This window comes from Fictibacillus sp. 23RED33 (assembly GCF_015903925.1).
In the GTDB taxonomy this organism is placed as follows: Bacteria; Bacillota; Bacilli; order Bacillales; family Fictibacillaceae; genus Fictibacillus; species Fictibacillus phosphorivorans.
On record NZ_JACZDX010000006.1, the window covers coordinates 1 to 57,671 of the forward strand.

Annotated in this window: 55 protein-coding genes (1 of these 55 running past the window's edge); 20 read left to right on the top strand and 35 right to left on the bottom strand. The window is 42.2% G+C overall.

Translation table 11 applies throughout. The features are described 5' to 3' along the window. Positions 1-27: 27 nt before the first annotated feature. The 8 genes from icmF to IHV09_RS17155 form a co-directional block, all read right to left on the bottom strand. Positions 28-3,291, bottom strand: a complete 3,264-nt coding sequence (gene icmF, locus IHV09_RS17120) for a fused isobutyryl-CoA mutase/GTPase IcmF (protein ID WP_197265132.1) — start codon at positions 3,289-3,291, stop codon at positions 28-30. A 15-nt stretch (positions 3,292-3,306) separates the two neighbouring features. Next, positions 3,307-3,930 (bottom strand): TetR/AcrR family transcriptional regulator, encoded by a 624-nt coding sequence (locus IHV09_RS17125; protein WP_197128273.1) that lies wholly within the window; start codon positions 3,928-3,930, stop codon positions 3,307-3,309. Between the two features lie 10 nt (positions 3,931-3,940). Continuing rightward, positions 3,941-4,897 carry a methylmalonyl Co-A mutase-associated GTPase MeaB gene (gene meaB / locus IHV09_RS17130; protein WP_197128272.1) on the bottom strand — a complete coding sequence of 319 codons (957 nt, stop codon included), beginning with the start codon at positions 4,895-4,897 and terminating at the stop codon, positions 3,941-3,943. A gap of 355 nt (positions 4,898-5,252) precedes the next feature. Further along, the gene (locus tag IHV09_RS17135; protein ID WP_197265026.1) at positions 5,253-6,395 is read right to left on the bottom strand and encodes an acyl-CoA dehydrogenase; all 1,143 of its coding nucleotides are present in this window, start codon (positions 6,393-6,395) and stop codon (positions 5,253-5,255) included. 15 nt (positions 6,396-6,410) lie between these two features. Then, complete coding sequence (locus IHV09_RS17140; RefSeq protein ID WP_197265027.1) at positions 6,411-7,550, bottom strand: acyl-CoA dehydrogenase; 1,140 nt, start codon at positions 7,548-7,550, stop codon at positions 6,411-6,413. 174 nt (positions 7,551-7,724) lie between these two features. Then, the gene (locus IHV09_RS17145; protein ID WP_197128270.1) at positions 7,725-8,579 is read right to left on the bottom strand and encodes a 3-hydroxybutyryl-CoA dehydrogenase; all 855 of its coding nucleotides are present in this window, start codon (positions 8,577-8,579) and stop codon (positions 7,725-7,727) included. 15 nt (positions 8,580-8,594) lie between these two features. After that, entirely contained in the window at positions 8,595-9,779 is a 1,185-nt protein-coding gene (locus tag IHV09_RS17150) for an acetyl-CoA C-acetyltransferase (RefSeq protein WP_197265028.1), read from the bottom strand. A gap of 155 nt (positions 9,780-9,934) precedes the next feature. Further along, positions 9,935-12,067 carry a (Fe-S)-binding protein gene (locus IHV09_RS17155; RefSeq protein WP_197265029.1) on the bottom strand — a complete coding sequence of 711 codons (2,133 nt, stop codon included), beginning with the start codon at positions 12,065-12,067 and terminating at the stop codon, positions 9,935-9,937. Between the two features lie 203 nt (positions 12,068-12,270). Here IHV09_RS17155 and cls point away from each other — a divergent pair, with 203 nt between their 5' ends. Both cls and uvsE read left to right on the top strand, forming a co-directional pair. Then, the gene (gene cls / locus IHV09_RS17160; protein ID WP_197265030.1) at positions 12,271-13,458 is read left to right on the top strand and encodes a cardiolipin synthase; all 1,188 of its coding nucleotides are present in this window, start codon (positions 12,271-12,273) and stop codon (positions 13,456-13,458) included. 235 nt (positions 13,459-13,693) lie between these two features. Beyond that, on the top strand, positions 13,694-14,650 hold the full coding sequence (gene uvsE / locus IHV09_RS17165) for a UV DNA damage repair endonuclease UvsE (RefSeq protein ID WP_197265031.1): 957 nt from the start codon (positions 13,694-13,696) through the stop codon (positions 14,648-14,650). Here the strand turns inward: uvsE and IHV09_RS17170 are convergent. From IHV09_RS17170 to IHV09_RS17190, 5 genes are all read right to left on the bottom strand, one after another. Then, positions 14,643-15,416 (bottom strand): alpha/beta fold hydrolase, encoded by a 774-nt coding sequence (locus IHV09_RS17170; protein ID WP_197265032.1) that lies wholly within the window; start codon positions 15,414-15,416, stop codon positions 14,643-14,645. The genes uvsE and IHV09_RS17170 overlap by 8 nt on opposite strands. 7 nt (positions 15,417-15,423) lie before the next feature. Then, positions 15,424-15,594: a DUF1427 family protein gene (locus IHV09_RS17175; protein WP_066399082.1), complete on the bottom strand. Its 171-nt coding sequence runs from the start codon at positions 15,592-15,594 to the stop codon at positions 15,424-15,426. 89 nt (positions 15,595-15,683) lie between these two features. Then, complete coding sequence (locus IHV09_RS17180; RefSeq protein WP_197265033.1) at positions 15,684-16,250, bottom strand: DinB family protein; 567 nt, start codon at positions 16,248-16,250, stop codon at positions 15,684-15,686. A 329-nt stretch (positions 16,251-16,579) separates the two neighbouring features. Continuing rightward, positions 16,580-18,250: an arginine--tRNA ligase gene (argS, locus tag IHV09_RS17185; RefSeq protein ID WP_197265034.1), complete on the bottom strand. Its 1,671-nt coding sequence runs from the start codon at positions 18,248-18,250 to the stop codon at positions 16,580-16,582. After that, positions 18,247-18,687: a DUF1934 domain-containing protein gene (locus IHV09_RS17190; protein WP_197128262.1), complete on the bottom strand. Its 441-nt coding sequence runs from the start codon at positions 18,685-18,687 to the stop codon at positions 18,247-18,249. The genes argS and IHV09_RS17190 overlap by 4 nt, the downstream gene beginning before the upstream one ends. Before the next feature lie 221 nt (positions 18,688-18,908). On the opposite strand from IHV09_RS17190, the gene IHV09_RS17195 reads away from it, so the two are divergent. Beyond that, positions 18,909-19,922: an NADP-dependent oxidoreductase gene (locus IHV09_RS17195; protein WP_197265035.1), complete on the top strand. Its 1,014-nt coding sequence runs from the start codon at positions 18,909-18,911 to the stop codon at positions 19,920-19,922. A gap of 255 nt (positions 19,923-20,177) precedes the next feature. Here the strand turns inward: IHV09_RS17195 and IHV09_RS17200 are convergent, their stop codons facing one another. Further along, the gene (locus tag IHV09_RS17200) at positions 20,178-21,917 is read right to left on the bottom strand and encodes a PAS domain-containing sensor histidine kinase (RefSeq protein WP_197265036.1); all 1,740 of its coding nucleotides are present in this window, start codon (positions 21,915-21,917) and stop codon (positions 20,178-20,180) included. Between the two features lie 228 nt (positions 21,918-22,145). Here IHV09_RS17200 and IHV09_RS17205 point away from each other — a divergent pair, with 228 nt between their 5' ends. Further along, complete coding sequence (locus tag IHV09_RS17205; RefSeq protein WP_197265037.1) at positions 22,146-22,769, top strand: AmiS/UreI family transporter; 624 nt, start codon at positions 22,146-22,148, stop codon at positions 22,767-22,769. Positions 22,770-23,078: 309 nt separating this feature from the next. Here the strand turns inward: IHV09_RS17205 and speB are convergent, their stop codons facing one another. The 5 genes from speB to IHV09_RS17230 form a co-directional block, all read right to left on the bottom strand. After that, positions 23,079-23,951 (bottom strand): agmatinase, encoded by an 873-nt coding sequence (gene speB / locus IHV09_RS17210; RefSeq protein WP_197265038.1) that lies wholly within the window; start codon positions 23,949-23,951, stop codon positions 23,079-23,081. A gap of 298 nt (positions 23,952-24,249) precedes the next feature. After that, entirely contained in the window at positions 24,250-25,080 is an 831-nt protein-coding gene (gene speE, locus IHV09_RS17215; RefSeq protein WP_197190202.1) for a polyamine aminopropyltransferase, read from the bottom strand. 693 nt (positions 25,081-25,773) lie between these two features. Next, positions 25,774-26,622 (bottom strand): alpha/beta fold hydrolase, encoded by an 849-nt coding sequence (locus tag IHV09_RS17220; protein ID WP_197265039.1) that lies wholly within the window; start codon positions 26,620-26,622, stop codon positions 25,774-25,776. Between the two features lie 579 nt (positions 26,623-27,201). Continuing rightward, positions 27,202-27,663 (bottom strand): CarD family transcriptional regulator, encoded by a 462-nt coding sequence (locus IHV09_RS17225; protein WP_197133084.1) that lies wholly within the window; start codon positions 27,661-27,663, stop codon positions 27,202-27,204. Positions 27,664-27,808: 145 nt separating this feature from the next. After that, on the bottom strand, positions 27,809-29,095 hold the full coding sequence (locus tag IHV09_RS17230) for an amidohydrolase (protein ID WP_197265040.1): 1,287 nt from the start codon (positions 29,093-29,095) through the stop codon (positions 27,809-27,811). Between the two features lie 118 nt (positions 29,096-29,213). Between IHV09_RS17230 and IHV09_RS17235 the strand changes: the two genes are divergently transcribed. Beyond that, positions 29,214-31,277 carry a transglycosylase domain-containing protein gene (locus tag IHV09_RS17235; protein WP_197265041.1) on the top strand — a complete coding sequence of 688 codons (2,064 nt, stop codon included), beginning with the start codon at positions 29,214-29,216 and terminating at the stop codon, positions 31,275-31,277. Between the two features lie 346 nt (positions 31,278-31,623). Here IHV09_RS17235 and IHV09_RS17240 read toward each other — a convergent pair whose 3' ends face one another. After that, positions 31,624-32,154 carry a YwhD family protein gene (locus IHV09_RS17240; RefSeq protein WP_197133075.1) on the bottom strand — a complete coding sequence of 177 codons (531 nt, stop codon included), beginning with the start codon at positions 32,152-32,154 and terminating at the stop codon, positions 31,624-31,626. Positions 32,155-32,316: 162 nt separating this feature from the next. Between IHV09_RS17240 and IHV09_RS17245 the strand changes: the two genes are divergently transcribed. Further along, complete coding sequence (locus IHV09_RS17245) at positions 32,317-33,633, top strand: NCS2 family permease (RefSeq protein ID WP_197265042.1); 1,317 nt, start codon at positions 32,317-32,319, stop codon at positions 33,631-33,633. A gap of 237 nt (positions 33,634-33,870) precedes the next feature. Here the strand turns inward: IHV09_RS17245 and IHV09_RS17250 are convergent, their stop codons facing one another. Continuing rightward, the gene (locus tag IHV09_RS17250) at positions 33,871-34,311 is read right to left on the bottom strand and encodes an immunoglobulin-like domain-containing protein (protein ID WP_197265043.1); all 441 of its coding nucleotides are present in this window, start codon (positions 34,309-34,311) and stop codon (positions 33,871-33,873) included. 113 nt (positions 34,312-34,424) lie between these two features. Here IHV09_RS17250 and IHV09_RS17255 point away from each other — a divergent pair, with 113 nt between their 5' ends. Continuing rightward, complete coding sequence (locus tag IHV09_RS17255; protein WP_197133066.1) at positions 34,425-34,634, top strand: hypothetical protein; 210 nt, start codon at positions 34,425-34,427, stop codon at positions 34,632-34,634. 53 nt (positions 34,635-34,687) lie between these two features. Here IHV09_RS17255 and IHV09_RS17260 read toward each other — a convergent pair whose 3' ends face one another. Both IHV09_RS17260 and IHV09_RS17265 read right to left on the bottom strand, forming a co-directional pair. Continuing rightward, a complete protein-coding gene (locus tag IHV09_RS17260) occupies positions 34,688-35,191 on the bottom strand; it encodes a YwgA family protein (protein WP_197133063.1) in 504 nt (167 codons plus the stop codon). Positions 35,192-35,473: 282 nt separating this feature from the next. Next, positions 35,474-36,757, bottom strand: a complete 1,284-nt coding sequence (locus IHV09_RS17265) for an HD domain-containing protein (RefSeq protein ID WP_197133061.1) — start codon at positions 36,755-36,757, stop codon at positions 35,474-35,476. A 301-nt stretch (positions 36,758-37,058) separates the two neighbouring features. Between IHV09_RS17265 and IHV09_RS17270 the strand changes: the two genes are divergently transcribed. Both IHV09_RS17270 and IHV09_RS17275 read left to right on the top strand, forming a co-directional pair. After that, positions 37,059-37,859, top strand: coding sequence for a class I SAM-dependent methyltransferase (locus IHV09_RS17270; RefSeq protein ID WP_197265044.1), 801 nt, complete (start codon positions 37,059-37,061; stop codon positions 37,857-37,859). Next, the gene (locus IHV09_RS17275) at positions 37,859-38,692 is read left to right on the top strand and encodes a lipoate--protein ligase family protein (RefSeq protein ID WP_197265045.1); all 834 of its coding nucleotides are present in this window, start codon (positions 37,859-37,861) and stop codon (positions 38,690-38,692) included. Before IHV09_RS17270 ends, IHV09_RS17275 begins: the two co-directional genes overlap by 1 nt. Before the next feature lie 234 nt (positions 38,693-38,926). Here the strand turns inward: IHV09_RS17275 and pta are convergent, their stop codons facing one another. Continuing rightward, positions 38,927-39,898: a phosphate acetyltransferase gene (gene pta / locus IHV09_RS17280; RefSeq protein WP_197265046.1), complete on the bottom strand. Its 972-nt coding sequence runs from the start codon at positions 39,896-39,898 to the stop codon at positions 38,927-38,929. A 228-nt stretch (positions 39,899-40,126) separates the two neighbouring features. On the opposite strand from pta, the gene IHV09_RS17285 reads away from it, so the two are divergent. The 4 genes from IHV09_RS17285 to gerQ all read left to right on the top strand — a co-directional run bounded on the left by IHV09_RS17285 (position 40,127) and on the right by gerQ (position 43,010). Continuing rightward, the gene (locus IHV09_RS17285; RefSeq protein ID WP_197265047.1) at positions 40,127-40,903 is read left to right on the top strand and encodes a sporulation protein; all 777 of its coding nucleotides are present in this window, start codon (positions 40,127-40,129) and stop codon (positions 40,901-40,903) included. A gap of 78 nt (positions 40,904-40,981) precedes the next feature. Beyond that, complete coding sequence (gene hemQ, locus IHV09_RS17290) at positions 40,982-41,725, top strand: hydrogen peroxide-dependent heme synthase (protein WP_197133111.1); 744 nt, start codon at positions 40,982-40,984, stop codon at positions 41,723-41,725. Positions 41,726-42,086: 361 nt separating this feature from the next. After that, a complete protein-coding gene (locus IHV09_RS17295) occupies positions 42,087-42,518 on the top strand; it encodes a cell wall hydrolase (protein WP_197133049.1) in 432 nt (143 codons plus the stop codon). A gap of 12 nt (positions 42,519-42,530) precedes the next feature. Then, positions 42,531-43,010, top strand: coding sequence for a spore coat protein GerQ (gerQ, locus tag IHV09_RS17300; RefSeq protein ID WP_231618382.1), 480 nt, complete (start codon positions 42,531-42,533; stop codon positions 43,008-43,010). A gap of 72 nt (positions 43,011-43,082) precedes the next feature. Here gerQ and IHV09_RS17305 read toward each other — a convergent pair whose 3' ends face one another. Beyond that, on the bottom strand, positions 43,083-43,454 hold the full coding sequence (locus IHV09_RS17305; protein ID WP_197265048.1) for a DUF423 domain-containing protein: 372 nt from the start codon (positions 43,452-43,454) through the stop codon (positions 43,083-43,085). Positions 43,455-43,569: 115 nt separating this feature from the next. Continuing rightward, positions 43,570-43,797, bottom strand: a complete 228-nt coding sequence (locus IHV09_RS22840; RefSeq protein ID WP_066399153.1) for a YvrJ family protein — start codon at positions 43,795-43,797, stop codon at positions 43,570-43,572. 372 nt (positions 43,798-44,169) lie between these two features. Here IHV09_RS22840 and IHV09_RS17315 point away from each other — a divergent pair, with 372 nt between their 5' ends. Next, positions 44,170-44,340, top strand: coding sequence for a hypothetical protein (locus IHV09_RS17315; RefSeq protein ID WP_197133045.1), 171 nt, complete (start codon positions 44,170-44,172; stop codon positions 44,338-44,340). A 428-nt stretch (positions 44,341-44,768) separates the two neighbouring features. On the opposite strand, the gene IHV09_RS17320 is transcribed toward IHV09_RS17315, so the two are convergent. After that, positions 44,769-45,098: a YwdI family protein gene (locus IHV09_RS17320; protein WP_197265049.1), complete on the bottom strand. Its 330-nt coding sequence runs from the start codon at positions 45,096-45,098 to the stop codon at positions 44,769-44,771. Between the two features lie 271 nt (positions 45,099-45,369). After that, a complete protein-coding gene (locus tag IHV09_RS17325) occupies positions 45,370-45,600 on the bottom strand; it encodes a hypothetical protein (RefSeq protein WP_137791186.1) in 231 nt (76 codons plus the stop codon). Positions 45,601-45,960: 360 nt separating this feature from the next. Here IHV09_RS17325 and IHV09_RS17330 point away from each other — a divergent pair, with 360 nt between their 5' ends. Next, positions 45,961-46,515: a beta-class carbonic anhydrase gene (locus tag IHV09_RS17330; RefSeq protein WP_197265050.1), complete on the top strand. Its 555-nt coding sequence runs from the start codon at positions 45,961-45,963 to the stop codon at positions 46,513-46,515. Positions 46,516-46,562: 47 nt separating this feature from the next. Here IHV09_RS17330 and IHV09_RS17335 read toward each other — a convergent pair whose 3' ends face one another. Beyond that, entirely contained in the window at positions 46,563-48,152 is a 1,590-nt protein-coding gene (locus IHV09_RS17335; RefSeq protein WP_197265051.1) for a bifunctional metallophosphatase/5'-nucleotidase, read from the bottom strand. A gap of 261 nt (positions 48,153-48,413) precedes the next feature. Here IHV09_RS17335 and IHV09_RS17340 point away from each other — a divergent pair, with 261 nt between their 5' ends. The 4 genes from IHV09_RS17340 (at position 48,414) to IHV09_RS17355 (ending at position 53,641) form a co-directional block, all read left to right on the top strand. Next, the gene (locus IHV09_RS17340) at positions 48,414-48,764 is read left to right on the top strand and encodes a general stress protein (RefSeq protein WP_197265052.1); all 351 of its coding nucleotides are present in this window, start codon (positions 48,414-48,416) and stop codon (positions 48,762-48,764) included. Positions 48,765-48,980: 216 nt separating this feature from the next. After that, positions 48,981-50,195: an NAD(P)/FAD-dependent oxidoreductase gene (locus tag IHV09_RS17345; RefSeq protein ID WP_197265053.1), complete on the top strand. Its 1,215-nt coding sequence runs from the start codon at positions 48,981-48,983 to the stop codon at positions 50,193-50,195. A 261-nt stretch (positions 50,196-50,456) separates the two neighbouring features. Continuing rightward, the gene (locus IHV09_RS17350) at positions 50,457-51,245 is read left to right on the top strand and encodes a helix-turn-helix domain-containing protein (protein ID WP_197265054.1); all 789 of its coding nucleotides are present in this window, start codon (positions 50,457-50,459) and stop codon (positions 51,243-51,245) included. Between the two features lie 266 nt (positions 51,246-51,511). After that, positions 51,512-53,641 carry an alpha-amylase family glycosyl hydrolase gene (locus IHV09_RS17355; protein ID WP_197265055.1) on the top strand — a complete coding sequence of 710 codons (2,130 nt, stop codon included), beginning with the start codon at positions 51,512-51,514 and terminating at the stop codon, positions 53,639-53,641. A 270-nt stretch (positions 53,642-53,911) separates the two neighbouring features. Here the strand turns inward: IHV09_RS17355 and IHV09_RS17360 are convergent, their stop codons facing one another. Further along, on the bottom strand, positions 53,912-54,709 hold the full coding sequence (locus IHV09_RS17360; protein WP_197133031.1) for an alpha/beta fold hydrolase: 798 nt from the start codon (positions 54,707-54,709) through the stop codon (positions 53,912-53,914). A 178-nt stretch (positions 54,710-54,887) separates the two neighbouring features. Between IHV09_RS17360 and IHV09_RS17365 the strand changes: the two genes are divergently transcribed. Next, the gene (locus IHV09_RS17365) at positions 54,888-55,385 is read left to right on the top strand and encodes a YajQ family cyclic di-GMP-binding protein (protein WP_197190218.1); all 498 of its coding nucleotides are present in this window, start codon (positions 54,888-54,890) and stop codon (positions 55,383-55,385) included. 58 nt (positions 55,386-55,443) lie between these two features. Here the strand turns inward: IHV09_RS17365 and IHV09_RS17370 are convergent, their stop codons facing one another. The 5 genes from IHV09_RS17370 to IHV09_RS17390 all read right to left on the bottom strand — a co-directional run. Continuing rightward, positions 55,444-55,668 (bottom strand): hypothetical protein, encoded by a 225-nt coding sequence (locus IHV09_RS17370; RefSeq protein ID WP_066399175.1) that lies wholly within the window; start codon positions 55,666-55,668, stop codon positions 55,444-55,446. 120 nt (positions 55,669-55,788) lie between these two features. Beyond that, positions 55,789-56,508 (bottom strand): lysophospholipid acyltransferase family protein, encoded by a 720-nt coding sequence (locus IHV09_RS17375; protein WP_370568771.1) that lies wholly within the window; start codon positions 56,506-56,508, stop codon positions 55,789-55,791. Positions 56,509-56,522: 14 nt separating this feature from the next. Further along, positions 56,523-56,897, bottom strand: a complete 375-nt coding sequence (locus IHV09_RS17380; RefSeq protein WP_197265056.1) for an SLAP domain-containing protein — start codon at positions 56,895-56,897, stop codon at positions 56,523-56,525. 107 nt (positions 56,898-57,004) lie between these two features. Next, on the bottom strand, positions 57,005-57,550 hold the full coding sequence (locus IHV09_RS17385; RefSeq protein ID WP_197265057.1) for a hypothetical protein: 546 nt from the start codon (positions 57,548-57,550) through the stop codon (positions 57,005-57,007). Between the two features lie 5 nt (positions 57,551-57,555). After that, positions 57,556-57,671: the final stretch of a bifunctional metallophosphatase/5'-nucleotidase gene (locus IHV09_RS17390; protein WP_197265058.1), read on the bottom strand. 1,477 nt of this gene lie beyond the right edge of the window; the window shows 116 of its 1,593 coding nt (coding positions 1,478-1,593); the start codon falls outside the window, past its right edge; the stop codon is at positions 57,556-57,558.

Below are 57,671 nucleotides of genomic sequence, written 5' to 3' on the forward strand. Positions count from 1 at the left end.
TAAACCGGCGGCTCTCTCCTCATCACACTACATGTTTCTTCTATACTTCCCGCCTACTTCATAAAGGGCGCTCGTAATCTGACCAAGACTTGCAAATTTCACGGTATGCATGAGCTCATCGAAAATGTTTCCACCGGATAAGGCAACATTTTTCAAACGTTTAAGAGCTTCACCCGCTTGGTCTTTCCTTGACTCTTGGAACGCATTCAGATTCTGAATCTGCTGTTCTTTTTCGTCCTTTGTCGCACGTGCAAGCTGCATATTGAACTCTTCTTCTGACGGCGTGTTCGGATTGAGGTATGTGTTCACTCCGATGATCGGAAGCGATCCATCATGCTTTTTCATTTCATAATACATCGATTCTTCTTGAATCTTTCCACGCTGATACTGCGTTTCCATCGCACCAAGCACACCGCCTCTTGTGTTCATGCGCTCGAACTCTTGCAGAACCATCTCTTCTACAAGATCTGTTAACTCTTCAATAATAAAGGAACCTTGAAGCGAGTTCTCATTACGAGCCAAACCAAGCTCTTTTGTAATGATCATCTGAATCGCCATCGCGCGGCGAACAGATTCTTCCGTTGGTGTTGTGATCGCTTCGTCATACGAGTTCGTGTGAAGCGAGTTACAGTTATCATAAAGTGCCATCAATGCTTGAAGCGTTGTTCGGATATCGTTAAAATCAATCTCTTGTGCGTGAAGTGAACGTCCAGATGTTTGGATATGATACTTCAGCTTCTGGCTGCGCTTGTTCGCTTTGTATTTATCACGCATTACCGTAGCCCAGATTCGGCGAGCAACACGGCCGATTACGCTATATTCTGGATCAAGTCCGTTTGAGAAGAAGAACGATAGATTGGGCGCGAATGCGTCAATATCCATTCCACGGCTTAAATAATATTCAACGTACGTAAAGCCATTCGCAAGTGTAAACGCGAGCTGTGTAATCGGGTTCGCACCAGCTTCTGCGATATGGTAGCCAGAGATCGAAACCGAATAATAGTTACGCACTTGGTGGTCGATAAAGTATTGCTGAATATCTCCCATCATGCGAAGCGCGAATTCAGTAGAGAAGATACACGTGTTCTGACCTTGATCTTCTTTTAAGATGTCTGCTTGAACGGTTCCACGAACAGAAGCAAGGGTCTTCTCCTTAATCTCGCTGTACTCTGCTTCGTTCGGTTGTCTGCCGTTCGTATCCGCAAAGATTTTCACTTGCTGATCGATTGCCGTGTTCATAAACATCGCGAGAATGATCGGTGCCGGACCGTTAATCGTCATTGAAACTGATGTAGAAGGTGCGATCAGATCAAAGCCGTCATACAGCTTCTTCATGTCGTTGAGCGTACAGATGCTCACACCGCTCTCTCCGACTTTTCCGTAGATGTCCGGACGGTGATCCGGATCTTCTCCGTAAAGGGTTACTGAATCAAACGCTGTACTCAAGCGCTTCGCGTCATCATCTTTTGATAGATAATGGAATCGGCGGTTCGTACGTTCAGGCGTTCCTTCTCCAGCGAACTGACGCTTCGGATCTTCACCTTTACGTTTAAAAGGAAACACCCCAGCTGTATACGGGAAAGAACCTGGAACGTTTTCTTTCATGATCCACTTTACAATGTCTCCCCAGTCTTCAAACTTCGGAAGAGCCACTTTTGGAATATCAAGACCAGAAAGACTTTTCGTCGATAGTTCGGTCACGATTTCTTTATCACGAATCTTCGTTACGAATTCTTTTTTGCTATACATTTCTTTTAACGCTGGCCATTCTTTGAGCATTTTTGAAGTCGTTGGCAACAATTGCTCTTCAACTTTTTCCAGTGCTTTGTTTAACGACGTTTCTACTTCTTCACCTGCAGCGTCGTATTCTCTTACTGTTTCAAGCGTCCCTTGAATCTGGAACGACTTGCGAGCTAGTTTCGCTTGCTCATTCACCGTTTCATGGTATTTACGAACCGTTTGTGCGATCTCATTTAAGTACTGAGCACGTTCACCTGGTATGATGACGTTCTTTTTCGCAGTCATCGCCTCTGCTGCAGGTTGAATGCCCCAATCCATACCTGACTTTTCTTCGATCACTTTCATCAAGTGATAAAAAAGGACGTTCGTGCCCGCATCGTTAAATTGGCTCGCAATCGTTCCGTAAACAGGCATCTCATCTAAATCTCTATCAAACCAGTTGCGAGAACGCTGATATTGCTTCTTTACATCACGAAGCGCATCTTCAGAGCCTTTGCGCTCGAACTTATTGATCGCAATAATATCTGCGTAATCGATCATATCGATCTTCTCTAATTGTGATGGTGCACCAAACTCACTCGTCATCACGTATAGAGAAGCATCAGAGATTTCTGAAATCCCAGCGTCCCCTTGGCCGATTCCGCTCGTCTCAACAACGATCAGATCAAATCCAGCTGCTTTCGTTACTGCGATTGCGTCCTTGATCGCATCGGACAGCTCAGAACGTGAACCACGTGTAGCAAGTGAACGCATGTACACACGTGGATGATAGATCGCGTTCATTCGGATTCTGTCGCCTAAAAGCGCTCCCCCTGTCTTTTGTTTGGTCGGATCGATAGAGATGATCGCGATCGTCTTGTCTTCACACTCGTTTAAGAAGCGTCGAACGAGCTCATCGGTTAATGAACTTTTCCCCGCTCCCCCTGTTCCTGTGATTCCAAGAACCGGCACTTGTTTTTGCAGACTTTTCAATTCGTTTAACGTCTGTTCAGCCGTTGCTGCAATCTCTTCTGGCGCTTGCTTCACATTTTCTGCTAACGTGATCAAACGTGAAACAGAGCGAACGTCTTTTTCTACTACTTTTTCGATCTCATCTGTTAAAGAGGTAACCGTCGGAAAATCACACTCTTCTACCATCTTATTAATCATGCCTTGAAGTCCTAGCAATCTTCCATCTTCAGGAGAAAAGATGCGTGTTACACCATAAGCATGCAGCTCCTTGATCTCAGGTGGGATTATAACGCCCCCGCCGCCTCCAAAGACTTTGATATGTCCTGCACCGCGTTCTTTTAATAGATCGATCATGTATTTAAAATACTCAACATGTCCGCCTTGATAAGAAGAGATCGCGATTCCTTGAACATCCTCTTGAATGGCAGCACTCACCACTTCATCTACGGAACGGTTGTGTCCAAGGTGGATCACCTCACAGCCGTTCGACTGAATGATTCTTCTCATGATGTTAATCGACGCATCATGACCATCAAAAAGGCTGGAAGCGGTTACAAATCGAACCGGATTTTTCGGCCTGTAAATATCGGTCTGAGTCATTTCATTCATCCTTTCTTATGCTCCTTTTATGCCGTACAACAATTGCTGAATCTGTAATGCCGTGTATTCTTCTAACGTATACATCTTCTGCAGCGCCCAGCGTCTGAACGTCCACATCTGTCCAATGATCAAAATATTGTGAGCTGCTGCCTGTATTTCTTTTTCACTTAAATGAAGTTCACCTTGCTTTACCACTTTAAAAAGCAGTTCTTCAAAGATCGCCGTCATCTCCAGCTCTTTTTTGAGCACATACGGAAGAGCTTCATGAGAAAGTGACTTTGCTTCTTGATACATGACGAGCACCTCATCCTGCATGTCGTCCATCACTTTAAAATAAGCAGAGATTGCACGTTCAACACCTTGAATCCCGCTATCTTCCCCTTTGATATCCTGCTGCAGCCTCAGCTTTACCCCGTCATAGATGCTGTCGCAGACGAGATAGAGAATATCTTCTTTTGACCGGATATACTCGTAGAGTGTGCCGATACTGAAGCCAGAAGCTTTGGCGATCTCCCGAGTTGTCGTGCGGTGGAACCCATTCTCTTTAAATAGAGAGACCGCCGCTTTCACCATCTCTTCCCGTCGTCTCTGAATCAGCTTTTCATCTTTTACGAGCGACGGCACTTCTTTCTTACCCAATTGGCCTCCCTCATTTCTGTTTCCCGTCAGCCGGCTGCAATCGTTTTATTAAAATCTTTTCTGCAGCTGTATAAGGGTCTGTCGTACCTGATTCTAAGTCGGCCAGCCAGGAGAACCCATTTTTCTGTTCTTGTTTCAACACTTGCTGATAGATTTCATGCTGAACCACTTCCATCACCTCACGCTTCAGGTTAGAAAGCTTTCTTTCCTTGCCTTCACCGCTCTTCTCTAGATATTCACGGTGTGCTAGAAGAGAGTCCCATAATTCTTGCAATCCTTTATTTTCAGTAGAAACCGTCTGAACGACTGGCGGGCGGTACGGGCTGTCGTGTTTCACAAGATCAAGCATCGCTTCGATCTCTGCGAGAAGCTTCGGAACTCCTGGCATATCCGCTTTGTTCACGACGAACAGATCCGCGATCTCCATGATTCCCGCCTTAAACACTTGCACAACATCTCCGCTGCCCGGGTTTAATACAACAGCAACCGAATCTGCTAGCTTCATAATGTCGAGTTCTGATTGTCCGACTCCTACAGTCTCTATTAAAATGACATCAAAACCATAAGCATCCATCAGCCTCACCGTTTCTTTCGTTGACCGGGAAAGACCGCCAAGACTGCCGCGCGTCCCCATGCTTCGGATAAACACGCCAGGGTCGGTAAAATGGTCAGCCATCCTTACGCGGTCTCCAAGAATAGAGCCGCCACTGAACGGACTCGTCGGATCAACGGCAACAACAGCAACCGTCATCTGCTTTTGACGCAAAAAAGAGATGAGACGATTGACGAGCGAGCTTTTCCCGGCACCCGGTGAACCGGTGATGCCGATCCAATGAGCGCCTTTTTGCTGCGGGTAGATGCTCTTTAAAAGCTCGAGTTTGTCTTCACCGTTGTTCTCGGCCAGCGTGATCGCTTTTGCGAGAGCACGTTCCTCTCTTTGCTGGATGCGCTGTGCTAATGGATGCATGGTTTCCTCCTAAAAATTTCAGTAACTGTTATTTGTAAAGGTTAATCTCTAAAAGATTTATGCCTTGGGTTTTGTTACATTGAAAAGTTGATTGGAGCGCAAGGTGCGAGACTCCTGCGGGACAAGCGGTCAGGTGAGACACTTAATGGCGCAAAGCGGCAGTCCGAAATGTGGAAGTGACTCGTTCAGCCCCGACAAGCAAAAGTTGAATGGGCTATGAAGGCGCACTTTGCCTTCTTGACTGTTTAACTTTTGACCTCGAGGGGCTAGTCACTGCAACTAGACAGGGGCTCACCGCCTGCCCCGCGGAAAGCGAGCAACCTGGAGCGCAGATCAACCTCTCACAACCCACAAATTAATCTTTCAAAAGCATCTTAGAAATAACGAGACGCTGAATTTCTTGTGTACCTTCGTAGATTTGCGTAATTTTTGCATCACGCATGTAACGTTCAACTGGATATTCTTTTGTGTAGCCGTATCCGCCGAACACTTGAACCGCGTCTGTCGTTACTTCCATGGCGATGTCTCCAGCAAATAGCTTCGACATTGCAGACTCTTTTCCGTATGGAAGACCTTCAGACTCTCTCCAAGCCGCTTGATACGTTAAAAGGCGAGCCGCTTCCACTTTTGTTGCCATATCTGCAAGCTTAAAACCGATCCCTTGGTTTACACCGATCGGCTTACCGAACTGCTTGCGGTCTTTTGCGTAATTTACGGAAGCATCTAGTGCACCTTGAGCGATTCCAACCGCTTGAGCTGCGATTCCGTTACGGCCGCCATCAAGTGTCATCATCGCAATCTTAAAGCCTTCTCCTTCTTTACCTAGAAGGTTGTCAGCTGGTACACGGCAATCTTCAAAAATGATCTCTAATGTTGGAGATGAACGGATGCCGAGTTTCTTTTCTTTTTTACCGAAAGAAAAGCCTGGTGTTCCTTTTTCTACGATGAACGCAGAAACTCCTCTTGATCCTGCTTCAATATCCGTACGCGCAAACACCACATAGATCTCAGCGTCTCCAGCGTTCGTGATGAAGATCTTTGAGCCGTTAATGATATAGTCATCGCCGTCTTTTTTCGCTGTTGTTTTCATGTTTCCTGCATCTGATCCGGATCCTGGTTCTGTTAAGCCGTATGCTCCGATTTTCTTACCTTCTGCCATCGGACGAAGGAACTTTTGCTTTTGCTCTTCGTTACCAAACTTAAAGATCGGCCATCCTGCAAGAGATGTGTGAGCAGATAGCGTTACACCGACTGACGCGCAAACACGTGATAGTTCTTCAACTGCTATCACATAGCCTAAATAATCGCCGCCGATTCCGCCGTACTCTTCTGGCCAAGGAATTCCGCAAAGGCCAAGTTCACCCATCTGATCAAAAATTGCGCGGTCAAAACGCTCCTCTTCGTCACGTTCTGCAGCTGTAGGCTCTACTTCATTTTTGGCAAAATCACGCACCATCTTACGGATCATTTCATGTTCTTCAGATAACATAAATTGCATTTCTATCTCTCCCTCTTATCCTAGTAAATGTTTGCTTAATACCATGCGCTGAATCTCACTTGTTCCCTCATAGATCTGACACACCTTCGCGTCTCGGAACAGTCTTTCTACTGGATACTCTTTTGTATAGCCGTACCCTCCGTACACTTGCACCGCTTCGATCGCTGATTTCATTGCTGTTTCTGATGCAAAAAGCTTTGCCATCGACGCTTCTTTTCCGCATGATAGGTTGTTTGTCTTGAGATCAGCCGCACGATAGGTTAAAAGTTTTGCCGCTTCAACGGCAGTCGCCATGTCTGCAAGCTTAAATCCTAGACCTTGATTAGCACCAATCGGCTTTCCGAACTGCTTTCTTTCTTTTGCATAGTTCGTCGCAAATTCTAATGCCGCCTCAGCGATACCAAGTGATTGAGCAGCAATTCCGATCCTGCCCACATCGAGGTTGCTCATCGCGATCTTAAAGCCTTCCCCTTCATTACCTAGAAGATTTTCAGCAGGTACACGCGCATCTTCGAAAATGATCTCGCACGTGTTTGATCCGTTCAACCCCATTTTTTTCTCTTTCTTTCCTACTGAAAAACCTGGTGTATCTTTATCGACGATGAAGGCCGAAATCCCGTAGCTTCCTTTATCAGGTGCTGTTGAAGCAAAAACGATGTACACGTCCGCTTCTCCTGCGTTTGTGATAAAAATCTTAGAGCCGTTCAAGATGTAATGATCGCCCTTTTTAACGGCTCTCGTCTTTAAGCTTGCTGCATCAGAACCTGAACTCGGCTCTGTTAATCCGAACGCACCAAGGTACTCTCCACTTGCTAACTTAGGAATGTATTTTCTCTTTTGTTCTTCATTCCCGAAATAAAGGATTGGATTCGTTCCAACACTCGTATGGACGGATAAAATAACGCCGATCGTCGCGCTCACTTTAGAAAGCTCATTGATAGCGATGATGTAGGACGTAAAATCCATCCCTGCTCCGCCATATTCTTCTGGTATCGGAATTCCCATCAGTCCGAGTTCAGCCATCTTCGTGATCAGATGACGCGGAAACTCTTCTGTTTCCTCCATATGCTCGATGGCCGGTGCTATCTCTTTCTGTGCAAAATCCCGTACCATCTTCTGCATCATTTTTTGTTCTTCAGTAAATAAGAGGTTCATGGTCTCTCCCCATTCCTATATTGAAATGCCGACTAGTAGTCTCTCTCCGTGAGTTATCTCTCTATTTGTTCTATGTTTGCTCTCTATTTCTCTATCTGTTTTTTTCGGTTGCTGTCTCTCTGTTAGCTGTCTCTTCCACAAAGACAAAAATGGAATTTTTGTCTTTGTGTGGGGTCAGACCCCGTAGTTGTAGAAGCCTCTGCCTGACTTCTTGCCGAGCCAGCCTGCTTTTACGTACTTTCTTAGCAGCGGACACGGACGGTACTTGTCATCACCGAAGCCTTCATGCAGCGTCTCCATGATGTAGAGGCACGTGTCGAGCCCGATGAAGTCTGCTAGTGTTAACGGACCCATCGGATGGTTCATTCCGAGTTTCATAATCTCATCGACCGCCTCAGGTGTTGCCACTCCTTCATAGACGGAGAAGATCGCTTCGTTGATCATCGGCATAAGGATACGGTTGGAGATGAAACCTGGGAAATCGTTCACTTCCACTGGTACTTTTTGCAGCTTCTTAGATACCGATTCGATCGTCGCGTATACGTCATCCGCTGTTTGAAGTCCACGGATGATCTCTACGAGTTTCATAACAGGAACCGGGTTCATGAAGTGCATGCCGATTACTTTTTCAGGTCGGTCCGTTGCAGCCGCGATCTCTGTGATCGGAAGGGAAGATGTGTTCGACGCTAAGATTGTATGAGCTGGTGCGTATTGGTCGAGCATCTTGAAGAGCTGTGTTTTCACGTCCATATTTTCCACGACTGCTTCGATCACAAGATCTGCGTTTGACGCGTTCTCTAGAGAAACAGAAGCTGTGATGCGGGACAGAATGGATTCTTTCTCACTTTCATCCAGACGTCCTTTTTCCACAGAACGGTTTAAGTTTTTAGAGATGATTCCGATTCCTTTTTGTACGAACTCTTCTTGCATGTCATGCAGAACAACGGAATAGCCCGCTTGTGCACAAACTTGCGCGATTCCTGAACCCATCTGTCCTGCGCCGATCACCATAATGTTTTGAATGCTCATGAATATTGCTCCTCCTTATTTCTTCACTTCTACTAAGATCGCGTCACCTTGACCGCCGCCTGAACAGATCGAAGCGATGCCAAGTCCGCCGCCACGTCTTTTCAACTCGTGGATCAACGTTAGTACGATGCGCGTGCCGCTCGCCCCAATCGGGTGACCAAGTGCGACTGCTCCACCATTCACGTTCACTTTTTCAAGATCTAAACCAGCAAGCTCAGAGCTCGCTAACGCAACAGCTGCGAATGCTTCGTTTATTTCAAAAAGGTCAATTTCTTCTAATGATTTTCCTGTTTTTTTCAAGAGCTCATTGATGACGAGACCTGGAGTTTTCGGAAAGTCTTTCGCTTCCACAGCAAGTGCAGTGTGACCAAGAATCGTCGCCATCACTTTTTTGCCTTCTTTTTCCGCATGCTCTTCACTCATCACGACTACAGCCGCTGCGCCATCGTTCACGCCAGGTGCGTTTCCTGCTGTAATCGTTCCATCTTGTGAAAAAACAGGTCTTAATTTTGCAAGAGATTCGATAGACGTATCTTTACGCGGTGATTCATCAAGGGACACGACAATCGGCTCGCCTTTTCGTTGAGGCACTTCCACAGGTACGATCTCTTCTGCAAAAATTCCATTTTCAATCGATTCGATAGCACGGCTATGACTGCGGTACGCCCACTCGTCTTGACGCTCACGAGAGATCTTCATCTCTTTCGCTACGTCATTTCCGTAGATTCCCATGTGAACACCTGTAAACGTACACGTTAGTCCATCATGCACCATAAGGTCTTTCACTGAGCTATCTCCCATACGTAGTCCCCAGCGCGCTTTCGGTAAAATATATGGTGCGTTGCTCATCGATTCCATTCCACCTGCTACGATGACTTCTTCATCACCCGCACGGATGATCTGATCTGCCATCGTGATTGCACGAAGTCCAGAAGCACATACTTTGTTGATCGTTTCTGTTTTCGTCTTCCAAGGTAATCCTGCTTTTTCAGCCGCTTGGCGAGAAGGAATCTGCCCTTGCCCACCTTGAAGAACACAGCCTAAAATGACTTCATCCACCGATTCTGGAGCAACATTTGCTCGTTGAAGCGCTTCTTTAATCGCGATTCCGCCTAGGTCTGACGCTGTAAGAGAACTTAATCCGCCACCAAATTTCCCTACAGGTGTCCGTACACCACTGACGATTACTGATTTTGTCATATGAAAAACCTCCCGATCCGTATAGTAGAGCTGCGAAAATTATGTTAACGCTTACAAATTTGTTTAAAGACGAGCCGAGCGAACGCTCAGTCGACCAACTTCCAAGCATGAAGCTGCCAGCTCATATGCAGGCAGCTTTTTCACATGCTAGAAAACTACTGAAGAACTTCTTGTTTCTGTGAGCCAAACATCGATTTTTCAAGGATTTCAACAACATCTAGCGTTTGAACTTGCTCTTCTACTTCTTTCGCTTTCGTTCCGTCACTCAACATCGTTAAGCAATACGGACATCCGCTTCCGATCATGGTTGGATTTACGGCAAGAGCTTGTTCTGTACGCGCAACGTTCACACGAGACCCTGCTTTTTCTTCCATCCACATCATTCCGCCACCCGCTCCACAGCACATTCCGTTCTGACGATTGCGATCCATCTCAACAACCTTCACACCCGGAATCGCTTTTAAGATATCACGAGGCGGTTCATACACTTCGTTATAGCGGCCGAGGTAACAAGAATCGTGATACGTGATCGTTTCATTCACCTCGAACTTCGGCTTGATTCTTCCTTCTTTGATCCAGTCTGCTAAAAGCTCGGTATGGTGATACACTTCTGCTTCTAGGCCAAACTCTGGGTATTCGTTTTTGAACGTGTTATACGCATGCGGATCGATCGTGATGATCTTCTTAACATTATGCTTTTGGAACAACTCGATGTTCGCATTCGCCATCTCTTGGAATAAAAACTCGTTTCCAAGACGACGAGGCGTGTCACCAGAGTTCTTTTCTTTGTTTCCTAAAATCGCAAACGTGATCCCAGCTTCGTTCATGATCTTCGCTAAAGAAAGTGCGATTTTTTGTGAACGGTTGTCATAAGCACCCATCGAACTTACCCAGAACAGGTACTCGAATTCCTCACCCGCTTTTTCTTTTTCTTTTACAGTAGGAACGTGGATATCTTCTTTCAGCTCGCGCCAGTTCTCGCGTTCCTTTTTCGAGATTCCCCAAGGGTTCCCTTGCTTCTCGATATTTTTAATCGCACGCTGCGCTTCTGCATCCATCTTACCTTCTGTCAGCACAAGATAACGGCGCATGTCGATAATCTTATCTACGTGTTCGTTCATGACTGGACACTGATCTTCACAGTTACGGCAAGTCGTACATGCCCAGATCTCTTCTTCTGTCATAACTTCACCGATCATCTCAACATCATAAGCAAGTGCAGATGATCCATCAGTTGTCGCAGCTGTTTCCTCAGCGCCCTTTCCTCTCGCTTCAAAAGCGATCTGGTTGCCTGTTGTGTTCGAGAAAGCGAACGCTGGCATCCAAGGTGTGCGAGATGTAACCGCCGCTCCTTTTACCGTTAGATGATCACGAAGTTTAACGATCATATCCATCGGCGAAAGCATCTTACCAGTACCTGTTGCCGGACAAACATTCGTACAACGGCCACACTCTACACATGCATATAGATCAACAAGTTGCTTTTGATTGAAGTCTTCAATTTTATTCACACCGAAGACTTCTTGTGTCTCGTCTTCAAAATTGATTGAAGAAAGCTTTCCTACTTTATCTTTACGACCAAGCCAAACGTTTAGTGGACCTGCGATCAAATGAGCATGCTTTGATTGCGGAACATACACTAAGAACGTTAATAAGAACAATAAGTGAATCCACCATGAGATAAAGAATATGACTGCAGCACCGGTTTTCCCTAAGAATCCGAGAGCCATTGCAATTACGGACGCAATGGGTGCCGTCCACTCGTACGGTAGATCATGCCAGATGATCTCTGCACCGTTACCTACTAATACGGAAAGCATTAAGCCACCAATGAACAGAAGAACCAATCCAGATTTAAATCCACGCTTTAGTCGAACAAGCTTTTCCACATATCTTCTATAAAAAGCCCAAACGACTGCAATCATGATCATCGTTGTTACGATTTCTTGGAAAAACGTGAATCCCGGATAAAGCGGACCTAAAGGCAGGTGAGATCCAGGGTTGAGACCCTTCCAAATAAAATCGATCGCTCCGAACTGAACGAGAAGGAATCCATAAAAGAACATGATATGGATGATTCCACTCTTCTTATCTTTCAACAGCTTCTTTTGACCAAATACATTCACTAAGACTGCTTTAATTCGTTCTTGAACCGTATGATCAAACTCTACTTTTTTGCCGAGCTTGATGAACTCAAACCTTGTTTTTACAACATAAGCAAATAAAAACAGTGCGTAAGCGGTTACAAAAATAAATGCAAGCCAGTTTGCTACCATTAAGCCGTCCATCGCTTTCTCTCCTTCCAATGCTCCTATTCCCTAATTCTTTCTCTTTTAATAATTCTAAATGAAATTAATTTTCTGACTTCATTATAGCATAAAAAAATAAATGAATGAGCATTCAGTCAACATCTGTTAAAAAAATTTTTTTAGTGGTTTTATATGGCGAGGGTATACTATATAAAAGTTTGCTACAGAAGGAGGAGAAGAAAATGTGGATCGTCTTATTTGTTATTGTCATTGGATTTTTGGTATGGATCGATTTTTATTTAGGACATAAGCAAACGATCGCAAAAGAAGAACCTCCTATAACTACGACAGGCAGCATGCATCTTTTAACGACGGGGTCTCATTTTTTTGATTCACTGTTTCAAGACATAGATCAAGCGAACAAATCGATCTACATACAGTTTTACATATTGCGTGATGACGAACTCGGACAAGAGCTGTGTGGGAAGTTGATCGCAAAAGCACAACAGGGTTTAGAAATTAGACTGCTTCTTGATTACATGGGCAGTTATGGATTGAAAAAAAAGACGGTTAACAGCCTCAAAGACGCTGGTGTCCATTTTGAATACAGCAACAAGCCACAGTTTCCGTATCTGTTATACCGGATCAATCATCGAAATCATCGTAAGATCACGATCATCGACTCAGAGATTGGTTACCTAGGCGGCTATAACGTAGGAAATGAATATATTGGCAGAGTCACACGATTTGGAGATTGGCGCGACTATCATTTAAAATTAAGAGGTAACGTTGTAAGCGAATTGCAGCGTCTATTTTGTGATGATTGGAACGGTTCAACAAACGAAAAGATGACGCAAAGTGTTTCATATATTACTCAGGAAGTAGAAGAAAAAGACCTGTTGCTCCTTCCTTCAAAAGGACAGGCTGGGTATCACTATTTTTATGAAAAAATAAAACAAGCGAAAAAAAGCATTTTTATAGGTTCACCATACTTTATTCCGGGTAAAAAGATGAACAGAGAGCTTTTGTCAGCACTCGATCGTGGTGTCAATGTGAAGATACTCGTTCCCATGAACCCAGATCACCCTTTTGTCCAAGAAGCTTCTTATCGTTATGTCAAACCGCTCTTAAAAGCAGGTGCTGAGATCTATCAGTTTCATGAAGGGTTCTATCACTCCAAAATCGTTATGTTTGATGATTCAATCTGTGATATTGGTACCGCAAACTTCGATCTTCGCAGTTTTTTTTATAACGACGAGTTAAATTGCATCTTTACAGATAAATCGGAGATCCAAGCGGTGAAGCAGGTGCTCGATTCAGATCTTGAACGCTCTGAGAAGTTGACGCTAGCCCGTTTAAAAAAGACGCGCCGTTCCGTGAAAGTTCGCTTAAAAGAAGTGGTGGGTTTTGTGCTATCGCCTTTTTTATAAATTTAATGGGGATCAGCTCCCTTTTTGTGAACTTTTTGATTCGACATCTCTGATTAGTTGATTGGAGCGTAAGGTGTGAGACTCCTGCGGGATCAGTGGGACAGGTGAGACTTCTAAGGTCGCAAAGCGACGAGGCTCACCGCACACCCCGCGGAAAGCGAAGCACCTGGAGCGGAAATCAACATCCTTCACCAGCACTTATATCAAAAACATACAAAACAACAGGGGGCCAAACATGTTAACATCTTTCGGATTTGTATCTACGGCTCTCAATTTATATGAGGCCTCACCTGCAAAAACAATGACTTTTGCTACTTATCAAAAACGTGATGAAAAAGAACGCACTGCACAGCTGCTTGCGATCACGAAAAACAATCTACAGCGCACACTGCGCGTTCTTCATTATTGTATCGCGCACGAGCTTCCTCTTCATCGCATGTCATCCTCCATCGTCCCTTTAGCTACTCATCCCGAGGCAGCTTGGGATTTTTTGAAGGAGACGAAGAAAGAATGTAAAGAGATCGAGAGGCTCGTAAAAAAATACAACATCAGAACGAGCATGCATCCTAATCAGTTCACCCTGTTTACAAGCCCTCGTAAAGAGGTAACCGTAAATGCTGTTAAGGATATGCAATATCATTTTGATCTGCTTAAAGGAATGGGGATCGAGGACCGAAGCTATATCAATATTCATATCGGTGGAGCTTATGGTGATAAACCGTCTGCTTTAGAACGTTTTTATGAAAATATTAAACTTCTCCCTTCTGGCGTTAAAGCAAGGATGACGCTTGAGAACGACGATAAAACGTTCACGACCGAAGAGACATTAGAAGTCTGTGAAAATGAAGGAATTCCACTTATGTTTGATTATCATCATTACATGGCGAATCCGGATGACGATGGTTCTCTAGAGGAACTATTACCTAGGTTCGTGAAAACGTGGGAGAATACAGGTCGACCGCCAAAAGTTCATCTTTCCTCACCAAAAGACGAGAAAGCGTACAGAAGCCACCATGACTTCGTTAGTAAGGACTATGTCCTGCCGTTCTTTAAATTGATGTCTAACTATACAGATGAGCTGGACGTTATGATCGAAGCCAAACAAAAAGACCGCGCTGTTCTTCAGCTCGTGGATGAACTGGAGAAAGTGCGCGGCTTCAAGAGGATGAGCGGTGGAACCATCCTTATGTAAGGCAAGGAATAAATTTTTTAATCTCTGCATTAAAGCTTGCATAATGTTTGATCGGAAGCTGATGCAGCGCTTTGTTTAAGAGAACGAACTTTGCTTTCGGGTGAACATTCCTTGCGTAGATTCTTCTGTAAGGATGCATATATTCCGCTTGTTCCCCGTAAATGAACAACAACGGAAAGCGCCACTCTTTTAGCTGATCCGTACATTGGAAGGAAAGACTTTCTTGGTAGAACCTTTGACACATTTTAAGGTCTGTCTGTTTATGGTAAGTTAACATTTCTTTTCGATCTTCTGTAGAGTTCGAATGTGTGGTGACAAGAATTCGATTGAGTAGGGCTGGTGCATTTTTTGCCAGCCTTATTCCAGTTTGAAACTGCTTTTTCAGTGCGAATGTAGAAACTTGAGAAAAGCCTCCACTCAAAATAAGACCCTTTGTGCGATGCGGATATTTTTGAACAAACGCTTGTGCAACCGATCCACCTGCCGAATACCCACAAATGTACGCCTCTTCTAATAATAAGTGGTCCAACAGAGACGCAACATCATCTGCTAAGTCCCAAATCGTAAACGTTTCTTTGTCCTTACTTGATGAACGACCGTGTCCCCGACAATCGGGAAAGATCGTCTGATAATCGGTCGCTAGTTCTCTTTGATACTTGAACACGAGATGACTCATACCTGGCGGGTGTAAAAAAACGATTGGCGCACCGGTTCCCAGCTTTTCATAATAGATTTGCAACTCAGAGGTCAGTCCGGCTAATGCCATGTTCTCCTCACTTAAGAAAAGTACCTGCCATCCAGATGTAAGCTTGATAGCCTAAATAGATGCCGATGATGCCCATGATTCCAGGTAATGCGGGTGGTGCCGGAATCGGTAGTTTTAACAGGGCAAACACAAAGCCTACGAGGGCGCCTGTTATTAGTGATAATACGATCAACTTCATATATGTACCCCCTCTTTCAAACGAGTTTCCAAACCTATCTCTTATTAATATGGCATGTTATCCCTACATTATCCCAATTTTCGTTGAGATTACGATTGCGTAGAAGATTTCGTTGTAGCGAGCTCGTACTGCTTTTTTATAATACGAATCTGACCGCGATGACTCAGTTCATCTTCAAATACATGAAACCACTTAAAATAGTTGTTTCCGAGCTCGTTATTCCACCATGGTGTTGTTTCATAGAGCCAGGAATCTTCGAGTTTCTGAAAATGATTTAAAGTGATCTCCCGAGTCTTCTTTAAGTCTTCTAAATAAAATTCTGCTGTATTGCCATGGATGATTGTCGCAGCTTCACCTAAATCAAGTGCAGGCTGCAGCGTTTCTGCATAACGTTCGATTTCTTCCTCTGGCAGGTCTTTGCCGTCGAACGTGATAAATTGATAAATTTTTTCAACAGCTACAAGATGAGCGAGCAGCATGCCGATTGAATTCCCTATTCCGTTTATTCGATAATCTAGCTCTTCAACGGATAGATCTTGAACGTCCCAGATCGTCGTTTCTCTCGTGTAGTCCATCATAGAGATCAAGTTTGAAAATTCTTTCGAGTACCCTTCAATTTTTCCGATAACAAAAGGGCTTTTGTTGGATGATGTCATTTTGGGAACCTCCTAAGCAATCATGTGCTTCAATAGAATTCAAGAAAAGCTGTAGAATTCCTTTTTTGTTTTGGATGCGTTCGTGATTCGTTGGTAATTGAGCATAGCTTTGGAATCGCTCATAAACCTCTCGAATCGCTCATAAATCCCTAGAATCGCTCACAAATCTCTAGAATCGCTCACAATCCCCTAGAATCGCTCACAAACTTCTAGAATCGCTCACAAACCCCCTAGAATCGCTCACATACCTCTATATTTGCCCTCAAATCAAAGAAAACCACTCTCCAAAACACGAAAAAACCTGTCCAAAGACAGGTTTTCCCTATATATTACATACGTTCCGGTGCTTCTACACCGATGATGTTCAATGCATTTTCAATCGTTACTTGAGTAGCTTTCATCAATGCGTAGCGTGCTTGTGATTTTGTTTTGTTTTCTGGGTCGAGAACACGCTCTGCGTTATAGAAGCTATGAAGAGCAGATGCCAGCTCGAATACATAGTTCGTTACGCGATGCGTCAATAGCTTTTCTGCTGCTTCATTAATAACTGCAGGGAATTCTCCGATTTTCTTCAACAGCTCGAATTCTTTTTCAGAATCGATCTGAGAAAGATTCACGTCTCCTTCATAAGAAAGACCCATCTCTTCCCCTTGGCGAAGCATGCTGCATACACGTGCGTGTGCGTATTGTACGTAGAATACAGGGTTTTCGTTCGATTTCGAAACGGCTAAATCCATATCAAAATCAAGATGAGTATCGTTCGAACGCATCGCAAAGAAATAACGAGTCGCGTCGATGCCCACTTCTTCCATCAGTTCACGAAGTGTTACAGCTTTACCCGTACGCTTACTCATACGCACTTTTTCACCGTTTTGGAACAGAGAAACAAGCTGGATGATCATCACTTCAAGTTGATCTTTTTCATAGCCTAACGCTTGTATTGCCGCTTTCATACGAGGGATGTAACCGTGGTGGTCTGCTCCCCAAATGTTGATCAACTTTTCAAATCCACGCTCAAACTTATCGTTATGGTACGCGATATCTGGCGTTAAATATGTGTAAGATCCGTCGTTCTTGATAAGTACACGGTTCTTGTCATCATCATAATCTGTCGTACGGAACCAAGTCGCGCCTTCTTCTTCATACACGACACCTTTAGCTTTTAACTTCTCTAGTGCTGCATCAATTTTTCCGTTTTGATAGAGTGAAGTCTCTGAGAACCACACATCAAAATCTACACGGAATTCAGCGAGATCAGCTTTTAGTTTTTCAAGCTCTCGTGTAAGACCGTATTCACGGAAAAAGCTCACACGCTCGCTCTCTTCTTTTTCTAACCAAGAATCGCCATACTCTTCGGCTAGATCTTTACCAAATTCGATAATATCCGCTCCGTGGTAACCATCTTCTGGCATCTCTTTATCCTTGCCTAGCGCTTGGAAGTAACGAGCTTCGATCGACGTAGCTAAGTTGTTGATCTGATTCCCTGCATCGTTGATGTAGAACTCACGAGAAACGTTATAGCCTGCATAGTCTAGAATATTACAGATCGTATCACCAACAGCCGCACCACGTGCATGTCCTAAGTGAAGCGTTCCTGTAGGGTTCGCAGATACGAACTCGACTTGTACTTTTTTACCGCCGCCATGCTCCGTACGTCCGTAATCCTTGCCCGCTTTTAGAACAGTTGGTACAAGCTCTGTTAAATATGAGTTATCCATGTAAAAGTTAATGAAACCAGGACCTGCGATCTCAACTTTTGCGATAGATGCTTTACTTTTATCAAAATTTGCTACAAGATCGTCTGCGATCATGCGAGGGGCTTTTTTAGCAACACGCGCTAATTGCATCGCCATGTTCGTTGCGAAGTCACCATTCGCTTTATCTTTTGGTACTTCAAGAACGACTGCAGGCAGTTCTTCTTTTTTAGCGAGCCCTGCTTTTACGACCGCTTCTTCGATCTCTTCTTTTAACAGCTGCTTGACTTGGTCAAGGATATTCATGCTTTTGCCTCCTGAAAATTAATCTTGATTCGATGTGTTCCTGTATGTTCACCCTGCAGAACCAGCTCATAAGCGAGATTAAGATCCCCCGTCTGTTTTTGCTGATTCCAGCGGAAATTCATTTCATGTGTAGTCGTTTCCATCCAAAGCTGGCCATACGGGCTGTCGTACATGCCTTTTGTAGTCTGGCCGATTAAATATTTCTGTTTCATAGATACACTGCCTGAGCGGATAATCAGAATACCAGCGTGCGTTATCTTAATCACATTATTGACAGAACCTGCACCTTCTATCTCTTCCTTATATTGAAGATAGGTGACGTCCCCACGTTTATAGAGCTTACCTTCTGTCTCGGTGAAATGTTTCTCTTGTTCACCGCTGAAATGTACTTCTGAACTTATCGAAAGCGCAACAGACAATTCCGTATCTTGATCCATGCGAACAACACTTCCTTTTTTGATGTACCTCTTTAACTTACCTATTATAAAAGATTTCACTGCTTCCGTTCAACCTTATGGGTGTCTTTTTAAAAATTCATGGTTCTAATAGGTAAATATATCCTAAAAACACGTTTTCATGAGTGGATGATTTGGAATGAGGGTCGTTAATGACGTATTATACACTCGAGAAGATGAAATAGAAATGAGGAGGATTTTAAATGAACAACGAAAGAATTTTACTTGTGAATCGTCCAAAAGGCGCGCCGCAAAAGAGTGACTTTCGCTTTGAGGAGACTTCGACCCCTGCCCTTGAAAGTAATCAGGTACTTTTAAAAACGATTTATCTATCTGTAGATCCGTACATGAGAGGACGCATGAGTGATCGTAAATCTTACGTGCCTCCATTTCAGTTAAACGAACCGATATCTGGTGGAATCGTTGGACAAGTTGTTGAATCTCGTTCAGGCGAACTGTCAGAAGGCGATTTCGTCATCGGTAACTTAGCGTGGCAAAAATACAACGTAGCAAGTGATGCTGAAGTTCGTAAATTAGATCCATCTCTTGCTCCGCTTACTGCAAACCTTGGTGTGTTAGGCATGACTGGCTTAACTGCATACTTCGGTTTACTGGATATCGGTAACCCTCAAGAAGGCGAAACGGTTGTTGTCAGCGGCGCAGCTGGTGCTGTTGGTACAATCGTCGGTCAAATCGCTAAGATCAAAGGTGCACGTGTTGTCGGAATCGCAGGTTCAGATGAAAAGATCTCTTACTTAAAAGACGAACTAGGCTTTGATGCTGCGATCAACTACAAGACGGAAAATGTATATGAAGCACTAAAAGCTGCTTGCCCAGACGGCGTTGATGTATATTTTGATAACGTCGGCGGTGAAATCTCTGATAGCGTACTCGCATTGATCAACAAAGGCGCTCGTATTCCGGTTTGTGGCCAGATCGCCCTTTACAACCTTGAAAAAGCAGATGTTGGTCCACGTATGCAAAGTCAAATTCTGATCAACAGTGCGCTGATGAAAGGATTTATCGTTAGCGATTATGCGGCTCATTTTGAAGAAGGTGCGATCGAACTTGCTAAATGGGTAAAAGAAGGCAAAATTTCTTATAGCGAAAACATCGTAGACGGATTTGAAAATACGATTGATGCATTCTTAGGTCTGTTTTCTGGTGAAAACACAGGAAAGCAGCTAGTAAAAGTAGCTGAGCCGGAGAATGTGTAACAACAGGGAATAAATCAGGGAGCTTTTCACTCAAAAAGAAGTGAAAAGCTTCTTTTTTTTATGTAATTGGGGAGAAGTCGTCCCAAAGAATTCGAGAAAATATAGAGATAATACGGCGTAAATCTAATATATTTCGGCGAGTTTCAATCTTAATACGGCAACTTTTTAAGATATATCGGCGAGTTTACAAAAAGTGACAAAGCCACTCAAAAAAACTTGAACTGAAAACATCACCATCAGCTCAAGTTCATTACATTACACAGGCAATACCATGCTAGCCGTGGTTCCCTTGCCTACTATGCTACTAAACCGGAGTTCACCGTTATGCTCTTTCATGATTTTAGAGCTGATCATCAGACCGAGCCCTGTCCCTTTTTCTTTTGTCGTATAAAAAGGTTCACACATTTTCTCGATTCGATTTTTCGGAATTCCACAACCCTGATCTTTGACGGATATATGAATCTGGCTATCCATCATTTGAGCTTGAATCGTGATCTCGCCGCCATCACCCATCGAATCGATCGCATTTTTCAATAAGTTGATCAGCACTTGTTTCAGCTCATTTTCTTCCGCATGTATATGAGGCATAACATCAGGGATCCTCGTATTGATCTGTATATTTTGGACGATTGCTTCAGGCTGTAGAAGGGTTTCTACAAATTCGATGATTTCTTTTAAACACGTCTTCTTATATGTTCGAACTTGGGGTTTTGCCAACAATAACAGCTGCCCCATGATCTGATCGATGCGGTTCAGTTCTTTATCCATGATGCTGTAGTAGTTGGATGGATCGATCTCTTGGCTTTCTTGTAAAAATTGAATGAACCCTTTTAATGAGGTGAGCGGATTTCGTATCTCATGAGCAACGGATGCCGCAAGCTGTCCAACGATTGAAAGCTTGTCGGATTGACGAAGCAAGTCTTCTGATTTTTTTCGATCAGAGATATCACGCGTAACCCCAATGATCTCTACGACTTTACCTGTGTCATCTGTGATGCTTTTACATGAAGTTTCGAGCCACACATAGTGCCCGTCTTTATGCTGTAGTCGAAAAGGAACGGTTTTCGTGCACGGTCCTGAGATTAAATCTTCATGAGCTTTTCTTGAGATCTCTTCGTCATCCGGATGAAGCATTCCATAGCCTGTATCTCCTAAAATCTCTTCAGGTCTTTTTCCTAATAACGCAAACGATGCAGGTGAAACGTACGTAAATGAACCATCTGCTTTATGTGTTGTGATCATATCCATCGCGTTTTCAGCCAAAAGCCTATATCTCGCTTCACTCTCTTCTAACAGCTGTCGGGACTCAATCTTTTCCGTAACCTCCCGGCCGAATACAAGCAAGTTCTTTCGAGTTCCATCTGGATGAAACACTGGAATTTTGTATACATCAAAAAATCGTGTACTGCCGTCTCGCGCAGGCACGAACTCTTCACATCGAACAATCTCTTTCGCCTGCCACACTTGTTCATCTGTCTCGATACAATATTGAAAGACTTCACGAAAGTCAGGCGTGATCTCGGCTAAGTCAGCATCGGTCTTACCAGTAAAATCAAACCCCGGCAGTTCAAAAAGCTCACCTACAAATTCATTCGCAAACACAAAACGCCCATCTCCATCTTTTATCCCGATAAAATCCGGAACGATGTTCATTAACGTTTTCATAAGAGGCTCCTGACAAGAATGAACGACAGCTGGCAGTTCTTTCAAGATATAATAGCGGAACGGACTGTCAGCAAACGGCAAAAAACCTTCACTAACTTTTACTGAAATAAAACCATTTACAGCAAGCAATGTTCCTTCGTCAGCATCTGAATGACGTAAAAGGATTTCATCCATCGACTTTCCCGTTTCAAAAGCTGCCTGATCTGTCAGATTCAAATAATGTTGATTCACTCCTGTTATTTCTTCATTCTGATCCACAACCACTACGGCTTCAGAAAGCTGATCGATGAACGTTTGAAAATACTCCATCTCTTTTGAAATCGCTGTCATTCTATTTGTCCCCCCTTTATCCATCCAATTCTCTACTGTAACTATAGCAAAAAAGACTTAATGATATAACAAATTTCGACAAATTTAGCTAAAAACAGTTTAAGTCAGTTCCTTCCTACTATTTTTCTTCAGATTTCCATTGCTTTACACTTAAGAATTTACTATATTTGATTAATGTAAGAGGTCTGACCTCTAAAAACTATCTTATAGAGTAATGAGGGAATAATTATGGGTGCTATAGGTTTGCTGTTTTCAGGTGGAGCTTTATTCTTAAACAGCTTAATGTTGCTCGGAAAAGCTGAAGAAAAAAGTGTCGCGTTTTTTAATATATTAGTCGGATTGCTTCAAGTCATCACACCGATCTATCTTATTATTACATCCGATGGATCCAACTGGTCGATGTTCAATAACGGTGCTGTCTTCTTGTTTGGGTTCACTTACCTCTATCTTGGGGTAACGATTTTAAAAGGTTTCGATTCCAGCGGCCTCGGTTGGTACTCCCTGTGGGTATCGATGATGGCTATCGTTTATGCACTTGTGTTTTACGTTCAAGAAAATGACGTAGTCAATGCCCTGACGTGGGTGTTGTGGGCGTTCCTTTGGTTTTTGTTCTTCTTGTCGTCCGCACTTAAAAAACCATACGAAAACTATATCGGAAGAGTCGCTTTCGTTCAGTCTTGGGTAACATTAACGCTACCTTCCCTATTCATGTTGCTTGATCTATGGCAAAACGCCAAGCTTCAAGATATCTGGACGTATGTATGCATCGGATCAATGGTTTATTTCGTAGTAGAAGCGATTTTGTTTGCAAAATACATCAAAAAAGAAAAATTAGTTGAAGAATTAGCTTAACATTCGCCGGTCTCGATGATTCGAGGCCGGTTTTCTTATGTTTGGGCTCTGTTGCATGTTGTGTGATGGGTTGTGATGGGGGTGGCGGATGGCAATTAAGTCGGTTTGATGAGTAATTAAGTCGGAGTAAGGTTCAATTAAGTCTATTTCGAAAAAATTAAGTCAAAATTCATACCAATTAAGTCTAATTCAGCAAATAAAGGCGATTCGACACAGCTCGACATACACACACGCTAAAAATTCACACCTAATAAAAAAACCTGTTCGACGGCTGCAAACAACAGCCTTCAAACAGGGGCAACAATTCAATTATTTTACCCAGCCTAACAAAATTTCACGAAGGAATTTGCTTGCTGCAATAGGTGTTTGCTCGGAGTGGTCATAAACGGGAGCTACTTCTACTAAGTCTGCTCCGATTACGTTGATGTCCGCTTTTGCAATCACCTGAATCGCTTCAAGAAGCTCTTTTGAAGTGATTCCACCCGCTTCTGCTGTTCCTGTTCCTGGAGCTGCAGATGGATCTAACACATCAATATCGATCGTAACGTACACGTTACGTCCCTTTAATGTCGGAAGAACTTCTTTTAAAGGCTCAGCTACATCGAATTTGTACATGTGCATACCGCTTGTTTTTGCGAATTCGAATTCTTCACGCATACCAGAGCGGATTCCGAACGAATACACGTTTTCCGCGCCGATCAGATCGCAAACTTTACGGATCGGTGTTGAGTGAGAAAGAACTTCTCCCTCATACTGCTCACGAAGGTCAGCATGTGCATCGATATGAATCACGACATAGTCATCATACTTTTGCTTCAATGCTTTAAATACCGGCCAAGTCACAAGGTGCTCTCCACCCATTCCAAGCGGAAACTTGTTGTCAACAAGTAACGTTGATACGTACTCTTCGATCATATCAAGTGAACGCTGAGGATTTCCGAACGGTAACGGAATATCTCCCGCATCAAAATAGTTCACTTCTTCAAGGTGCTTGTCCATGTATGGGCTGTACTCTTCAAGACCAAGAGATGCCTCACGAATACGAGCAGGGCCAAAACGGCTACCCGGACGGAATGAAACCGTCCAATCCATCGGCATACCGTAAAGAACAGCATCAGCCGTCTTATAATCAGGCTTACTTAAAATAAAAACATTTCCAGAATAAGCTTCATCAAAACGCATGATTTTACACTCCTTATGTAAAATACGGGACCGTCGCGAAAGTAAGTTTACACTCACTTTTGACGGCCCCTATTTTTATTAGTTATTTTCAATACAGTTCATACAATTGTTGTTTTGCATATTTTGCTTCAATGACTAGTTAATTGGAGCGCAAGGGCGAGACTCCTGCGGGACAAGCGGTCAGGTGAGACCCTTAATGGCGCAGAGCGGCAAGGGGCTCACCGCCTGCCCCGCGGAAAGCGAGCCACTGTAGCGGAAATTAACCTCGTTCAAAACAACAATGTATAAGCAAACTGTCTTATTTTTTAATCAAATCACTCACAAACTTCGGCAACGCGAACGCAGCTGTGTGAAGTTGTGGCGTCCAATATTTCGTTTCGATATCGTGGAAACGCTCAGCTGGTACTTCAAGTGGATCGTGCTTCTTAGATCCAATCGTGAACGTCCAAAGACCACTTGGGTAAGTTGGGATGTTCGCTGTGTAAAGACGAGTGATCGGGAAGATCTCACTAACATCACTGAATACTTGAGAGATCAACTCAGGCGTGAACCATGGGTTGTCCGTTTGTGCAACAAAGATTCCGTCTTCTTTTAAAGCTTTAGAGATCCCTTCATAGAAACCTTTTTCAAAAAGCTTAGCAGCTGGTCCCACTGGCTCAGTTGAGTCAACCATAATTACATCATACTCATTTTCGCTCGTTGCAATGTGCATGAATCCGTCATCAACTTTTACTTCAACGCGTGGGTTCTCTAAGTCACCAGCGATTTCAGGCAGATATTGCTTAGAATACTCAATTACTTTTCCATCGATCTCAACAAGAACTGCTTTTTCAACAGACGGGTGCTTTAACACTTCACGGATTACTCCACCGTCTCCTCCACCTACAACTAGAACGTTCTTCGGATTAGGGTGTGTGAAAAGAGGTACGTGTGCTACCATCTCGTGGTAAACGAACTCGTCTTTTTGTGTAGTCATAACCATGCCATCAAGGATCAGCATGTTTCCGAACTCTTCTGTTTCTACCATATCTAGCTTTTGGAATTCTGTTTGCTCAGATACGTACGTTTTGTTAATTTTCATCGTAATTCCGAAATTTTCCGTTTGTTTTTCAGTAAACCAAATACTCATGTTGGTCTCACTCCTACTATATATTTTGAAATGCCAGGCATCGTTGTTTCGAGATTTTACAAACAAAATGATTATAGCATTCTGGGACCTAAGATTCCAATTCAATTTTTGTAAGAATGCAGCTATTTTCAAATAACCACTTCTTATCCATACCACATTCCTGTTTTCTTAATCTTCAACCAATAAAAATAGTTCGATTACCCTGTTTCTTTAGGCTGACTATTCTGACTATTAAAGTGGTATAATGAAAATAGCGTTCAGAAGGACAGACGGTCGGCGCATTCCCTTTTTTAAACTGAAGCTGGACATCTTGCGGGTATCCGCAGCTTACAGTTAAGGGGGGTGATGCCTCTGACGATCTTTGAGGCGTTGATGTTCGCGGTCGCTTTCAGCTCGCTTATCGTTACTGTCCTTACGTCTAAAAATAAATAGGCCTCTGTCACACGTGTAAAAGCACCGGCTTTTCGTTCCAGAAAATCCGGCCTCGCTTTACCGACTCGTGTGTCCCTTCTGGCGCCCCATTCGTCCGTGTTTCGTGCACGGGCGAATTTTTGCTATAATAACCGGAATTTTGATCATATATCGGAGAGTTGACAAAATTGACTCCATTACCCAACTCTATCACCCTGACAAACAGCACTACTCAAAAATAAAAAAACCATGAGCAGCCTTCCCGCTCATGGTCTATAACCCTTACTTTCCTACAGAACTATTCCTTACAATCGCTTCTATAATAATCTGCCAATCGTCTGTATGCAGCTCATGTCCAGACCCTTCGAGCGTGATGAGTTCAGCATGCGGAATCGCCCTCGCAAGCGCTTGACCGTGTTCGAACGGAAGTGCCGGATCTTCATTTCCATGAAGAATGATTGTCGGAACTCCAATTTCACTCATACGATCCAAATACTCTTCACCGCCACCTAGATACATATAATTAAATCTGCTTTGAATCTGTTTGGCACGCGTGTATTCTCTTTCTGCCAATGCGTACATTCTTTCCTTTTCAAAAGGCTTGGATCCTGAAAGGACTGCCCATCCCTCTGCTAAATAAGCAACAGACGCCTCTTGGTCAGACCAATCAATAGAAGCACTTTTTCCATGGAAATCTAAAATTTTCTGATCCATTTGAGGCAGCTCAGCTTGCTCTGAACCGAAAACACTTGACCCAAGAATCGTCAAGCTAAGCACACGTTCAGGATGCTTGATCGCCATAATCTGCCCGATCATTCCACCGAGAGACATCCCCATGATATTCACTTTCTCTATGGAATAGGCATCTAGAATTCCAAACGCATCATCAGCAAGGTCCGTAATCGTATAGTTTGATGTTCCAGGTTCATAGACGACGGATTGGCCGAGATCACGGTGATCATACCGAATCACATATCTTCCGGCTGCTGCAAGACGCTCACAAAACTCTGAATCCCACCAATCGAGCGAAGACATTGCACCCATAATGAGAAGAACAGTAGGATCGCTAGGGTTACCGAAGCTTTCTGTGTTTATATCCACCTTATTTGTTTGTAAAAGTTGTTGTTTCATTATTGTTTCCTCCGTGATTTTATTTTTTGCCTTGTGAAAAGCGCAGAGCAATAAGTACTCAACGGAGTCATCTTGGCCTGCACTTGTCATTATCGAAGTTTGATCCATTTAATGATCATGACGCGTCGGCCTCCTTCTTTTATTTAGTGGTATTAAAACCTTGTTTATTTTAACATAATTTTCTGAACTTTTTAACCGAAATAAAAAAAGCAACCCGCTTCTACCACTCTCGGCTGCTTTTCCCATTTTACATTCAATTAACAGTACTAGTGGAGGTGGATAAGTAAATCTTCTACAAAATAGTCACTGAGGTATACCTAAAACAATGGAAGCCCTACCTCTCTTCCATCCTTATGGCTCCTTGTCCGTGCCAGTGTGAATCAGTATTACTACGATCAAGTGATTATTGATAGAAATTTTTCAAAAAACTTTATAAGGTTATAGAGGAAAGTAAATAGATAATCAAGGATTAGATTGTTGTAGAAATTATGAGGTTACTATAAGTAAGTTTAAGAAGTGTATGTTTCTGAAACGACTTTTTATGAGATGTTATTAACACCTCATATATTTTGTTAAACCTTAACAGAAACTTTTAATTTGGTTTTCAGTGATCCCTTCGATTACTTCCAGTTCACTGATTAAAAATCCATATGCACTTTCCAACATCTTTTTTTCGCTTGCATTCAGTGTCTTTTCTTTCTTCATACGCATTAAATCACGTACAACTTCAGCACCATCGCGTATTTCACCCGTTTTTAGCTTGTCCGTGTTAACTTTATATCTTTCTTTCCACGTCAGTAATGTTTCCGATTCTCCATGCTGAAAATCGTGCATAATCTGCTTCAATGCTAGGAGTTCTGTAACAGGACGTATCCTAGAATTCATAATTTTACACGCAGGAATCATAACTTGCATATTACTAACTGACATTTTTATAACATAATACTGTTGTTTTTCGTCGGGGAATTCTTTTTCTTCTATGGCTTCAATTACACCTACTCCATGCATTGGATACACAATGTTATCGCCAATTTGAAACAAATACTCCACCTCCAGATTTGCTAACCTTCTAAGAGTACCACACCTCTCAATTTTAATCAAATATTTTATAATATCATAATTTTATTTTTCATGTCAATTATTTTTATAACAAAAAAAGCACCTCATTTTCGAGGTGCCGTTCCGCTTACAATCGCCCTAGAAGCTCTTTCGTTTTTTCTTTAGCGTTTGCAATCACTTTTTCTTCATCAATCGTCTTCAACTCCCGGCCACGCATGACAATCTTGCCGTCGATGATCACCGTATCAACATCTTGTCCTGTTGCAGAATATACAAGAAGGTTAGCCGGTTCATGACTTGGTGTCAGATGAAGCTTGTTCATATCCATCAATAGAAGGTCTGCCTTTTTCCCGACCGTCAAGGAACCCACTTCATCCCCGATTCCAAGGATGTCAGCTCCGTTCTGAGTCGCCATTGATAACACATCATGCGCACTGAGAACCGCCGCTTCTTCGTACTTCAATTTTTGGAACCAGCTAGCAGCTTTCATTTCTAAGAACAGATCAAGAGAGCTGACACTCGCTGGTCCATCCGTTCCTAAACCAACCTTCACACCACTATCCATCAAACGTTTCACATCACTGATCCCACACCCGAGCTTCGCGTTACTTACCGGATTGTGTATGATCCCACCCTGTACGGTTTTCAGCGTTTCATAGTCTGCCTCGTTAAAATGAACACCATGCGCGAGAAGTACATGACGGTCGAACACCCCCGCTTGTTTTAAATATTCAACAGGTCTTAGCCCGTGCTTTTCTTGAATCATCTTTTCTTCATCTTTCGTTTCTGCTAGATGAATATGAAGCGGAACGTTCTTTTCTTTTGAAAGATTAACAGCTGCTCTCAAGAAATCTGGTGGGCACATATAAGGAGAATGCGGAGCGATCATCGTTGTGATTCGACCGTCTCCTTTTCCGTGCCAGCGATCAACAACATCTGCCGCTTCCTTTAGCCGACCTTCATAATCCGAGTCCATCGCAATAAGTCCACGCGCTATAACGGAACGAATGCCCGATTCAACGGCCGCTTCCCCGATCGTATCGATTCCTATGTACATATCAGCGTATGATGTGGTTCCACTCTTGATCATTTCCGCCATGGAAAGAAGTGCGCCCCAATAGCGATCTTCATCATTCATCTTCATCTCAAGCGGAAGCATCTTTTTATTAAGCCAAGTCATCAATGTCACATCATCACTATAACAGCGCAACAGAGACATCGGTGTATGCTGATGGCCGTTTACTAATCCCGGCAGCGCCAGCATTCCTTTACCGTCTAGCTTCTCAACCGTTTCATCGCATTCAAAGTTTCCTATTGAATCAATTTTACTATCTTTTATAAGGATGTCTCCCGTGTTAACAACCCATTTTCCATCTGCCGAAGCCGTCATATATTGAATGTTTTGTATAAGCATGTTACGAACCTCCTCTTTCTCACAGCCATTATAGCACTTCATTCCCTTATCACGTTTAAGGAGCACCTTTTTTCACCATACTAGATAACAAAATGAGAGTTTTTAAGGAGGGCGGATTATGAAGTTTTGGCAGATCTATAAAGAAGCTACGAAACAGCAGAAAATACGCTGGATGAAAAAATGGGGTCTTATCGTCACTGGATGCTTTGCATTATCCTTTGTTGGACTGTTGCTGCTCGCTAAACTCATGGGCCCTCCCGCTCTGCTTGTTCCACAGACAACCATCATGTATGCAGCGGACGGTTCCAAAATGGGAGAGATCAACAACGGCGGTCAGAACCGATATTGGGTCCCACTCGAAAAAATCGATAAACATGTGATCGACGCTACGATCTCTATTGAAGATAAAAGTTTTTATAAACATAACGGTTTTGATATGAAGCGGATCGGCGGTGCTTTACTCGCTGACCTTAAAGCTGGCGCAAAAGTGCAAGGAGCGAGTACCATCACGCAGCAATATGCTCGTAACCTTTTTTTAACGCATGACAAAACATGGCGAAGAAAGTTTCAAGAGGCGTTCTATACCCTTCGTCTTGAGATGAGCTATTCGAAGGATGAGATTTTAGAAGGTTATTTGAACACGATCTATTACGGACATGGCTCATACGGGATCCAATCCGCTTCTCGCTATTATTTTGGCAAAGATGCAAAAGAGCTCTCACTAAGTGAAGCGACGATGTTAGCTGGGATCCCTAAAGGTCCGAGCTACTATTCTCCGGTCCTTCATGAAGACAACGCGAAGAAAAGACAGAGCATCATCTTAAACGCGATGGCTGAAGATGGAACGATTAAGAAAGCTTCCGTTCAAAAAGCAGCATCAGCCCCATTAACTTATGTACGAGAAGAAGAGGAAGAGGTCGCAACGGTCGCTCCTTATTTTCAGGATGCGGTTATGCGCGCTTTAAAAAAGGAATTGAACGTGAACACAAATTCGATACAGTTTGGCGGACTTCGTATCTACACAACGCTTGACCCTAAAATGCAAGCAGATGCTGAACACACGATTGAAAATCGCATCATCGATAACAGTTCGATCCAGACGGCTCTAGTCGCTATGGATCCTCGCAGCGGAGATGTAAAAGCGCTCGTAGGCGGCAGAGATTTTGAGCAAAGTTCCTTTAATCGCGCCCTTCAAGCCAAACGCGCACCTGGTTCAACCTTTAAGCCATTTCTATATTATACTGCGCTCGAACATGGATACACCGCGTCTACTCCAATAAAATCTGAACCAACAACATTCGCGATGGGAGACGGTGTTGGCGATTATAAGCCGAAAAACTTCAAGAATCGCTACGCCAACGATTTTATTACGATGGCTCAGGCACTCGCTCTGTCCGATAATATTTATGCGGTGAAAACGAACCTTTATCTAGGTCCTAAGAAACTTGTGAAAACAGCTAAGAAATTCGGGATCAAAAGTGAACTCGCAAGCATCCCTTCACTAGCTTTAGGATCAAAAGCAGTAGGCGTGTTAGAACTTACGAACGCATACGGCGTTTTTGCGAACGGTGGTAAAAAAGTAGAGCCTGTGTTTATCACGAAGATCACCGATTCTAAAGGCAAAGTGCTATATGAACACAAATATGAAAGCAAACAAGTAATCGACGAGAACAAAGCTTTTGTTATGACAGATCTGTTAGCCGGTACGTTTGATGAAAAATTGAATGACTACACAAGTGTTACGGGTTCAAGTATCAACCACTATTTGACGCGTCCAATGGCTGGGAAATCTGGGTCTACACCAAATGACAGCTGGATGGTCGGATATTCCCCACAACTCGTTACAGGTGTTTGGGTAGGATACGATAACAACGAAGAGCTGCATGATGTGAACGATACAGGTTACTCCAAACGGATCTGGGCGTATTTTATGGAGAGCGCATTGAAAGACAAAGAGATTTTATCATTTAAACAGCCAGAAGGCGTAACAGCGGTAACCATCAACCCGCAAAACGGAAAGCTCGCAACCGATAGCTGTCCGGTAACACGCATCTCGTATTATGAAAAAGGAACAGAACCTGTAGAGTATTGTGATGAACATGGTGCTTCGAGTGAAATAAAAGAAAAATTAGAGCAGAAGAAAGAGGAAAAAGGTTTTTTCAAGCGGATTTTTTCTTGGTGATCTGTGTGTAGGTGTGGCTGGCTAGCTATGCGAAGCGGTGGATCCTTAAGTTTCAGGCTGAAATCCAAAAGTTTTGAGCTTGAATCCATAAGTTTCGGGCTTTAACCCACGAGTTTGTGGAAGATATCCACGAGTCGACAATATTCAAATGATTCTACCTCAATCGAAGCCTACAACATGCTAAAAAAGACAAAATAAAATGCCCGGAGCTCTACTACAGGAGCCCCGGGCACTTTATTGTCCTAGAAACATTGTGTGTACAATGCTACCTATATTTTAATGGAAGTGCTTTCTTGTCACAAGTTATTTGCAAAATGTTCAAAAAAGGTTCATAACTTTGCCATTTTTATTCCACTAATGACTTAATTTCGTCACTAGAACGGTTAAACATCGCTTCATCATGTTCTTTAAGGAAGTTTCCGAGCACGCGACGAGCGTTTTCGTCCATATCCTCAATGATGATTTTGCCCTTCATGGATTTATCCATACGGTTCACGTGTTCTGGCAGACTCTTATAGCCTCTTCGTGCTTCAACATCTACTCGCATCTCGCAAGCTGTCAATCCGAAGTAAAACGGTCCTTCTGCTTTTCGATTGATCGTTACCCAAACGAGCCAATATAGGCGTGGATTTGGTGTATCTTCACGATTCGGAGTAAATTTTATGCGTTTTTCTACATCGCTTCTCGCGTGCATGGCTCCCATGTCGATATAAGCGATCGACTCTTCAACATCGACGATTACAGGTGTTACGTGATCAAGCGTCAGACTCCCGACACCGTAACCGCCATGCCCGTCTGTGGAGTCACCACTTATGATGGTAAAACCCATCCCTTTTTTCTTTTTGTCACCATCATTGGAATTGAAAAAATCTTTCATGCTTCCAGCTCCTCTAAACATTCATTGTTATCACGTATTGTATCACAAATCATAAAAAACTCTCAGTTGGAAACTTTAAAGATAATTGTTGAAATCACACTTAAAAACGAATATTATATATCATGTACTCATAAATCGTTCGTATTTTGGAGGTTCTAACGTATGCTTTCTTCATTTTTTAAACTAAAAGAACTTGGTACGACCATCAAAACAGAAATATTAGCAGGAATCACAACATTCCTGACGATGGTGTACATTGTTATAGTCAACCCGATTATCCTGCATTCCGCTGGTGTTCCTTTTGACACTGTGTTTATTGCAACAATTATTGCCACGGTAGTCGGTACACTGTGGATGGCTTTAATGGCCAACTATCCGATTGCTATTGCTCCAGGTATGGGGCTGAACGCATATTTTGCGTTTTCTGTTGTAGGAAACAACCCTAATATTGACTATCGTATCGCGTTTGGGGCAGTTTTTGTGGCAGGAATAATCTTTGTCATCTTATCCTTAACACCGTTTCGTGAAAAATTGATCGAATCTATTCCAGCAAACCTAAAGCATGGTATTACAGCTGGTATCGGACTGTTTATCGCGTTCATCGGTTTGCGTCTTACTAAAATCATTGTGGCTCACCCTGATAACCTAGTAACTTTAGGTGATATGCATTCACCAACGGTTCTGCTTGCTCTTGGTGGTCTTGCTATCACGTTGATCCTGATGGGACTAAACGTGAACGGTGCCCTATTCTTCGGAATGATCATCACGGGCGCAATCGCCTATTTTACAGGGCATTTAGAATTTAAAGAAGGATTTGTATCAACGCCAAACTTACCATCAGAACTTTTCATCTTTGGTGATCCGATCACAGCCTTTTCTGACGTGTTTCAATATGGATTATATGCGGTTGTGTTCTCCTTCTTGCTTGTAACGATCTTTGATACTACCGGTACGATGGTTGGAGTAGCAGAACAAGCTGGACTAATGAAGGGCAATAAGATGCCTCGTGCACGTCAAGCACTGTTAGCTGATTCCGTTGCGACGACAGTTGGTGCTGCGTTTGGTACGAGCCCGACAAGCGCTTATATCGAATCATCTTCAGGCGTAGCTGCAGGCGGTCGTTCTGGTTTGACGTCTGTAGTGGTCGCGATGTTATTTGTAGCCGCTGCGTTCTTTTCACCACTCGTTGGTGCGATCTCAGGATTAGCCGCAATTACTGCACCGACACTGATTATTGTCGGAAGCTTGATGCTTGGTTCACTTAGCAAGATTAATTGGAACGAACTTGATGAAGCATTCCCAGCGTTCTTAATCATTTTAACGATGCCATTAACGTCTTCAATCGCAACAGGTATCGCTTTAGGGTTCATCTCGTATCCGATCCTAAAAATAGTAAAAGGTAAATATCGTGAAGTTCCGTTCTTGGTTTACTTATTTGCGGTGTTGTTCTTCTATCAACTAGCGTTTTTACCTCATTAAAAATAGTTTGAAAGCAGTTGATTTCCGCTCCAGGTTGCACGCTTTCCACGGGGCGAACGGTGAGCCTCCTGCCGCTACGCGCCTTTAGGAGTCTCCACCTGACCGCTCGTCCCGTAGGAGTCGGCAACCTTGCGCTACAATCAACTTTTCAACGAAGTAATAGAAGCAATGATACATCCATAAAAACTAAGAAAAAGACCGGCCGACCCTAAAACTGTAGGGCTGACCGGTCTTTTGTTATTTTGTCTCGAACACAACGGCTACTTTTTCCTTCTTTTCATCTACAAAGAACTCTTTCGATACACGATAGGTTCCTGCATCTTGTTCTTTAAGATCAACCGCTTGATCATAGTTTGATCCAGCTTTCACCATGATCATCTGCTCGGTAAACATCTGATTCTGATTTACTTTCTCCCATTTACCGTCTGTCCACTTTTCTAGTGCATACGCGGTTCCAGTACCAGCTTCTTTATCGGATGCGTTTTTCAACGTTAATTTTGCTTCTTCACTATTTTCTTGGAGTGCGAGTTCAGCTTGTACACCCTCTTTTTCAGACGGTATCTCGTTCTTAACCTGAGGTGCTCCGTTCTTCTTATCCTCTTCTGGCATCGCTTTCGAGCCACAAGCGGCGAGGAGAACGAGCAGACATGCCATTACAATCAGCTTCATGTTTTTCATCACTAAGCCCTCCTTTTACCCTGTTAGTCGTACCTCATATAAAAAAGTTTCAAACAAACTGTCGTTTATAAGGAGAATGTGCTGGATATGCTGATAATAGAGGAGGCGCTAGCATGAAGATTTGGCTTGTTGCATTAATTTTATCACTCTTGTTTATAGGACTCGGAATCGGCTATTACGCAACGCGCCTTTATGAGAAAAGTGTGGCAAAAGGCTTTTTCATGACGCTGCTCGGCATTATCGTTCCATTTACGATCTTTATCACATTTATTTATATTTATGGCGTTTTCAATAACGGCCATCCACTACAATTTAGATGGTAAATAAAAAACCTGTTCATTAACGCCGATTTCACGCTCTTTAAACAGGTTTATCTTTATTGAACTTGTCCTTTTAATGAATCAATATACAGAAAAGCTTCATCCATCTCTTCTTCAGTATACTTTTGCTTTGCTTTTACCGTTTGTACTTTTTCCTTGATCTCATCTTTTTCCAGCTTTTCGAAATACATCACGGTTGAGACAAGCTCTAAGAACCTGGAAGACTGTTCATTCATTGAACGAACGCAGCTCCCTAGCTTTTCGATCTGTGCACCGTATGTGGATAGAAGCTTCTTCCCTTCTTCGTTCACCGCATAACGGTACTGCGAATAGCCGCTCACCTTTTCTTTCACTTCATGTATGTAACCCATGTTGCAAAGCTCTTCAATCTTCAATGTTAATTCTTCTGAATATGGGCCGTAAAAATGAAACTGATACTTTTCTTGGTAAGGAAAGTTTAGTTTTTTAGCGATGTATACCATCTTTTGAAGCTTTTTCCGACCGACGACTTCTCCGGCTTCTTGAATCAAGGTGACTACCTTTAAATGATCCTCAAACACAGTACGTTCCCCCTAACATCCTTTTTCGTTTTTATCTATTTTTTCTTTGATTATTCAATGTTGCGTTTGTAAGTAGTTGATTTCCGTTTCAGGTGTTCGCTTTCCGCGGGGCAGGCGGTGAGCCACTTGCCGCTTTGCGCCGTTAAGTGTCTCACCTGCCAGCCTGTCCCGCAGGAGTCTTCCACCTTACACTCCAATCAACTTGTCAGTGATGTCTAAAGTAACAAACTAATAAAGACTCTTTGTGTAAAACAATCACATGAAAATTAAAAATGCTAGTCGTTATCTATTCAAAATCTCTTTAATTTTACTTTTAAGCGTTGTATCCTCAATCGCTTCGATCAGATCGAGTGGATAATAGAGTTTGTGATCGGTTCGGCGTTTGCCTGAGATCGCTTCGACCACGTCTGATTCTCTGGACAGCTCGCGTATATCGCCGTTTGGTTTTAATAGGTTGATCGGCAGACGCTCTTCTTTTTCGCCTGGGCGGTAAAAGTCGTATGGCAGATCTGATGATGAATCTACTACTAAATAATATTTCGGATTGATGCCCGCTTCTGTAAAGTAACTCGACAGCAGGTGTCCGTCCGTAAATGAGACCATTTCGGTATACTTAAATAATTTCCGATCGATGAAACGATGACATAGATCACTTAAGATTGTGTCCTCTTCTTCCATCCAACCTTGGAAATAATAATGGATCACACCTTCATCGAGTGAAATATAATCGTGAAGCGAAACATTGCCTTCAAAAAGCGTTTTAAAATGAGACAGTTCTCTTTTGAATGAATACCCTGTTTCATAAAGCTCCTTCGCTCGGTGCAAAATTTTACTCAATATGACTTCCGCACTTCTCGTTACGGGATGAAAATACACTTGCCAGTACATTTGGTAACGACTCATGATATAGTCTTCTACCGCATGCATACCGCTTGATTTAATGACGACGCCCTCTTCAGTCGGTCGCATCACACGAAGGATTCGCTCGATATCAAAATTGCCGTAGCTCACTCCTGTAAAATAAGCGTCTCGCAAAAGATAATCCATTCTGTCTGCATCAATCTGACTGGAGATCAGACTGACGATCAATTTATCTCTATGTGTTTTCGCGATCACTTCTGCTACTTGTACAGGAAAATCTTCTCCCATCTGCAATAGCACGCGATGAACTTCTGTATCGCCTAGTATAATGTCTCTACTGAATTCCTCATGATCCACACCGAACACTTTTTCAAAAGAGTGTGAGAATGGACCGTGTCCTACATCATGTAGAAGAGCCGCGGAAAGAACGAGCAGACGCTTTTCTGGGTCCCATGTTTTCTTTTCTTGAAAAATATCAATGATCCGCCTCGTAATCTCATAAACACCAAGAGAATGGCTAAAACGGCTATGTTCTGCTCCATGAAATGTTAGGTATGTCGTCCCAAGCTGCCGAATTCTTCGCAGTCTTTGAAACTCGCGCGTACCGATCAGACGCCAGATCAGCTCATCACGCACGTGGATATAGCGATGCACTGGGTCTTTAAATACTTTCTCTTCGTGCAACTTTCCTAAGAGTTTAGCCATTGATTTTTTTCCTGCTCCTTCACCTGCATTTATAGGTAAGAATTCTCGTAAAAAAGAAAAATCCCTTCCTTGGTCTGTCTAGCTAAGAAGGTATTTTCTGTATAAGTATCGTGTTGTAACTACTAGAATATACCCTATTGTATCGTGTTCTTAACTTTGAAAACAACCACTATTTTTTTCTATCCACACTCCCTTTTTATCGGTATACACACCATTTTCTTACCGTTCACATTTGGGTTATACTAGATAAGGCTTATAACGGAAATGATAGATTTTATATAGATTTCAGGAGGAACCAATCATGGATCAAGATCGAAGAATTAGAAACGGACAAGCTTGGAGCAACAGCTCTTATACAGCCTGGGTCAACCGCTTTGGCGTGCCGGAGAAAGCAGTTTCTCGTATTCTAAAAGATCCGAAACGCAGACTTCAGCCATTAGATCAGTACATTGGTGAAGTCTCAGGCAAAAAGATCGTGAATCTCTTAGGTTCACACGGCAGTAAAGCAGTCGCACTCTCTCTTCTTGGAGCAGAGACGACAGTGATCGATATCTCTGATTCAAACGCAGCATATGCGCGTGAACTGGCTGCTGCCGCTAACGTTGATGTCCGCTATGTGGTAGAAGATATCTTAAATCTGCCAGAATCCGAAATGACAGGGAATTATGATATGGCATTCATGGAAAACGGCATTCTGCACTATTTTGCTGATCTGAACGAATACTTCAGCGTTGTTAGAGGACTGTTGAAAAAGGGAGGAACATTGATCCTGCAAGATTTCCACCCTGTTTCTACAAAGTTGATAGAGTCTCAAGGAAAAAGCCAAGCGGTAAGGAAGCATAAAGTTACGGGAGATTATTTTAGTGAAGAGCTTGTTACAACAGATGTAGCTTATTCAAAATTTTTACCTGAACTTCAGTATGCGACTTCAGAAGAGCGTACACCGTTCCAAGTACAGATCCGCCAATGGACGCTTGGTGAAATTATAACCGCTATCGGATCTGCCGGCCTTTGGATTAAACGGCTCGTTGAAGAACCACACCCAGATGAACTCGACCGCGGCATTCCAAAATCGTTCATCATCGTGGCGGAGAAATTGTAATGACCGACCATCTACTCTTTCAACCTGTCTGGCGGTTGATCGACCAGTCTACACTCGGTCCGTCTTTTGATGCACGGCAGTCTTTCGCTACAGATGATACGCTTTGTACGTCGATCGGCAGCGGTAATTCTCCGGCAACAGCACGCACATGGGTGCATCACGACACAATCGTCCTCGGCATACAAGACACACGTCTTCCTCACCTTAAAGAGGCGATTGAATTTTTAGAGTCGCGAGGATACCGGGCAATCGTAAGAAATTCAGGCGGGCTTGCTGTTGTGCTCGATAGCGGTGTGTTGAACATCTCGCTTATTCTTCCTGAAAAAGAAGGGACGATCGACATCAATCAAGGGTACGACACGATGACTGCACTTGTGGAAGAGCTTCTTGCGCCGTATGATGCAAAGTTTGAAGCTTATGAGATCGTAGGCTCTTATTGCCCGGGAAGTTATGACTTGAGTGTCGGCGGCAAAAAGTTTGCGGGAATCTCTCAGCGGCGTATGCGCGGCGGTGTTGCGGTACAGATTTACTTATGCGTAGACGGCAGCGGTTCAGAACGCGCGTCCGTGATCGGAGAATTTTATAAGCGCGGTTTGGCTGGTGAGGAAACAAAGTTCCAATATCCAGCGATAGTGCCTGATGTGATGGCCAGTTTAGCGGAACTGCTTGGACGTCCTGTGACAGTTCCTGAAATTCACGCTTCATTATTACGAGTGCTTCACAAAAATAGCGAGCTTTTTTACAGCGGTCAGCTCTCGATCGAGGAAAGCGAGCTGCTTCCTGGGAATATAAAGCGAATGTGGGATCGAAACGAGAAGGCACTGTCACTTTAGGTGGCAGTGTCTTTTTAAGGTGTACAGGATATGACTTGAAATTTATTTTTATGTGATGAATGGCTATTTTTATGTGATTAGCGGTAATTTTTATGTGATGTGACTCCACTTTTATGTGATGTGATTCCATTTTTATGTGATGATGTATTTTTAGCAGCTGCTCGGCCACCATAACATCCATTTTCCATACAAAAAAGCCAGCTGCTTTAGAGCTGGCTTCACTACATTATGAACTTACAGAGCTTGCATCGCTGTGATCAACGCTAATTTATAAACGTCTTCTGCATTACATCCGCGAGATAGATCGTTTACAGGCATGTTCAAGCCTTGTAGGATCGGCCCGATCGCTTCAAATCCGCCAAGACGTTGAACCATCTTGTATCCGATGTTTCCTGTTTCAAGACTTGGGAAGATAAATACGTTCGCTTCCCCTTTGATCGGTGATTCTGGAGCTTTTTTCGCTGCTACAGATGGAACGAATGCCGCATCGAACTGAAGCTCTCCATCATATGGGAAGTCTGGGTTCATTCCCTTTAATACTTCCAACGCTTCTACAACCTTTTCTGTCTCTGGAGAAACCGCTGATCCTTTTGTAGAGAAAGAAAGAAGTGCGACTTTTGGATCGATACCGAAAACACGTGCCGTTTCAGCAGAAACCATCGCAGATTCAGCTAGATCTTGGCTGTTAGGTGAAATGTTGATCGCGCAATCTGCGAACACATACTTTTCATCGCCACGAACCATGATGAACGCGCCAGAAGTCTTCTTAACGCCTTCTTTTGTTTTGATGATCTGTAGAGCTGGACGAACGGTATCAGCAGTAGAATGTGCTGCACCACTTACAAGTCCGTGAGCTTTCCCCGTGTAAACAAGCATCGTTCCGAAATAGTTCTCATCTAAAAGAATTTTGCGTGCTTGTTCTTCTGTTGTTTTTCCTTTACGGCGTTCAACTAACGCATCAACCAAAGCGTCGAACTCTCCATATTCAGCAGGGTTTAGTACTTCTACCCCATCAAGTGAAAATCCGCCAGCTTGTGCTTTTGCTGTTACGTCAGCAGGATTTCCTATTAAAATCGGTTGTAGAACTTTCTCAGATGCTAGACGGCTCGCCGCCTCTAGAATTCTTTCATCCGTACCTTCTGGAAAAACCATTGTTGGGTTAGCGGACTGGACTTTACTCTTTAAATCTATAAAAAGATCACTCATGATTTAGCCTCCTATTTTCTCTATATAAACTGTACTTTTTTGCACTCACTATTAGGGTACTCCTTTTTTCACACCTTTTAAACCTATCCATGCAGTTGTAAGCGCTTGATAAAAGAAGTTCTTATATTTAGAATTTTTTTACGTCTATGAAATTTATTTATTGGAAAATGAATCTTTTTCGCCCATCTATCGTAAAATTGTTTGAAAAATGTTGAGGAGGAATTATACATGTCTTTTGTAAACCGTATGTTAGCTTCTGTAGGTATTGGATCAGCAAAGGTAGACACCATTTTAGATAAAGATACGTACTCACCTGGTGAGAGCATTACAGGAAAGATTAGAATCGAGGGTGGTAAAGTCGATCAAAATATCGATCACATCACTCTTTATGTCATGACAGAATACTATCGTGAAGTGGACGATAAAAAAGTGAGAGATACTGCTGCGATTGAAAAGACAAATGTAACGAGCTCACTTGTTGTAAAAGCTGGCAGTCAGCAAGAGATTCCGTTCTCTCTTAAACTTCCATATGATGCGCCATTAACACTTGGCCACACTCCGGTATGGATCAAAACGGGACTTGATATCCAGATGGCTGTAGATCCAACAGATAACGATCAGATTCGTGTGCTGCCAGATAGTGAAACTTCTGCGATCTTTGATGCGATCGAGCAGCTTGGATTCCGCCTCAGAAAAGCATATTGCGGTTCTGCACCGCGTTATATGCGCCGCAGACTTCCGTTTTTACAAGAATTTGAGTATGTGCCAACGTCAGGAGCTTATGCTGGAAAGCTGGATGAGCTTGAAGTAATCTTAGTTCCACAAACAGACAGCATCGAGCTGTTCTTCGAAATCGATAAAAAAGGAAAAGGATTGTTCGGTATGCTTTCAGAAGCGATGGATATGGATGAGACGAAGGTTCGCCTCACACTGTCACGTGCTGAACTTCAAAATCCTGCTGGTGTTAAAAATAAGATTGAGCAGTTGCTTCGCCAATACAGCTAATTCCTCCTTTTTGGATTCGTCCCTACTTATGGTATATTTGTAGGGACGTGTTTATTTCTAGCAAGGAGTGAATAATTGATGAGTGAAGCAGCGATTACACTAGAAGGCTGGTATTGCCTTCATGATTTCCGTACGATGGACTGGGCCTCTTGGAAAACGCTTTCCGGTGACCAGAGAGAATATGCGATCAATGAATTTTTGACGTTCCTTGAGAAATGGGAGAACGTAGAAGCAAACAAAGTGGGCAGTCACGCTCTTTACAGTATCATGGGTCAAAAAGCTGACTTTATGCTGATGCTTCTTCGTCCGACGATGGAAGAGCTGAACGAAATCGAAAATGCATTTAACAAAACAGCATTCGCACAATATACAGTAAAAGAATACTCTTACGTTTCGGTTGTCGAGCTAAGTACGTACAATCCGCAAAACGAAAGCGGCGAGATGGATCCAATGATCAAAGCTCGTCTGTTCCCTGAACTGCCAAAATGGAAGCATGTTTGCTTCTATCCGATGGATAAGCGTCGTGATGGCGAGGATAACTGGTACATGCTTCCGATGGAAGAACGCAAGAAGATGATGTACTCTCACGGCATGATCGGCCGCGGGTATGCAGGAAAAGTGAAGCAGATCATCACAGGTTCAGTTGGTCTAGACGACTGGGAATGGGGCGTAACGCTGTTCTCAAACGACATGCTTCAATTCAAAAAACTCGTTTACGAAATGCGCTTTGACGAAGTAAGTGCGCGCTACGGCGAGTTCGGATCGTTCTACGTTGGAAACATCCTTACAAAAGAAGCAGTGCCTGCTTATTTGCAGGTTTAATGATGGAGATGACTCATTCTTATGTGATGAGTCATCTTTTTTGTTGTCGAATTTGATCGAAAATCGGATAAATTTTTTTATACACGGAATTATGTGGCTTAAGTACGGAATTATGAGTGATTACCTCGTATAAAATGAGATTTACCTCGTAATTATTTTGAGGTAATCGCCTCAGACGGCCATCTATCAATAATGTTCTCCCTACAAAGACATTTCTCTTCACTCCCCCTGCCTACTTCCATACTTAAAACAACTTTCACAAAACGTTGGTCTAGTTTTCCAAAACAGCTCATACACATATATCGAATGTTCTGTTTCCCTGCTTGTACACCAAGATTAACAACATAGAGGGGGAAGGCAATTGGCAGTCATTAAAGCTACAAATAAGGATATTGACTTGCTGGCACGTCTCATACGTGCGGAAGCTGAGGGTGAAGGTGACCAAGGGATGCTCCTTGTTGGTAATACCGGCGTCAATCGAATTCGCTCCAACTGCCTTGATTTTAAAAATATTCGTACGATGCAGCAGATGGTCTTTCAAAGACCTGGTGGATTTGAAGCCACGATCAAAGGATATTTTTATCAAGGTGCTAGAGAGAATGAAAGAAGGTTAGCGAGAAGGGTTATTAACGGGCAGCGCTTCCACCCTGCCAGAAATTCGTTATGGTTTTTCGATCCAACAGGGGCTTGTCCGAAGACTTGGTACAATCAGCCTCATTCGGGAAGCTTCAAGGCTCACTGTTTTTATCAGCCGAAACAAAGCGATTGTCCAAATGTGTTTAACACCTTTTAGGGAGGTTTGTTGATGAACAACTTTAATCCGTACGGCCAAGATTATTATCGGGCTCAGAATGGAATGGGTATGATGGGTGGCGGCATGGGAGGAATGGCAGGCATGGGGGTTCCTCAAGACATGGCACAAAGTCAGCAGGCACCAGGAATGGGCGGCGGCCCTCTGCAAGATATCGGTGCACCTGGGCAGCTTCCGCTCGAGCAGTCCTACATCGAAAATATTTTAAGGATGAACAAAGGGAAAGTCGCAACCGTTTATATGACCTTCGAAAACAATGAAAAATGGAACGCTAAGGTGTTCAAAGGAATCATTGAAGCTGCCGGCCGTGATCACATCATCCTAAGCGATCCGCAAACAGGTAAACGTTACCTGCTATTGATGGTGTATGTAAACTATGTCACGTTTGATGAAGAGATTAATTATAGCTATCCGTATGGCACACAGCAGCAACAGCAACAAGGTGGTCAGATGTCCCAATACAGCCCTCGTTGATAGATATTATTTATGTCTGGTTCAGGCAATTATAGAACAGGCGCCCTCTAATTTTAAGAGAGCGCCTTTTTATTATGCTTTTACTACAGCAACAATCAGCAGAATCCAACCAACGATAAACGCTACGCCGCCAAGCGGTGTAATAGGACCAAAGAATTTCATACCTGTCGTTGAGAGAGCATATAGACTTCCTGAGAAAAGCAATATACCGATAAAGAAAGACCAACCTGCTCCTGTTAATAGCGTTGAAGCTGGAAATTTACCAAGTAAAACACCGACAACTAACAAAGCTAGTGCATGATACATGTGATATTGAACTCCATTTTGGTACACATTTAGCATGTTCTTAGCATTTAATTTAGCTTCGAGTGCATGTGCACCGAAAGCTCCGAGCATGACTGCAAGCATTGCGTGAATCGCACCTAATATAAGAAAAAGCTTCATCCTGTTCCACTCCTGTTTTTCTTTTATCTTACCATTGAAAAATGACAATACAAAGGTTGCCACAGGATTGTAAAAATTTTGGCGGACGGGTTGTCCATGATAAAAAAAGCGAACGTTAACGTTTTTTCGGCTGACGTTCGCTGTCCAGCAATCGGACGTACTGATCGATCTTACGCTCAAGCTCTTCTTTCTCTACTAATTCAGAGTGAAGTTCTCGGATAATTCCTTCTAAGCTCTGAATGCGCCTCTCAAACTGAAAAAGCAAGTAGCCCGCAATGACGATAGGAAATCCCACATTACCGAGGAGATTGACTAAGTTTAACCATTCACTTGCTCCGACCATTTCCATTCACCCCTCATTTTTTATCGAACAGAATAGAACGTATGTTCGTAATTTTAGTATAAGGCGAACGAAGAATTTTTACCATCATTCCTTTCTCATATTTTTATTTTGATTCAAAGGACCTATTTGAAATGGGTCTTGAGAGTTTGTTAATTTCCGCTCCAGGTTGCACGCTTTCCACGGGGCGTGCGTTGAGCATCCTGCTGCTTTGCGCCTTTAGGAGTCGTCAACCTTGCGCTCCAATTTAACAGGCATATGATGTGTTAAAAACTAAAACCATAGAAAGAAAATTAGAAAGAGGTTTAAATAAATGTGGCAGTGGAATAAAAAAAGTATGACAGAAAAAAATTACATACGAGGAGGAACAATAAAATGGAACTTCTTATTACAATGATATATACAATTCTTGGTTTAGCTGCTCTAAGTCTAATCGCAACAGTGACTGCCATTTATTTTTCTAATAAAAAGATCAACGAAAGAATTGAAATTGCCAAACGTAGAGATGCACGAATGGAACACCAGAATACTTATGTTTCGATCTAACAGCGCTGATAATGGTGCTGTTTTTTTTATGGATATTTTGCGCATTCATTGTTGCCCTTGAAAGTAGTTGATTTCCGTTCCAGGTGCTCGCTTTCCGCGGGGCAGGCGGTGAGCCACATTCGTACGTTTCGTATAAGTGTCTCACCTGCCCGCCTGTCCCGCAGGAGTCTCGCACCTTCCACTACAATCAACTATCAAAGTAGAAAATTACTTAAAAACAACAACCTTTTGGAATAGAATGTTCGTTGTGAGAAGACCCTTGTGAAAATATCAAAACGGGGAAATGTGGGGAAAACTTGTGGAATTATCTCCAGAATTTCCGAAATCCCCTCTCCTTCTACCCCACCACTAGTACTCTCATCCCCATTCAAACCAACATAAAAAAGAAAAACCCACTCAGAAAGAGCAGGTTTTTCAACAATCTTGCATTAAAAATCAAAAATAGAGTCTCCGTTGCCGTCTTTTTCCTCTTGATCGTCATCCTCATAGTCCATATCAAAGTCCATCATAGACTTTTTGTGTTTTTTTGCTGGAGGAGGAGCGGTCACTAGGCTAGCTGGTTTTTGAACCGGATATGAAGGGACCCAGCCTTTTACGTCAACAGCTGAATCATCCTCATCCGCTTCTAGCATTAATTCGCACAATGTTTGAATAGCTGAGACATGTTCGCGCAGTTTTGGAGAGTTCTCATCTAATACTTTCATTTCCGCAACATGCTTTTCTATTTTTTTCGCAAACTGACTTACTGATATATTCATCGGTTTCACCACAATTGTTTTTTTCTTATTCTATCAAACCCGTTCACATAAATAAAATATATGCCAAAAAAGGCAGCTCGAACAAGCTGCCTTTTGCTCCAAATTCCGCTCAAGAATATTCATACACTAGCACACGTACGGTGATCCTGCCGCGAGCATGATAGTGAATGCGAAAAATAGCCCTATTTATTTTTTTCAGCAGACCCCCTTCTTCTCAAGTGATTAAAATCAAAAATTTCACTACACCCATTCAAACATTCATTTATGTAATCTATGACGTATCCACCCAACTGAAATTCTGATTATTGAAAGGACCAGCAATTGCAGACATAACTTCCGATGCATTCTTGTTACTCACTTCTCCATACGAAAAGAAATTAACACCAGATTCATTCGCCATAATAACTTGTCCCGTTTTCGGCATAGAAACTGACACCATGTAGTTCTTCATAACCGACCCCATTAACAGCAGAACCCAAAGTACATACGTCATAACTTCCATCTTCCCTACCCCTTTCAAATTTTCATTGATTTGTACCGATCTATTTAAACCCTACTTTACTGGCAAGTTTTTTTCTTTGTTTCACCCTCCCTTCGACTTACCAATGTATGTGGTGTTAATAGCGATTATACGTACCTTTTAATAAAATGTTTGTCACAATGTGCTTTTGTTTTAAAGTTTCTATCAACAAAAGATTCGCTTCAAATACAAAAAAGAGCAGATTCGGCCCACATTTTTGTATAATAGTGAATATAGAAGTGAATATGTTAGCGAGTTTAAGCTGAATATGATAGAAAAAGACGTATACTTCTAAATCTTTTTATACTTTAATTATTTTCTGTAGAAACAAGGAGGAGAATCATGTCCGTACTTAACGAAATCTTAGCGTTCAATCACCAATTTGTTGAAAACAAAGAATATGAACCTTTCCAAACTACTAAATTTCCTGATAAAGGACTTGTTATTGTGTCTTGTATGGACACGCGCCTGACTGAATTATTGCCTAGTGCAATGAATATCAAGAATGGTGATGTAAAAGTTATTAAATCGGCTGGAGCGGTAATCTCGCATCCATTCGGTTCTATTATGAGAAGTATCCTTGTGGCCATCTATGAATTAAAAGCTGAAGAAGTTATGGTCATCGGTCACTATGATTGCGGAATGAGCAATGTAAACGCAGATGGACTACTTGCCAAGATGAAAGACCGCGGCATTGAAGAGTCAACGTTTGATACATTAAAATATTCTGGACTCGATTTAAAGAAATGGGTTCAAGGATTTGAAAGTGTTGAGGATTCTGTGAGAAACAGTGTAAAGCTTGTAAAAAATCACCCGCTGCTTCCTGAAGATATTAAAGTACACGGTCTCGTTATCGACCCTGCTACAGGAAGACTTGATCTTGTGGAACGCGGATAATAAATAGAAAAAGGCAAAGCGCATCTTAAACGCTTTGCCTTTTTTAATTATGGGTTGATCTTCGTTATTCTTCCTTCAATCTGCGCAGATACGGTATCGCGATTCTTAAAATAGTTCACTAGCGCATCTAGATCCGTAACGCTTACCGTCGGATTCTTCCCTTCTAGTAAAACGGTATAACCATCACCGCCACCGGCCATAAAATTATTTACGGTAACTGTATATTCTTGTTCTGCTGCAATCGGTGTTCCATCACTCTTAACCATAGAAACAGTTCGGTCACCCACAGGTTTGGAAAGGTCAAACGTAGCTTTCAGACCAGAAATCTGAAGCATTTTCTCTTTGTCCGTTGCCCATTGAGATTCAAAAAGTTCTTTGATCTGCGCTCCTGTAAGTGTCATCGTAACAAGGTCGTTTCCAAACGGCTGAACGTTAAAAAGTTCTCCCCATGTCACTTCACCCGGATTGATCACATCACGAATACCACCTGGGTTCATAAACGCAAAATCAGTGCCCGTCTGTTCTGTCATGGAATCTGCGATCACATTTCCTAATTCAGACTCACTATTATAGGCTTCTGTCCCTGATAGCAGTTGATTCGTGTTCCCTACTACTTCATTGATGATCGGTGCTACTTGGTCTTCGGCTTGCTTAATAATTTTTGTAACTCTCGAATCAGGTTTTACACCTTTTTGCAAAACCGAAACTACTTCTGCTTTACTTTTTACGATATCCTTTGTACGGCGATCAATTTTAAGATCCACATCAGCAAAAGCTGTTCCGTATGAGAATGCTTGTACAAGCAGCTTGTTATCTACTACAGCGTTCACGTTTCTATGATTGTGTGCGCCAAACATTACGTCAACTTCATCATCCACTCTGTTTGCCATATCCACGAGTTCACCAGATACTTCTCCGGTCGCCGATTGCTCAACAGGGTTATGTGCTAAAACAACGATAGACTTTACGCCTTTTTTCTTAAGAGATTTCGTTGCCTTATTGATCGCTTCTGCTTCATCTATAAATTCAACGCCAGCTGTTCCACTCGGAATGACGATATCCGGCGTGTCTGAGAAAACTACTCCGATGAATCCGATGTTTACACCTTTGACCTTTTTAATTACATAAGGTGGAAGAATATTTTTCTTCGTCTTCTTATCTATGACATTAGCAACCACATATGGAAAGTCTGCACCTCTAAAATAGCCTGTTTTTTCATGAGTTCCACCTTTTATCAAACGCATCATCTCATCTACGCCTTCATCAAACTCATGGTTTCCTAATGTTCCTACATCAAAGCCCATCTTATTCATGATTTCTACTGTTGGCTCGTCTTGCAGCAATGCAGATGTCGGAGAGCTTGCTCCTACCATATCGCCTGCATGCACCAAAAGAGTGTTAGGGTTCTCTCGTTCTCTCATCTTTAAATAGCTTGCTAGATAGTCTGCACGTCCAACAGGTTCCCCTGCCACATTACGTGTAATATCGATCTGTCCGTGAAAATCATTTACTCCGAGCAGTTGAACATTTAAGTAACGGCCCTTGTGTTTTTGGGTGGCGTGATCCTCTGCATGCACGCCTGCGCCGATTGGTGTTAATCCTAAAGCAAGTGCTAAAGCTGATAATGTCTTTTTCATTAAACAAACTCCCCTATCACTCATTTTGTAAAAAACTCAACAATTAAAAGTATATATTTTGAAATGTAAAATGATAGAGGATTTTCGTAAAAATGATGTAAAAACGTTATATTCCAATAAAAAAGGAGTTTATGCCTACACACCTGAGTTCAAGCGGCTCTTTTAGTACTTTTATCCCGGTACGCATTCAAAAAAGTATGTTTAGTCCTTTAAAAATTCGTGAATACACACTATAACTTCGTTTAAAGGAGAGGATTGTAAATGGTAAAACCTATCGTACATGAATTTAACTCTCAACAAGAATTGATTGCAGCTGCAAGTGATTTGAAAGCTCGAGGTATTCACGAAGACAACTTATATGTATTATCCCACGAAAAGGATGACACGAAAGATCTCGCACATAACGCAGATGTAAATACAATCGGTTTAAAAGAAGAAGGACTCGGCACGGCGATTAGCAATGTATTTGAGTCCAGAGGCGATGAGCTTCGCAACAAGATGACAGAACTAGGCTTATCTGATGTAGAAGCAGATCAGTATGAGAAGAAGCTCGATATGGGCAAAATTTTATTGTTTGTAAAAGAAGAAGATAAAGTTAATACATTGCCATAAGTTGAAGAAGAGAGGTGCTTGTCCAATCGGGCATGCAGCTCTTTTTTTTGTGTAATTTTAATTCTTCCTCACTCATCATAATTTAAAGTTTCTCCTTAAAAATTGAACCTTGTAGCAGGAGCATTCACACAAAATCCATATTCTTGAAAAAGTTTCTTCTCATGCGTTTCTTTACACAAGATAGGGGGAATGAAGAGAAGACGAGGAGGAGTCACTATGAATTTACACAATGGTCAGCTCTATTGGCCTGAAACCTATACAAACACGGGTCAGTACCCGGTTCTTGAAGAAGATATATCGTGTGATGTACTAATTGTTGGTGGAGGCATGGCAGGCGCCCTATGTGCCAATGTGCTCGGTCAAGAAAAAGAATTAGATGTAGTATTGATCGATAGAAGACACCCCGGTGCAGGAAGCTCCTCAGCAAACACAGGACTTCTGCAATTCTCAAGCGATAAGATGCTGCACGAACTCATTGAACAGCAAGGTGAACAGGATGCTGTTTATTTCTATCAGCTTTGTTTACAGGCGTTAGAAGATTTGAAGAAGATGACGTCTGGATTATCCGAAGACCCTGAATTCCGTGAACAAAAAAGCTTGTACTATGCCAGCACTCCAGAAGACACGTTAAAACTCGAACGTGAATATGAGGCATTAAAGAAGTACGATTTTCCAGTAGAATATTTAGAACCACAAGAGATTTCTTCACGTTTTCCTTTTTCCAAACCAGCTGCTCTCGTTACGAGTGGTGATGCAGATGTGAACCCATATAAGTGTGTACAAATCTTGTTAAAGGATGCAGCCGCTTCCGGAGTTAGGATCTTTGAACAAACACCTCTTATTCGTAAAACCAAAACGGTTCACGGCTTTACCTGTGAATCTGAAAAAGGAACCATTTCAGCGAGATATGTTATCTTTGCGACTGGTTATGAAAACGACTTTTTAGCTCAGCAATTAGGAGCTGACCTGAATCGTTCATATGCGATCGTAACAGAACCTCTACCATCCCTGAAAACATGGTACGACGAATGGATGATCTGGGAAACGAAGCGTCCATACCTTTATATGAGGACGACTAAAGATGGAAGAATCGTTGCAGGTGGTCTAGATGAAGACAAAGCAGAAGCGCCTTTAAATGAAGGGCTTATCGAAGAACGTGGTGAGCGAATTCTTCAAAAGATCAAAGAACATTTTCCAGATCTATCCCCAAAAATCTCTCATTCTTGGTGTGCGACGTTTGGAGAATCGCATGACGGACTTCCATATATCGGTGAACACCCTAACCGTCTTGGTGAGTACTATTGTTTAGGGTTTGGCGGTAATGGTACAGTCTACAGCATGTTAGGTGCAACCATCATCAAAGACTTGATCACAAAAGGTTTCCACCCCGCTTCACGTTTGTTCACGATCGCACGCGCTGTAAGTTTATAAAAACACTATTTTTATAAGCTTCGTTGTTCTTGAAAATGTTTGATTTCCATTTAAGGATGCTTGTTTTAACCAACCTGAATAAGAAGCAACCAACACCCTTTATACGACCAATTTTCTTGGTCGTTTTTCTTATGACTTCAAACCTATTTCAGTGAATATTACATAGGTGCAACCTCAAGTTGACATAGTGCATCTGCTAAAATATAGAAAACCATACATTGTTTAACTACAATTGAAGGAGTAAATGAAAGGAGCTCACCTATGACATTCAATGAAAAACTTTTTAAGCTTAGAAAACAAAAAGGCCTCTCACAAGAAGCACTCGCCGAACAACTAAACACAACCAGACAAGCGATCAGCAAATGGGAAAATGGTCAGGGCTTTCCTGAAACGGAAAAACTATTGATGCTCGGTAACATTTTCGAAGTATCTATTGATTACTTACTGAAAGATACCGTTGAAGAGAGTCGTGAGAATGAAAATGGTTATTATGTTAGCAAAGAGATGGCGGAAGGATACCTCTTATCTCAAAATAAAGTCTCGAAATACCTTGCCCTTGGATTTAGTCTGTTAATCTTTTCAACGATTCCTTACTTCTTATTTAAGGAAGATCCAATCACCTTTACTCTACTAACGATTTTAATAGCCGTTCTTGGAATTGGAACGATTACAGCAGGACTCATAAAAGAGGATCGATACAGCCTACTTAAGAAAGAGATGCTGATTTTTGACCAAAACACTTTAAAAGATTTAAAAATTAGATACGAAGAGATAAAAAGTAAATATACTGCGGTAATGATGATTGGAATCTGCTCTATTGTTGGAGGAGCTATCTTCTTTTTAATCATAAAAAAAGAATGGGTGGACGTAGACTTATTAACTCCGTACAACCCGATTTTTATTGCATTGATAGGCATCGGGGTCTACATTTTGGTTCGTACTCTATCCATCATTGATGCTTATCGAATTTTGATCAAAAATGAGGAGCATGTGAACACTCTAAATAATAGTTTGATGAAAAAAGTGAAGAAGAAAATCAATGATCTCTAAAGAAAACCTAAGACTAAATACCTTCTTCTCACAAACAAAAATTACTTTTGAATCATTTTCATTCTGTCTTTCCTTTAAGTATCAATGTTTGTCCTTCAGGCCATGAATAACTTAATTGACAGCGTTTACATTAATTTGAATAATGATAGTAATAGAGCGCGCTATTACATGTAAAAACTTGAGGGCAATGTTTATTTCAAGACAACCCCGTTATTCCTTGCGAATAACGGGGTTTTTTATTTTCTAAAAAAGGAGTGAATAACCGCATGAAAAAAAGCTTATTCGTTTCAGCTGCACTTAGTTTGTCTTTAACGTTCTCAAACCTTCCCTTTCAAGACAGCCAACCAACCGTAGAAGCTGCTAGTTTCAACAAGGTTAACTATGGTCAAGATGTAATCTATCAGATTATGACCGATCGTTTCTCAGACGGAAACGCATCAAATAATCCTACAGGAAGCCTGTTCAGCAGTGACTGTTCCAATCTTCGAAAATATTGCGGCGGCGACTGGCAAGGAATCATCAACAAGATCAATGATGGATATTTAACGAATATGGGTGTTACAGCACTTTGGATCTCACAGCCAGTTGAGAATGTGTACAGCGTATTGAATGATGCGGCTGGCACCACGGCTTATCATGGCTATTGGGGCAGGGATTTTAAGAAAGCCAATCCTTATTTCGGAAGCATGACTGACTTTCAAAACTTAATCAATACCGCTCACGCCAAAGGAATCAAAGTCATAATTGATTTTGCACCGAACCACACATCTCCAGCATCTGAGGACACGCCAAGCTATATGGAGAACGGTAAACTTTATGACAACGGAACACTTGTCGGTGGGTATACAAACGATACGAAAGGTCTGTTTCATCACAACAAAGGAACGAATTTCTCCTCGATAGAAGATGGAATCTATCGTAATCTATATGACCTCGCTGATTTTAACCACCAAAATCCAACCGTAGATACGTACTTCAAGAATGCGATCAAACAATGGCTAAACATGGGAATCGATGGTATTCGTGTAGATGCAGTCAAACATATGCCGTTCGGCTGGCAAAAAACATTCATGGAAACGATAAATTCTCATCAGCCTGTGTTTACATTTGGAGAATGGTTCTTAGGAGAAAATGAAGTCGACCAAAACTATTATGATTTTGCGAACAAATACGGAATGTCACTGCTGGATTTCCGTTATGGTCAAGAACTGCGCCAAGTGCTTCGCAACAATTCGGATAGCTGGTATGGTTTTGACAGTATGATCACAGAAACCCAAACCAAATATGAACAGCCGATCGATCAAGTAACATTCCTTGATAATCATGATATGGATCGTTTTCATACGAACGGAGCGGATACGAAAAAGACAGATCTAGCCCTTGCCGTTATGCTCACATCACGCGGTGTTCCTAACATCTATTATGGAACAGAACAATATATGACTGGTAACGGAGACCCAAACAACCGAGGAAAGATGACTTCTTTTAGTCAGACAACCAAGGCATATCAGATCATTAAAAAGCTCTCTACCCTTCGAAAAACGAATCAAGCCCTTGGCTTCGGAAAAACAAAACAGCGCTGGATCAACAATGATGTTTACGTATACGAAAGACAGTTTGGAAACGATGTTGTCTTAGTCGCAGTAAACAAAAGTACTTCAACGAGTTATAACGTGAGTGGAGCTGCTACAGCGTTACCGGCTGGAACTTATACTGATCAATTAACGGGTCTCTTAACAGGGAGTAATATTACAGTATCAGGTGGAACAATTTCTGCGTTTGATCTATCGCCAGGCGAAACAGCCGTATATGCACATAATAGCAGCAGTTCTACTCCGGTTATCGGTGGAGTTGGTCCAGCTATGGCGAAACCAAGCAATTCACTCACGATCAGTGGTGATGCTTTCGGAACCTCGACGGGTACCGTAAAGATAGGCACCGTGAATGCAAACGTTCAATCATGGAGCAACGACGAGATCAAAGTTACGGTTCCTGCAGTATCAGCGGGAAGCTACCAAGTAACCGTAACAAATTCTTCTGGAACGGTAAGTACTGGCTACGGACCGATTGATATATTATCTGGATCCCAAAGCTCCGTGCGATTCTTGATCAACAATGCCTACACAAGCACCGGACAGAACGTTTATGTTGTAGGAAACACCGAAGAACTAGGAAATTGGAATGCCGCAAAAGCTGTAGGACCATTTTACAATCAAATCATCGCAGCGTATCCAACATGGTACTACGACATCAGTGTACCTTCTGGAAAAGCCCTAGAATTTAAGTTCATCAAAAAAGATTCCGCAGGAAATGTAGTCTGGGAAAGTGGAACAAATCATACGTTCACTACACCGTCTTCCGGACCCGGGACTACGATTAACAACTGGCAAAACTAAAATAACACAAGAAACGACCTTGCTTAAAGGGTCATTTCTTGTGTTTTAACTTATTTTTTCTTGATTATTGCTGTAAATGCCCTCTAAAAGGCATCATTGAATAATTGATTGAAGTGTAAGGTGCGAGACTCCTGCGGGACAGGTGGGCAGGTGAGACCCTTAATGGCACGAAGTGGCAAGGGGCTCACCGTCTGCCCCGCGGAAAGCGAAGCACCTGAAACGGAAATCAACCACTTTCAAGAACAACAAAGTTTACGCAAACACCTGTTTTTAAGAAGCATTCGGTGCAGCAGCAATCTGCTTGCGAATAAACTCAATCGAACTCTTGTTAAAAAGCTCTGGCTGGTCTACATTACATACATGTCCGCAATCTTTAATAGTTAAAAGCTTCGAATGCTTCTTCTTATCGATGAACGCCTGAATCGGCGGTAAGAACATATAATCTTCCTCGCCCATGATGTAAAGCGTAGGGATCGGAATCTCTTTTTTACGCAAACTTTGTAGAAATGGATTAATCTTCAGGGTGAGCTTAAACCATCTCTTGAACTCTTTTTGACAAAGCTTCTTCGCTTCTCCAATAAACAAAGAACGCGAAGCTTCATGTCTCTTTTTCGGCATGATTACCCAAGCAAACAAGCTGTAAAGCCACATGTACGGGATGAACGATTTACATAGGTTCCCCATCGCAATCAAGAACCGCGAGCGGAAATTCATTTTTGTAACCGCGCCGCCAAGCGTCATAGAAGCCACCCGGTCAGGATAGAGCTCTGCGATTGTTTGAATAAGAATCGTGCCTAAAGAGATGCCTACAAAGTGTGCTTTTTGGATCTTTAGATGATCCATTACCTCAAGCACATCGAGGCTGACCTCTTTGAACGAATATTTTTTTAATAAAAATGTATCGGATTGTGATTTGCCGTGACCTCTTAGATCGACAAGCAAAATATTAAAATGTTGTTTGAATTCTCTTAGCTGTTTATACCATATGGATGAACTGCCCCCAGCTCCATGGACAAAAATCACCCATTGATGATTTTTTTCGTGTGTGTACGTTTTGTAATGAAGCAACAAGTACTCCTCCTAGTGGTTCAAACATTCTGTAAATTTTCCAGCCTTCATTTTAACATAAAAACTTATACTTTGTACCCGTTTCCACGGAAAAGAATGTGTACAAACTGGAAACATAACCACAATGTATTTATACTGTAACTATATAAACGAAGTAATCGTCAGGAGGTTTCACAAAATGGCTAAAGAAAGTTCATTTGATATCGTTTCACAGGTAGATCTATCAGAAGTAGACAATGCGATCAATATCGCGACAAAAGAAATCACAACTCGTTATGATTTTAAGGGTAGTAAAAGTGAGATCACACTCGACAAATCCAGTGAAGAGCTCGTTTTAGTTTCTGACGACGAGTACAAGCTAGAGCAGCTAAAAGATGTTTTAATCACAAAGCTGATCAAACGCGGCGTGCCAACAAAAAACTTAGATTACAGCAAGGTTGAGCAAGCTTCAGGCGGAACTGTTCGCCAACGTGCAAAGCTTGTAACTGGAATCGATAAAGACAACGCAAAGAAAATCAATATGCTGATTAAGAATTCTGGACTTAAAGTGAAAAGCCAAGTTCAAGATGATCAAGTTCGTGTAACGGCAAAGAGCCGTGACGATCTTCAGCAGATTATTGCGCTTGTTAAAGAAGCAAACCTGCCGATCGACGTACAGTTTATCAATTACAGATAAAAAAGGTTCTAACAAAAAGGATGCCTCAAAAGCAATTAGCTTTTGAGGCATCCTCTTTTTATACCGATTTCTTCTGATCCGGCGAATCGAGCAGTTTCATCTGTTCGAGTTCAATCCTCATCTTTTGGGTTTCGATCACATAGTTGTCATGCTTTAAACGTTCCAGTTCTATCTCATCTTGTAGCATCTTATGTTTAAGTTTCGTCTGTTGTTGAAAATGACCTAGCACGATTGCAATAATGGGAATTGAGAATATCATAATGACTGTAATTGTCCCTGTCATGGTATTCCTCCTAGAAATTATTACCTTCTATCCCAATAATAACAAATATCTATGCCGTTCGTACAGGTTATTCGTTAAGCTGTTTTCGCCAACATTCGCACTTTACTTGATACATTGCATTTAAGAGACTGCTTTTTTTACCCCGTTTTTAATAATCTCTTCTGACAATCTAGCCAATTCTTTAGCATCTTGATGTTGTTCTGGATAGATCGGCGGATGAACGGTAAGGTGAACTTCCGCTGGCTTGATCCAAAATCCTTGTTGTTCCATTATTTTATACGAGCCGTTGATCGTAACAGGAATGATCGGAACACCAGATTTAGTCGCTAGTTTGAAGCTTCCCGCTTTAAACTCTGACATATCGTCACCTTTACTTCTCGTTCCTTCAGGAAAAATAACAAGAGATGTTCCGTTTTTCAGCAGTTTGGCTCCCTCATTGATCGCTTGAACAGACTGTCTTACATTCTTACGATCCATGAACAAACAGTTCAACTGCTCCATCCATGTCCCGATAAAAGGCATCTTCTTTACCTCGATCTTCGAAATGAATGCTTTTGGTTTCTGGATATAGCCTAAAAGGATCGGAATATCGAAGTTACCTTGATGATTGCTCACAAAAAGCACAGCTGTATCGTTCGGGATGTTTTCCTCACCGCTTACTGTGACACGTGTCCCACTAAGCTTAACGAGCGAAGTTGACCACTCTTTTACTTTCTGATCAACCAACCGGTCCCGCTCTTCTATCTTTCCAGCTTGATAAAACTTTTTTACACGGTTTAATGAGGGGATCAACTTTAATAAAATTCCCCAAAAATAAATAAACCAAATAATCGTTCTCACACGTTTCCCTCGCTTTACATGATGATTAATTTTCCATACTCTCGAGATGGATTTCTTCCTAGTGCTGCTTCTGGAAAAATAAACGTCCATGGCATACTTGTTTCAGGTGGAACTTCCAACGTATAACGGGAATCCATTTCACCAATCGTATGCTCCTCTTCTTCATACAGCACTTTTTTCCCAATTAAAGAGAGTGGCCCTGTCGAATAATTATTTACAAGCACAGTCACTAAAAATTCTTTTTTATGGTTATAAGCTGTTTTCAAAATCACAGCCTGCTGTCTCACATGTTCTTTTGGATGCAATTCAGAAAAGACTCGTTCTATCTCTTCTCTGTCTTGGCGGGCTATAGTCTTGTCCCATGCAGATTCAAACTCCAATTTTTGCAAGAATATCCCCTCCTTTGAACCATATTATCATATTTTACTGTAAACTACTGAATTTCAAACAATAAGCCGCAAGAGAACAATCCCCCACGGCCATAAATTTTATAAAATTATTCAAAAACAGAACTTGCCGCTTCAATCAGCTTCTTTTTCTCCGTTTTTCTGTCTGTATCTTCCTTTATTAAGTACTCCATTTTATAAAATAAACCATCCTTTTTCCAAGCAAGGATAGGAAGATCATTACTTCCTGAAAAATAAGCATCCGTGCCATTACTAAGCTCAACTTCGTCTTTCGTTTCTAATTTCTCGGTTTTCGGGAGAAAGTTAGATACTCGATAAGCTAAATAAACATTCTGCCCTTGTTGTTCCGGATAAAAAACGGAGTCTACCAAAATATTTCGTTTTTCACCCCAATCGGAAATCTGATAAGTTGAAAGAGCGACTTTAAACGGCAATTGATTAGGCAGCTCCAGTGAGAACGGAACCGCTTTTAGTGTTTCTTTCTTAGAAACTTGATCGTAATAGCGTGGATAAGCACCTTTTGGATGATCTTGCAGTGTTAAGTTTTTATCGTTTAACGTCCTTTTTTCCTCACTCGAACATCCTGCAAGCAAAACTACTATGACTACAAATATAAACCAACCCCACTTTTTCACCCGCTTCACCTGCTTCTCTTATTTTTTAAGGAAGATGAAACCATTACACGCCAGTTGTGATCACATGTCGCTTGTATCGTACCTCTATTCAAGATATAGTTTGCCATTAGTTCAGACATAT

Bases quoted from the DNA above. Each gene is read 5' to 3' on its own strand.
- IHV09_RS17325 (WP_137791186.1), bottom strand. From the start codon at position 45,600: ATGGAAGTTATGACGTATGTACTTTGGGTTCTGCTGTTAATGGGGTCG.
- IHV09_RS17305 (WP_197265048.1), bottom strand. From the start codon at position 43,454: ATGAAGCTTTTTCTTATATTAGGTGCGATTCACGCAATGCTTGCAGTC.
- IHV09_RS17315 (WP_197133045.1), top strand. From the start codon at position 44,170: ATGGAACTTCTTATTACAATGATATATACAATTCTTGGTTTAGCTGCT.
- IHV09_RS17365 (WP_197190218.1), top strand. From the start codon at position 54,888: ATGGCTAAAGAAAGTTCATTTGATATCGTTTCACAGGTAGATCTATCA.
- IHV09_RS17275 (WP_197265045.1), top strand. From the start codon at position 37,859: ATGACCGACCATCTACTCTTTCAACCTGTCTGGCGGTTGATCGACCAG.
- IHV09_RS17135 (WP_197265026.1), bottom strand. From the start codon at position 6,395: ATGCAATTTATGTTATCTGAAGAACATGAAATGATCCGTAAGATGGTG.
- IHV09_RS17175 (WP_066399082.1), bottom strand. From the start codon at position 15,594: ATGAAGTTGATCGTATTATCACTAATAACAGGCGCCCTCGTAGGCTTT.
- IHV09_RS17370 (WP_066399175.1), bottom strand. From the start codon at position 55,668: ATGACAGGGACAATTACAGTCATTATGATATTCTCAATTCCCATTATT.
- IHV09_RS17350 (WP_197265054.1), top strand. From the start codon at position 50,457: ATGACATTCAATGAAAAACTTTTTAAGCTTAGAAAACAAAAAGGCCTC.
- speE (WP_197190202.1), bottom strand. From the start codon at position 25,080: ATGAGTATTTGGTTTACTGAAAAACAAACGGAAAATTTCGGAATTACG.
- IHV09_RS17190 (WP_197128262.1), bottom strand. From the start codon at position 18,687: ATGGATCAAGATACGGAATTGTCTGTTGCGCTTTCGATAAGTTCAGAA.
- IHV09_RS17320 (WP_197265049.1), bottom strand. From the start codon at position 45,098: ATGAATATATCAGTAAGTCAGTTTGCGAAAAAAATAGAAAAGCATGTT.
- IHV09_RS17255 (WP_197133066.1), top strand. From the start codon at position 34,425: ATGAAGATTTGGCTTGTTGCATTAATTTTATCACTCTTGTTTATAGGA.
- IHV09_RS17180 (WP_197265033.1), bottom strand. From the start codon at position 16,250: ATGACATCATCCAACAAAAGCCCTTTTGTTATCGGAAAAATTGAAGGG.
- meaB (WP_197128272.1), bottom strand. From the start codon at position 4,897: ATGCATCCATTAGCACAGCGCATCCAGCAAAGAGAGGAACGTGCTCTC.
- IHV09_RS17330 (WP_197265050.1), top strand. From the start codon at position 45,961: ATGTCCGTACTTAACGAAATCTTAGCGTTCAATCACCAATTTGTTGAA.
- IHV09_RS17150 (WP_197265028.1), bottom strand. From the start codon at position 9,779: ATGACAAAATCAGTAATCGTCAGTGGTGTACGGACACCTGTAGGGAAA.
- uvsE (WP_197265031.1), top strand. From the start codon at position 13,694: ATGTTAACATCTTTCGGATTTGTATCTACGGCTCTCAATTTATATGAG.
- hemQ (WP_197133111.1), top strand. From the start codon at position 40,982: ATGAGTGAAGCAGCGATTACACTAGAAGGCTGGTATTGCCTTCATGAT.
- IHV09_RS17250 (WP_197265043.1), bottom strand. From the start codon at position 34,311: ATGAAAAACATGAAGCTGATTGTAATGGCATGTCTGCTCGTTCTCCTC.
- IHV09_RS17235 (WP_197265041.1), top strand. From the start codon at position 29,214: ATGAAGTTTTGGCAGATCTATAAAGAAGCTACGAAACAGCAGAAAATA.
- cls (WP_197265030.1), top strand. From the start codon at position 12,271: ATGTGGATCGTCTTATTTGTTATTGTCATTGGATTTTTGGTATGGATC.
- IHV09_RS17145 (WP_197128270.1), bottom strand. From the start codon at position 8,579: ATGAGCATTCAAAACATTATGGTGATCGGCGCAGGACAGATGGGTTCA.
- IHV09_RS22840 (WP_066399153.1), bottom strand. From the start codon at position 43,797: ATGGTCGGAGCAAGTGAATGGTTAAACTTAGTCAATCTCCTCGGTAAT.
- IHV09_RS17270 (WP_197265044.1), top strand. From the start codon at position 37,059: ATGGATCAAGATCGAAGAATTAGAAACGGACAAGCTTGGAGCAACAGC.
- IHV09_RS17240 (WP_197133075.1), bottom strand. From the start codon at position 32,154: ATGAAAGATTTTTTCAATTCCAATGATGGTGACAAAAAGAAAAAAGGG.
- IHV09_RS17220 (WP_197265039.1), bottom strand. From the start codon at position 26,622: ATGAAACAACAACTTTTACAAACAAATAAGGTGGATATAAACACAGAA.
- IHV09_RS17265 (WP_197133061.1), bottom strand. From the start codon at position 36,757: ATGGCTAAACTCTTAGGAAAGTTGCACGAAGAGAAAGTATTTAAAGAC.
- IHV09_RS17170 (WP_197265032.1), bottom strand. From the start codon at position 15,416: ATGGCATTAGCCGGACTGACCTCTGAGTTGCAAATCTATTATGAAAAG.
- IHV09_RS17200 (WP_197265036.1), bottom strand. From the start codon at position 21,917: ATGACAGCGATTTCAAAAGAGATGGAGTATTTTCAAACGTTCATCGAT.
- gerQ (WP_231618382.1), top strand. From the start codon at position 42,531: ATGAACAACTTTAATCCGTACGGCCAAGATTATTATCGGGCTCAGAAT.
- IHV09_RS17355 (WP_197265055.1), top strand. From the start codon at position 51,512: ATGAAAAAAAGCTTATTCGTTTCAGCTGCACTTAGTTTGTCTTTAACG.
- argS (WP_197265034.1), bottom strand. From the start codon at position 18,250: ATGAATATCCTTGACCAAGTCAAGCAGCTGTTAAAAGAAGAGATCGAA.
- IHV09_RS17245 (WP_197265042.1), top strand. From the start codon at position 32,317: ATGCTTTCTTCATTTTTTAAACTAAAAGAACTTGGTACGACCATCAAA.
- pta (WP_197265046.1), bottom strand. From the start codon at position 39,898: ATGAGTGATCTTTTTATAGATTTAAAGAGTAAAGTCCAGTCCGCTAAC.
- IHV09_RS17335 (WP_197265051.1), bottom strand. From the start codon at position 48,152: ATGAAAAAGACATTATCAGCTTTAGCACTTGCTTTAGGATTAACACCA.
- IHV09_RS17155 (WP_197265029.1), bottom strand. From the start codon at position 12,067: ATGGACGGCTTAATGGTAGCAAACTGGCTTGCATTTATTTTTGTAACC.
- IHV09_RS17205 (WP_197265037.1), top strand. From the start codon at position 22,146: ATGGGTGCTATAGGTTTGCTGTTTTCAGGTGGAGCTTTATTCTTAAAC.
- IHV09_RS17140 (WP_197265027.1), bottom strand. From the start codon at position 7,550: ATGAACCTCTTATTTACTGAAGAACAAAAAATGATGCAGAAGATGGTA.
- IHV09_RS17340 (WP_197265052.1), top strand. From the start codon at position 48,414: ATGGTAAAACCTATCGTACATGAATTTAACTCTCAACAAGAATTGATT.
- IHV09_RS17230 (WP_197265040.1), bottom strand. From the start codon at position 29,095: ATGCTTATACAAAACATTCAATATATGACGGCTTCGGCAGATGGAAAA.
- IHV09_RS17285 (WP_197265047.1), top strand. From the start codon at position 40,127: ATGTCTTTTGTAAACCGTATGTTAGCTTCTGTAGGTATTGGATCAGCA.
- IHV09_RS17345 (WP_197265053.1), top strand. From the start codon at position 48,981: ATGAATTTACACAATGGTCAGCTCTATTGGCCTGAAACCTATACAAAC.
- icmF (WP_197265132.1), bottom strand. From the start codon at position 3,291: ATGACTCAGACCGATATTTACAGGCCGAAAAATCCGGTTCGATTTGTA.
- IHV09_RS17195 (WP_197265035.1), top strand. From the start codon at position 18,909: ATGAACAACGAAAGAATTTTACTTGTGAATCGTCCAAAAGGCGCGCCG.
- speB (WP_197265038.1), bottom strand. From the start codon at position 23,951: ATGCGTTTTGATGAAGCTTATTCTGGAAATGTTTTTATTTTAAGTAAG.